The organism is Leptospira kobayashii, from assembly GCF_003114835.2.
GTDB classification, from domain to species: Bacteria; Spirochaetota; Leptospiria; order Leptospirales; family Leptospiraceae; genus Leptospira_A; species Leptospira_A kobayashii.
In genome coordinates this window covers 3,348,502-3,406,172 of sequence record NZ_AP025028.1, presented here as the reverse complement: position 1 = coordinate 3,406,172, position 57,671 = coordinate 3,348,502, and the positions used below count along the sequence as shown (strand labels likewise).

Here is a 57,671-nt window from a genome sequence, read left to right as displayed (position 1 = left end):
CTAACTTTCGTAACTCTTGGAGATTTTTGGGACAATTCGGATCCCCTTTTCTTCCGAGCACTGCATAAACTTTTTGGGCTTTCGCTTTTCCTTTTACCTTAATTTCTCCCATACTTACTGTATTGAATTTGCCTTTGACGTCTTCGTATGTGTTTTCCGAGATCAGAATGTCTGTTCCCGATTCTTTATTTAATGATTCTACTCTTGATGCCAGGTTGACCGTGTCTCCGATCACTGTGTATTCCATCTTGTCGGAGGAACCGATTTGACCTGCAATTACGTTTCCCGTGTTGATCCCGCAACCGATTCGAATGATAGGTTTTTTAACACTTCCTCTTCCTTTGTTGAAGATAAGAAGTCTCTCTCTCATTCTTACTGATGCTTCCACTGCATCCAACGAATCGTTTCCGGAGGAACGCAAAGCTCCCCAGGTTGCCATGATGGCATCTCCGATAAACTTATCTACAATCCCGCCTGTTTCTTTAACACATGTTACCATCTCGCTCATGTATTGATTAAGAAATTCAACCACATCTTCCGGTTCCAGTTTTTCGGAGATGGAGGTGAAGCTTCTGATATCGGAAAAGAAAACAGCGCAGTTTTTTCTTTCTCCTCCGATGGACAATTTGCCCTTTGCGGCAAGTTCCGCAATATCCGTGTTTACGAATTTTCCGAAGGAATCCTTTAACTTTTCCCTTTCTTCCAAACCGCGGCTCATGGAAACGAATGAATTGGTAAGAACTCCGATTTCATCTCTGGAGGTGGAAACCAGATCCAGATGGTATTGACCTGCTTGGATTTTTCTCGCCGCATTTACAAGTAAGAGGATCGGCGTGGAAAGTGATTTTGCAAAAATATAAACTACGATGAATGCTAATGCAAGTGAGACGATCAGAAGATAAACATTTCTTTTTTGAATATTGTTTACTTCTTCGAAGACTTTATCTTCCATTACCTGCGAAATAACCCCTACACCGCCTATCGCCAGTTTCTTGAAGGACCCGAGATAATAGATCCCGTCTTTGTTTTCATATCGATACTGGCCGTTGTCCACGGTGGATTTTTTCATTTTTTCCACTATGGGGAGGTCATTCAGTTTTGATCCGGAGAGAACGATTTTTGCGTCCGGGTGAGCAAGTACGCTCCCGTCGTCTCCGATCAAAAAGGTTTCAACCGTTCCTGAAGTTTGGAATGCGCTTAACAAACGATCTAACTTGACTAAGGTGACTAAGATTGTATTTGTATCCTTTTTTTCCGAGAGCGGGAAGGCCAAACACAGCATAGGATGACGAAAGTAGGGACTTGCATTCCAAATCACAGTCGATCCTGAATATGCTTTTTTGACTTTGTCTTTGATCGTGCCCATCAGGTTGTGGATTTCCGATTTATTATAGTCGTAATTTTGCAAAAAGTCTTCGTTGTATGTTTCAAACTGAGGACTCATGCCCGGACCATAGGCACCGATCAAAATGAAACTAGGATCGGCTTCGAATAACTCTTTTGCTACGACGGAAGAAATCTTCGGGTTTCTTATGATCGCGGAAGCGGTGATATGAACGTCTTGCCTGATCGTTTCCAAATCCGACTGAACCTTCAATGCAAGGATATCATTGATTTTGATATTGTTTTCTTTTACCCGAACCTCACTATCCTTTCTAAAAAAGTAGGAAGCAAGGAAGATCACCCCGGAGACGGAAAAAAGAAGAACAAAGGAAATGATTAATAGTAATTTGAATCGAATGGGGAATTGCGATTCCAAAGAATTGTTCTCATCTTTGATAAACAGGTTTGTAATATTTGTTATGATTTGGCGCATAGATTTCGTCTGAATGACCTAATTTTCAAATTCGATCCGTACAAAAAAAGATAAAAATATTATAATTTAGAATTAATTCACCGTTAGATTTTGCAATTTTTTGACTAAATTATGGGCAGGTCAGATTGACAGTGTAAGTGGAACGGAACGGATATTCGGGAATGGAAAACTCGGTTTCCGCTACAAATGTGTCCGGAAATCCATCAATTTTACTCACATCGCCTAAACAAACGAGTTTATAGCTCCCCGGATTTAGATATTTGATCTTTGCTGTGGGCTTCGATGGTGTTGCGGCAAGAGGGAGAGTTGTAGTGTAATTCCCCTCCGTATTACGGAAAATTGCGAATACGTGCTTAAGTGAACCACCTCCTCCCGTGATCACCAAACTGGAGGCAGTTTCCGGATAAATGATTCTGGCACGGGAAAGTAAATTTCCTCCGGCGTCTCCCTCTCCGTTATGATCGTTGAACACATCACTATAACCTACGTAAGTAACAGTGGTACTACGGCTCGTGGTATAAGAATGAACCATTAGGTTTTCTTTGATATTGGTTCGGATTTCCAGGATATAAGGATCGAATCCGTCCCGCACCTCCATATCGGCCTGAGTAGGTTGTTGGGAATACAAAACGGGAAACATTTTAGGAACGATTTGGGTTTTTGCCACGGAGCTGGTACCGGGAAGGTAATTGTTTCGGGGAACAATATTCAAACCGTAAACAAGCCGGTTGTCAAATCGGGTGCTGGTCAAAATGGGAACTCCCGCATCTTTTGCATAACCGGTCACGATGGACCGGAAATAAATCCCCGAATAATAGTATTGTCTTCCTAAAAAACTTTTTCCTATCGAATTGAGAGTGGCTGCGGTTTGTGCGGAATCGTCATAACCCCAAGTTTCCGCAGAAGGATCATTGGAAGGATACTGTGCCCCGATTCCGTTAAAGAAATCATATGCCTTTTGAACTCCATTGTTTTGTTTACAAGTGTCATCATCAAATGAGTAAGGAACTGTACAAAATACTTGTCTATTGGGAGCAATGAAGCTCCAGAATTTTCTGGAATCAAGTGCGTCTTTGATTTGTGTCAGATCATTCAAGCCTTTCGTATATTTACTTGAGATTCTCACCTCTCCGATATCCAGAAAAATAGGAAGGTCTTTTGCCAAAGGCAAATCATTCGTACTCATGACGGGATCTCCGCCGGTTCCGTCGCCTATATCCTGTTTGTCCAGGTAAATGGTTCCGAGTCCTCCGTTGAGTTCGCCCCAGTCGAGAGGAGAGTCCGTAGAATAAGTACCTTTCAAAAGCAACAACATACGGTTGTTAAATAAAGTGGATAGTACGGGAAGTGTGGTTTCCTTGCCGAGATCGATCTTGGTTTTGCAATCTGCAAAAAGTATAAGGAAAACAATTAAAATAGAATAGCGGATCATGTAAGATAAATCGAATCTCATAACAAGACTCCCACAACTAACCCGAAGTAGAAGAAGTCGGCATTCTGCAACTTATACGCACTCGGATTCAAGAGTCTCGGATCGTCGTAAGGGCTGGCTAAAGGATAAGTATACTCAGGAGGCAAATTCAAATTCGATTCCATTACTTTATTATAATCTACACGAATTCCGATTCGAATTCGTCGGCCTGCGATAAAACTCGCTTCCATTCCCGTATAAAGCATTGGATCCCAACGAGCCGTATCCGCAGGGCGGGCAACCACGTAGGCACCACCACCACCGGCCTTCACGAAAAATTGAATGGGCATCTCAATAGGAAGTTTATAAGCAAGTGCCGTATAAAGAGGCATTACGGTAAGTGATCTTTCCGACCGGGAAAGAAATACGGAGTAACCTCCGCCCACTTCCGTATAAAAAATATAAGGCCAAGGCATTCTTGCATAAAACCCCCCGCCCAAAGTCGTATCCAAAAATCGAACCGCAGGAGTTCCGGGAAAAGGATTGGCGGCACCTACCCATCCCCCTATCTCATAACGTCTTTTTTGGTAATCTTCGATGTTTTGGCTGAAAAGGGAAGAGGGAACAAACCCAAATAAGATAAGGAAAAAATAATATTTAAGGAAGTACCGGTTTGTATAGTTCATTAATCTCAGGGAATTTTTCGTAGTAAGCTCGGACAAAATACAGACCGTAAGGAGGAAGAGTCATACCTGCTTTTCTGCGGTCTTCTTCTTCCAAAATTGACTCAATGGATCTAGATTCCCAACGTCCCTTTCCGATGTCTAGTAAAGTTCCTACCGTAATTCGCACCATATTGTGCATAAACCCGTTGGCCCGAATTCTAACTCTGAAAAGGTTCCCATTAAAATTGTCTTTTTCCAAATTTACGGATAAAATCTTTCGAATCGTTTTTTTTCCCCGAACGGAAGTTGCTTTTGCAAAAGAACTGAAATCTTTTTCACCAAGCAAGGTAGGTAATTCTTTTTCCACTTTGTCCCAATTCAACCTGAACTTCAGCCAATAGGCTCTATTCTTCAGAAGAGGGTTTTCATACTTTCCATGATAGATTTGATAGACATATTCCCGCGCGTCACAGGAAAACCGGGAATGAAATTCATTCGGAACTTCCATTGCATTTCGAATACTGACTCCTTCTCCCGACAATGCATTGATGGAAACGATTAATTTATGGAGGTTGGGGATGGGTTCGAGAGTTCTGAAATTGCAAACCATTCCCAGGGAATGAACTCCCGTGTCGGTTCTGCCCGCGACAAAGATGCGCGACGGAGGATTTCTTCGCAAAACAACCGCTAAGGCCTCGTCTAATGTGCCTTGCACGGTTTTCAGTTTTTTTTGTTTTTGCCAGCCGTAGAATAGAGTCCCGTCGTACTCAACCAGTAGAGCGTAATTGGGCAATCTCTACTTTTCTCCCCCGAGGGATTCGATTAGAATATTGTATTCGTCGTAAAGTTCTCTGGACATTTCCAAAATCGGTCCCGGTTTTCCTTTGGAAGATTTTCCCGAACCGTATAACCTGGCTAAGGTTCTTTTCGCTCTGGATAATAATAGAATCTGGTCTTCCGGTTTGGGTGCCAATTGGTCTTTGAACCGTTTGGTCAAATAGGCATTGAGGTAAATCACCCCGTCAAATCCCCAGTTGTTGTCAGTATCAGGCCCGAGCATACCGGCAGCTTGGTCTACGGGTTCTTGTCCGGTTTGCATTAGCTCGAGTGTAGTGCCGTAAGTGATCGCCGCTTTTTGGTAGAGTAAATCTCTGATTTTGTCATAACCTAGCTCGGGAAATTCGTCATGCAGATCCGCAAAATACCAAGCACCCCGGATCGCGCACACCGCTTTTTTAGGAGTGGGGGCTACGGAATTTCCCCTCTGTTGGTAACAGTCCATTGCCAATAAGTAGGAAGCAGCGCCCAAAACCAGCTGTCTGTCTCCGTGAAAATCCAAAGGCCCTAGGATTTTTTCAATATAAGATCTTCGGATGTCCACTTGCATACGCAGCGCTTCGTTTTCTGCGGGGGCAAGGGCGGACCAATCTTTGGGAAAAGAAGAATAAAGACAACGGGGGCAAACGGAAAGAACGTAGTCCATCGGGCTGACACGTCCGAATTTTTTGTTCTTTTCATACAAACGACGGAGGTCCTGGGATAATTTCCCGGCAATGAGTCGTCCACCCCCCTGGAACATCTGTTCTTTTTGGTGGTTTTCGTCACAAATGGGACAAACAGTCGTTTCCTTGGCTCGGAATGATACTTTTTTGGAATTAGCGGCGGCGGCAGTGGACATAGCTTAGAAAAATCTAGGAAAAGGCTCAATTTTAAAATACAATCTGTCAATCCAATATCATATTTCTCCGATAATCCTCACAGGGGCATCCCTGAAATTACTTGTAAGATTCTTCCCAAGAAGGAAATTACGGAAACGGAATGAACGGCAGCATTATGAAAAAATCCTTTCTGATCCTAATTATGACTCTTGCTACGCAAAACTTTCTTTTTGCGGAAGCTGTCTCCAATAAGTCCTATAAAAAACGTATCGAACTACTTACTTACTTACGCGAGTTAGAGCCGATCGTCAAAAATTTCCGAGGGGAAGACCCGGAAGGCAATCCGGCTGCACTCAATGCGGCAGAAGGAAAAGAAGGTTTTCGGCTCAAAAAATATCTGGAAGCCAAACGGATTTACCAAGAAGGACTTCAGTATTATTTTGAAGGAAACTACGTTGCTTCCTACCAAAGATTTTTAGAATGCCAGTTAGGTGTTGAAAAAATGTTGGAAGAGTTGTCTCAATTGTACATCCTACGTGCGGAAGAGATGATGAAAGTGGCAATGGAAAGAAAAAATGCCAACAACCCTTTGGACAAAGCATTACTTGATATTTCCATCGAATACGGAAAAGGTTCTTATTTCCGATCGGATGTAATGGATCAACCGAGAGAAGCTCCTTTCTCACGCAGAATGTATGATGCGAAAGAAGTTCATTATGTTTATAACAAATATAGCATTGAAAAAAACATGGAACTCGGTTATAGACATTTGGGTCTTGCGAAAGAAGCTAGAATCAACGCTCTTAAGGTGGAAAGAAATTTGGAAAAACACCAAAAACTCCAACCTTCTCATAGAAAGTTCCGTATAGAAAACTACTTCGGTTCGATCAGCCTTTCCCGTGATTCCAAAGCAAATGCGATCAACATATACAAGTTAAAGTATCCTTACGACAATTACTTCCTGAGCAATTCTCAAGCGAAGTCGGAACCGGTGCGTGATGAAAACGGAGCTTACTCCGAAGGTCAACCTGTGAAAGTGGAAGGAGTTACTTACGATTTCAGTAACAACCCTTACATTCGTTTCGATCATAGACTTCAAGCTATGTTTGATGTTCGTATTCCGGAAGAGTATAGAGTCGATTATGCGGACACACGCGGGCGTATCTATGAAGTGGATTCGAACAATATGGTATTCTTGAAATACGATCAGGAAAGAAAGAAAGCTTTGAATATACCTGCAAAACCTGCAACGCCGGCAGGCAATACTCAAGCGCAATAAGAAAATTTCTTTCCGTTTAGTTTATAGTTGTTCACTCACATGTGAAGAAAGCCACAGATGACTGTGGCTTTTTTTATTTCCTCATAAACCTATTTCCCTCTAACTGTCCTTGTGGTTAAAATTCCAATTCTTGATGATTTTTTAGTAAGAAATTTACATGGGCAACCTGCAAGCTACGGACATCTTGTAATGAAGGTTTATTTCCGAGTTCTTCCTCTTGTTATGGGGAAAGCCAGTCCTTATATGGTGAAAGGAATCTGGAAAGCCGCCAAAGGGGATATCGAAGCTAGGATTGATTCCTTCCTGGAAGGTTCCAGACTTTGGGGAGAGGATGTCCGGCAGTATACGAATTCAAAGGTAATCCTATTCAATGCGATCAATCCTCCCGAAAAGGGACATTTGATTTTTTTGAATCATGTGAACGAGATGGATTTCCCTTATGATTGTTATGTGATTCGCAAACCTTACCTTGCCAATCAGGTGATCAAAAAGACGGTTGTGGCTTATTGGTGGATGCTCGCCATGGGTTCGCAGGTATTTGATAACTCCAAAGCAAGAACGATTGCAATTTCCGTAAGGAATCTGTTAGGTGGGATCAAAGAAAATTCCTTTATCGTTTATCCTGAAGGCCGTAATACTTATACGGAAGAGATTCAGCCTTTGAAAAAGGGAATGATTAAAATTGCATTCGATCAAAAGATTCCCGTTTATGTAGTATTGAAATCCGGGATCTCAAATTACCAGAAACAACCCAAAAACAATACGATCGGTTATCTGGAATTAGGCACAATCCGTCCCGAAAACTTTTCCAATTACGAAGAAATGCAAGCGCACTTGCAAGAATGGATGATTACAAAAAAGAAAGAGTTAGACGCTCTTCTTCAGCAAGAACTGATGAAATCCCTAAACTAAAACCTATGTAGGGAGAACTTTCCCTACATTTTCCACAGAATATTAGTTGTTCTCCGATATATATCCCGAGAACATTTGCGTATAATTAATATATGTTTAAAAACAAAAAGCGAGTTTTTATAGTTGAAGACAATCTTCTAATTCGAACAGCTGTTAAGCGAGCTCTTGCTGCAACGGAAGAGTTCGAATTGGTAGGTGAATGGGATGATAACGTCGGCCTTGCCAAACAAATCGGTCTTTCCAGACCCGATATTTTACTTTTAGACCTTCGTCTGAAAGAATCGGACGGGTTGGAAATCCTTCCCGATTTGAAGAAAAACTTTCATCTTATGAAAGTCGTAGTTTATACCATGAAAGACGATATGGTGACTTTCCGAAATGCAGTGAAAGCAGGTGCGGACGGATACATTCTCAAGTCCGACAACCCTCTTACTTTAGGTGCGAGTTTGCAAGTGGTAATGGACGGAAAGTTTGTCACTTCCAAACAGTTCTCTCAGAATTCCAAAAAACCGGAAGGGGATGCTAAGTTCAATTCATTGGAAACTTCCATCATCGAACAATTGAAACAAGGCCATACCTTGGCGAAAGTTTTGGCGGAAGCAAATATTTCCAAAGAACAATTGGAAGAAGTTCTGATGAGTCTGAAGAGTAAGTTTGATGTAAAATCTTTTCCCGAACTGGTTCGAATCATCAGAGAAAAAGTAACGGTATAAAGTATCTCTATCTATCCGGTTGATTTACCGGGATTGTTTTTCGAATTCATTTAGATACTTTTCCTGTTCTCTGGACTCTATGGCTCTTTCGCTTCTGGATTCTCTCACTTTTTGAATCGCTTCTTTGGCAGTCATTTTTTCTTTCCCGATCAAATACCCTGCCGCAAGTGTGCCTGACCGCCCGAGTCCTCCAACGCAATGAATCAATATTTTCCCCTTCTTTTGCAGGGCCTTTTCCATCCATTCTATCGTTTCGTGAAATGAAGGTAAGGTGGGAACCCTTTGGTCCAAAGTGGGAAGATAAAAAGTTTCAAACCCTGCATTTGCATATTCCGTTTTCATTTCGGAAACACCATATTCCGCATACTCCTGTTCCGTGATGAGACTGATTACATGAGTTATTTTTTGTTTTTTCATCTCGTTTATATCGTCGTTTAAATTTCTTCCTCTGTCTTTTCTGCCGGGTAAAATGGTGAGACCTATATTTTGAATCGCTCCCGAACCTTCTGTTTTAAGAAAATCGATTCGCAATGTTTTCGATTTCTGAATGTATTCCCTGATTTTATCAATCAAGACGGTTCCTGTAAAAAGCGCCCATTTTCTTTGTATTTCATTGCTTTCGTCAAAAGACAGGGTATGCATCGCATAACGTAATTGCCCTACATGAGCTTGGTAAGGATCCCGATCCATTTTGATCAACGCTGGATATAAAGATCTGAGTTTGGCAATCACCCGGTATGCTTTTTTTAATTTCGGATTGGAAAGGGAAGAGGGAACGTCGAAGGAAAGAGGAACTCCCAGATCTTCATGACTCGTCAAAATCCGGGTCAACTCCATCGCTTCTTTCAATTCTACTTCCGTTTCGATCTTTGTAAAAATATATAAAATATCATTTTCCAGTTTAAGCAAATCCCGAAGGATATGGCCTCTATGAGTATGGAAAAAATCGATCATCCAAACATTATCCTGGGCATCCAGAATGATATTGGCCCCGTTCAAATCCCCGTGAACATACGCTAGGTTATGATTGATCGCATTGTATTCCTTTAAGACAGTCAGGTCTTTTTCATAAAAGATACAAGGATTGGGAGTGGAGATTCCCGGTAGGATTTCAATCGTATTAGCCGTTTGTGGGCCACCGAGCAGGCTTTCGACTCTCGTTCGAACCGACTTGGCATATTTGGATTGAAAGTCATAGTATTCCAATAGATTCAGCTTTTCCGAAGATCCTGCTTGGTACAATCTGCCTAATTGTTGTTTGAAAACTATATTGATGATATTGTCGATTTTTTCGAAATCATCACTTGATCCGTACATTTTTTGGAAAGTGCGGACATTACCGTCGAGCATTGCCGCATAACGATACTTAATCGCTCCCCTTTCTCCCAGTTCGCAAAAATCAACGATGGAAGGCGCATTGTTTCCTAAAACTTCCTGGATGCGTTCGAAGGAAGTCCGTTCTTTTGCAATCAGATCCCTGTTTCCTATCTTGACAACGCAAGGAACCTGAGTGTGTCCCAAAACATCTACCGAAGTCGACTTGAGTACTACGTTTCCTGAAAAACCTCCGTCCAGTGTTTTGAATTCCGCTTCTTTGCAGTCTCGGAATAAATAAAGGAGAATGTTTTTATCCGCCTCCGAGATAGGATACTTGGGATCCAGTTTCAAATGATTGGAAGAAACCCGGGAATGAGTTGTGATCTTTTTTTCCAAATCCGGTTGGGAGCCCGTGAGAAATTCGGTGAAAGCGCCTATCGAAGGAAATATTTGAATTCCTAACACTTGTTTGAGTTGATCCAAAGCGATGAAATGCATGGAAAGAGAGGAGCTTGCGGTAAGTGCGGAACAGACCGCTATTTCAAATTCAGGGTATCTGGTTTTTAAATCATAAGCGAGAAAAGTCACTTTCGCTTCCGTCCAGACTCCTCCGGTGATCCCCACTTTTAATTTTTTTCCTTTATAAGGGTGGAGTATCGTTTCCAAATTCGTATCTACAAAATCATTCAATCCGGATGCATTTACGATCGAATGTCTGTCGGAAAAATTTTGAATCCAAGGCTCAAATACGAATTCAGCTCCTTTCGTATTTTTTAAACAATGATCACCAAACTGTTGTAAGTGATCTTTTTGGGTCGGAGAATCCGAATCATGCCAGTCCCTGATATGAATGATTTTTAAACGGCCCGGATCCGTATGATAAGCCCAATCGATCAAAGAATAAACTGGCCCGTGTTCCGCCATCTCACCCAAAAGACGATTCGACTCCGCATAACCTACGTGAAGTGCATTCGGGATGGGATCGTATTTATCCAAAAGAGCTGTAAAATCATTCTGGAGACATTGAGTGAATAGAATTGCTTCTTCCTTGGGCATGGGAAAAATATTGACCGCTTCTTGTAAAAAATCGAGTTTTTTATCTTATATTACTTGTAAAAATTTAAAAATGGAAAATATAAATCCTGGTTTCTAAATAAATAAAAAGGTCAAAGTATGAAAATTTTTTTAATCGTTTTTTCCGGATTTTTTATATTCAGTCCGGTATTATTTGCAGGAGATATCGGATCCGACTGCAAATTCAAAGGTCAAAAACTTTTTGGTAAAATCCAGTTTGTGAATTCTTTCCCGGACTTCAAGGTTCAGATCGTAAATAGTTTTCCCGATTTAAAGGTGCAACAAGTTGCTTCCTTCCCGAACGATTGCGGGAAATGGCAAATTGTAAATTCTTTTCCGGACTTTAAAGTTCAGATCGTAAATAGTTTCCCCGATTTTAAAATCCAATATGTGAATTCATTTCCCGGGGTTCCGTAAACCGAGTAACATCGTTGTGATGGTGGGTTCTTTTTCCAAGGGAATTCTATTCTCTTCGTTTGCGAATTTCACATTCATCGTAAAACAACTGTTTTTCATTACCCGATCCCGGATCCACCATTGATGGACTGCGGCACTTCTTTTTTCGAAAGGTTCCGCATCGGGAGCATGTCGTTCTTCATTCCATCTATCCGGGATTTGGCGGCTTTTCAATTCATAGGCAAGTGCGGAAACGAAATTATCCACCGCATAGAAGAGCAGCTGGTCGATTCGAATGCATCCGTCTCCCGATTTGGGAACGGATTCCCGTATTGCGATTTCTAAGCCCGGTCTGTTGAATTTAACTCCTTTTAAAAAACCATACGCGGGGATGGCGCCGGGGCAAGTGACAAAGGGAGTTCTTCTTTCTTCAATCTCCGTTTCAATGATTGTTTGTTGAGAAAGATCTATCTCAATCAGAAGACTGATATCATGATAACGGTCGTAGATCTTGGATTCGATTACTGCACGGGAAGGAGACTGATCGAAAAACCACCAGAAGGAAACGCTCATATTTCTTTCCAATCCGACGGGAGTGTACTGCATTTTTTTGCGAATCGACATATTATAACATTCCTCCCGGAAAAACTTTGTTTTTATTCATCAGCTCCATGGATAAATTAAAGTATGCTTTTGCTTTTTGTAACGACGTAGAACATAGAGTAGGTGTTTGTTTGCATTCCTCATTATCGCCCAAAGGAGGATTTGCTGTAAGGGTGAAATTTTTGTTTCCGTCAGCCCACTGGAATAGAAACTGATTTTCCTCTATCCAGCCGAAAGCCGCTCCGTAGGCAAAGTAAGCGGATTCTTTTGTTTTTCCCGAAGAAAGAAGATTTTTGCCCATTGCGGAAAAGTAAGTTTCCTTTCCCACCAAACCAATTACAGTTGGTAAAACGTCCAATTGAGATACCGTTCTTGTATCCAATTTTGCTTTGATTTTTCCCGGTGCCCAAATCAAAAAAGGAACGTTTCTGTCTTCAAAGTAGTTCAGATATCTATGATGGGTATGATCCGCTGCGAAAACAAAAATCGTGTTTTTGAAATAATCGGATTTTTTAGCACGACCGATGAAATCGGAAAGAGCCCAATCCGCATAATGGTATGTATTCAAATAATCATAGTCTTGAACGGATGAGTCGTAAATTTCAAATTTGGAATCGGGAACTTTGTATGGATAGTGCGTTGTCATCGTCAGGATTGTTCCCAAAAAAGGTTTTCCATTTTTATTGGAAGCGTTGATTTCATCATGTAACAATTCCAATATGTCCCGATCGTCATAACCCCAGGCTCCGATCTTAAACCGGTTTGTTTTTTCTATTTCCTTTTTTCCGATTATTTTTTGAAAACCCCAATGAGGAAGAATGGTTCCGAGGCTGTCGAATTGCAAATCGTCTCCGGTGATAAAGATCGTGTCATAACCCCAGTGTTTGAATACATTTCCCAAACCGGAGAAATTTCCAAGCACTTGGTGTGTTCGAACAGCTGTTAATCCCGGTCTGTCGGGAATTCCTGTCAGCATGGAAAGAAGTCCGTTGGAAGTCCTTCCTCCGTTGGCAAAAAATCTTTTGAAACTGTGTCCTTCTTTGGCAAGTTGATTGTAAAAAGGAGTGAGTTCTTTTCCGTTTACGATTCCGTCACTGATAGGCCAAACGAATTTTCCCGTCCAGGACTCCTGTAAAACCAAAACGATGTTCGGTGGTTTTGATTTATTTGTTTCCAGTTGTTTTCTGAGAAGAGGGTAATTGGGAAGGTTTACAAATTCCGCTTCGGGATAATCGATTTCATTTCGAACCAATGCGTAAGATTGGGTCAAATTCATTTTTAATTCTTTGGGAATGGATTGGCTTTTGAGATCCATTATGGTCGTATAAATTCCGTTCAACGGGATATTGTTTACGAACGTATCTTCGCAAAGAATCGCATTACTTGCTCTCAAGGGAGTTTCCTGAACTCCTCCTCTTGTGAGTGTGATCGTGAGAAAAAAAGCAAAGGCCAATGAGATTAAAAATTTATAAAATGAAAAAGGTTCATCTCCCCGGGGGAGAATCCATTTCTTATAACCGTAAAAGGAAACCGCAAGAAAGCCGATGATCCCTGAAATGATAAGAATCATTGCAATCGGATTTTCATGGATGGCGGATTGGATGAGTATCGGCATGTCTGCCAAAAATACGACCGCTTCGTAACCGATATGTTTGTTTGCATTTTCATAATAGAGCATATCTCCGGAAAGATGAGCGATACTCCAGGCAAAGATCGGAATGGGTGGAAAAGACCAAAGAACACGGTAAGAACGAAATCTGTTTAAGATGCTGAATTTGGATAGAATATAGAATACTCCCAGTAACATTCCTACCGTTGCCAGGTCGAAACGAAGTCCTACGGCAAATGAATGTAAGATGGAGTCGACTTGAAAGGATTCAAGTCTGTAGGAATATACAAAAAGAAAAATAATCCTGAAAACAGTGAATAATGACAAAAAGGATACGGAGTATCCCAGAAATAATTTATCCGGAAAGGACAAATTGCGATATAGTAGTTTCATTCCGCTCCAAGACATTTGAAAAAAGAGAAAGGTCAACTCGCTTCCAAACATTGTTGATTTATTTTCTGTGGAATTGGACTCTGATTCTTACTCATGTCATACATTAAAAAAATCCTAATCGCAAACCGGGGAGAAATCGCAGTTCGAGTCATTCGCACTGCAAAACGCCTGGGAATCAAGACTGTAGCCGTTTATTCGGATGCCGACCAAGACAGTCTCTATGTAAAACTTGCGGACGAGGCGATCCATATCGGTCCGCCTGAGCCCAGACTGTCTTATTTGAATCAGGATGCGATCCTCAAGGCATGTGCTGATTCCGGTGCCGATGCAGTTCATCCCGGTTACGGATTTCTTTCCGAAAATGCGGAATTTGCGGAAAAACTCTCCGCCAAAGGAATTAAATTTCTCGGGCCGAAACCTTCTTCCATTCGGGCAATGGGAGACAAAATCGGCTCACGCTTGTTAGTTGCAAAGTTCGATGTTCCCATTGTTCCCGGATATGAAGGCGAAGATCAATCCATGGAGCGTTTCAAAAAAGAAGCCGACAAAATAGGTTATCCTATTATGGCAAAGGCAAGCGCCGGAGGCGGAGGAAAAGGAATGCGCAGAGTGGAATCCGCTTCCGAACTGGAAGAAATGATTTTGTCTGCAAAAAGGGAAGCATTGTCCGCTTTCGGTGACGATCGTATTCTTTTGGAGAAATATATTTCCAATCCGCGTCACGTCGAATTTCAGATTTTCGGAGACCAACATGGAAATGTGATCCATCTGCACGAAAGGGATTGTTCTTTGCAAAGAAGACACCAAAAAGTGATCGAAGAAACTCCTGCACCACATTATCCCGATTCTTTAAAAGAAGAAATGGCAAAAGCCGCAGTCCAAGCGGCAAAATCCGTTTCTTACGAAGGAGCCGGCACCGTCGAATTTATATTAGGTGAAAAGGGTGAGTTTTATTTTCTGGAAATGAACACCCGTTTGCAGGTGGAACATCCCGTTACCGAAATGACTACGGGCCTTGACCTTGTGGAATTACAAATCCGTGTGGCGGAAGGGGGAACACTTCCCGAAACTCCGAAACAGAAAGGACATGCTATCGAAGTGCGGATTTATGCCGAAGACCCTTCGAACGGATTTTTACCTTCCATCGGAAAAGTTCACGCTCTCCAATTTCCCGAAGGAGAAGGAATACGGGTGGATTCAGGAATCGTATCCGGTTCCGAAATCTCTTTGTACTATGATCCTATGATCGCAAAACTGATTGTATGGGATGAAACCAGAATCAAAGCCATCGATAAATTAGTAGCGGTTTTAAAGGAAACGATCGTGTTCGGTCCTATAACAAATGTTAGTTTTTTGAAAAATCTTGCAGATGCGAAAGGATTTAGGGAAGGTAAAGTATCCACTCATTTTATCGCAGGGAACGAAGAAGAACTACTCCGCCAAAATGTTCCTTTCTCCGTTCGATTGGCTCTGGCGGGTCTCGCCGGTGCGGAAACAAAAATAACTGATCCTTGGGTGAGTTTGGGAGAATCGGCATGATGCTTAGATTGGATACGCATGAGGGTGAACTTTCCCTTATCTTTTCACATAACAATGTAAAGATCATTCATAACCGGAAAGTGGAAACCGTTCCTCTTCCCAAGGTTTCTAACAAAACAAACGAGCCTCCTTTCGGAGGACAGATTGTATTTGAAACCGGAAGTATTCTTACCTACTTGCAAGTTCGAAATGAAATTTTCCTGCACTATCTGGGAGACACTTGGTCCTTTCGTAGGAAGGAAAGGGAATTGGCTTTGGCGGGAAGCGATTCCCCCGAGATCAAAAGCCCTATGCCGGGGAAAATTATACAGATGTTTGGTGAGCCCGGTAAAAAATTTTCCAGAGGAGAGACCATCCTGATATTGGAAGCAATGAAAATGGAAAATGCGATCAAAGCACCTTTTGATTGTAAGGTGAGCCAGGTTTTGAGAGCGCAAGGCGAAATTGTACAACAGGATGAGCCGTTGATTTTATTAGACAAAATTTAGCCAGAAAAGGCAAATTGTGTCAAAATCGTTTGACAAGTTCATCTAACATAGCAGAGTCTGACAACCTATATAGTGAACGAGTCATCAATGAATCTATCTTTATTTCGGAAATTTTTATTTCTGTGTATTCTCATATCCACTGTTGCTCTCTCCGCTCAGGAAAAGCCTGAATCGGAACAAGCACCGACCATCAGACCTGCCCGTGCCGATTTGCCCTTTGAGATTTCTGAAAAGAAACGATTGAGCGAGCGGGACTTAAAGATCAAAAAAGAAGGCGGATACATTACCGGTCTTCCTTTGTTGAATTCCGATCCCAACAACGGTATCGGTTACGGAGTTAGGGTTTTTTATTATTATAACGGGGAAAGGTCCAGGCCACTTTTCGAATACACCCCGTACAAATATAGAGTTTTTGTTCAGTATTTCACTACGACAAAGAGCAATCAATACCAGGATTTAAGTTTTGATGCACCTTATATCTTCGATACGAAATGGAGAGTACGCTCGGATTTGATTTATGAAAAAAATCCGAACTTGCTTTATTTCGGAATGGGTACGGAAACCTTGAAACCTCTTTCCTATTTGGAAAGAAATGATCCTTCCGGAAGACAGATTCGCAATGCAGGTTTCAGCGATTATTCTGATAGTTTAATGTACCGCAGGCCGGGTGGATCGGGAGAACAGTACAATACAGTCACTGACAATAAATACAATCGTTACGAGTTGGAAAATCCGAACTGGACCTTCTCCGGTGAATATTCTTTCTTCGGGGGAACGGTTCGTACGATTGCAGGTGCCAGAATTTCCAGACAGATCATTCGGACCTATGATGGAAAATGGCAGGATGCCAAATTCGGAGGTTATGACCAGTTGGCCGGACTTCCTCTCAATATACTTGCACCTAACGAAGAAATTTCAACTCCGGAAGGAACTACTAAAGTCACCGAAGAAAACAAGGCTGGAAATATCATCGGTTTTAAGGGTGGGAATGTCAATACAGGCCGGATTGCAATCGTATATGATACGAGAGATTTCGAACCGGATCCGAACCGAGGTGTGTTTTTGGAAGCCACTCACGAAAGATCTCTTCGTGCGATCGGTTCCGATTTCCAGTTTAACAAAAATTATGTTTCCGCTCGCGGATTTGTCAGCCCTGTAGAATGGTTTACAAAAAAACCTCATGTCCTTTTGGAGAAACTGGTCTTGGGCGCCAAAGGTGCCATGGTTCAAACCAACGGAGATGCCCCTTTTTACGAAATGCGAAATATGTGGGGAACGGAAGTCACTCAATCCGGTCTCGGAGGAAGAACCACTTTAAGAGGTTACAAACAGGATCGATTCATAGGTCAGACGATGGCTTATGCGAATTTTGAAGTTCGCTGGAAATTCGCATCCATAGATGTTGCCAAACAACATTTTGATTTTCAATTGGTACCGTTTTATGATGTAGGTAGAGTTTGGGATGCAACGGAAAAAGTGAACTTAAAAGGTTATAAACATTCCCGAGGTTTGGGCTTTCGAATTCCCTGGAACCAAGCAACCGTTATTATCATAGATCACGCTTGGTCTTCGGAAGATTCGCAAACTTTTGTGAACTTTAACCATATATTTTAGGGAAGTAAAGACAATGAAACATAGAAATATACTATTGATAATGGCACTTTCGCTGGTTGCATTTTTTGTAAATTGCGAAGCGAAACCGGAGAAAGATTTTTACGGAGTTTCCGAAGAAGAAACGAATTTGTTGATCGCGGGCTTTCTAGCAAATCAAAGTTTGGTGGACACACGGACCGGAACGATCCGAGATCCAGCGGCAGGCTTGGAATGGCAAAAATGTTCTGTAGGGCAAGTGTATCGTCAAACGCAGAATGATTGCCAGGGAGCAGCGGCAGGAACGGTGTTGAATCCTCAAGATCCGTATCGTTACGGAGCACGTCAGTTGGCATTCTGCGATAGCAAGACTCATGCTTGCAACCGAGTGACAGTACCTCAAGTGTTGCTTGCGGCATCTGAGATAACGATCAGTGGAATCAGTGAAGCATACCAGGCATGTGCGGCACTTGGCACAACTTGGAGAGTTCCAACTCCGATCGAATTGAAACGACTGACGGAAACGGGAAGGATCTCGGTATTGAATTATTTTCCATCGACTTTGGAAGCGGAATACTGGTCTTCTTGGTCGAACGAACAAGACATCCCGGGAGAGACGGCAAGATCCATCTCTTTTGACAGATCCACTTTTGGTGATGAGAAAAACACTGTGAAGACGGATCGAAATTATGTCCGTTGCGTTAAAAATCTATAATTTCTGACTTTCACCTCCCTGCCACATCCCTACCGTTAAGGTAGGGATGGTTCCCAAAAAATCCTTCCCATTTTTACATAATGTCGTAAGACATGACATCGTTAGACAATTTTATATAAAAATAGGTCAAAAATGTTCAAATATATAACAAGAAGTGTCATACTTCTTCTTTTTTTATTCTCTCTGGGAATCATGGCACAAGCAAAAACGGAGGAGGAAACCGGTCCACGCCCACCGCATCCCGGCCTTCCGTTTGAGATTTCTGAAAAGAAACGGCTGAGTGTCAGGGATGTGAAAAATAAAAAAGAAGGCGGATACTTCACCGGTCTTCCTCTTGTGAACTCCGATCCGAACGTAGGGATCGGTTATGGAGCGAGGGTCATTTATTTAAATAACGGAGGAAGAGATAATCCATTATTCGAATATACTCCTTATCGTTATCGAATTTTCGCTCAATATTTTAACACAACCAAAAACGCTCCCTATCATTGGTTGAGCTTGGATGCACCTTATATCTTCGATACGAAATGGAGAGTACGCGCCGATTTGGTTTACGATAGAAATCCGAATACTTTGTATTTTGGAATCGGAGAAAAAACACTCCAACCGTTATCCTATCTGGAAAGAAACGATCCTGCAGGTCGTATGGTGCGAAATGCTCCTTTCGCCGACTATGAGAACAATTTGGGATACCGTCGTCCCGGGGATGTAGGTGCGGGAGAAGCTCCCTATGTTACCGATTCCAGATACAATCGTTATGATATAGAAAACCCGAACTTTAGCTTTTCCGGCGAATATTCTTTCTTCGGAGGAACGGTTCGTACTGTAACGGGAGTAAGATTATCAAAACAAATCGTTCGTACTTATGACGGCAAAACTTATGATGCCAAATTCGGAGCATCGGAATTATTAGGTGGAGTTCCTCTTGGGTCAGGCTTTTTGGATAATGTTGTAGGAGATCATCTCCCTACTCCGGAAGGGGAAACCCGTTTGACTCGTGATCAAAAAGACGGTAAAATTTTGGGATTCAACGGTGGAACTACAAACACGATTCGCGCCGGAGTCGTGTATGATACGAGAGATTTCGAACCGGACCCGAACCGAGGTCTATTTTTGGAAGCCACTCACGAAAGATCCGCGAAGGCAATCGGTTCCAATTATGAGTTTAACAAAAACTTGGTATCGGGAAGACTTTTCTTCAGCCCTGTGGAATGGATTACTAAAAAGCCACCGGAGTTATTGGAAAAATTCGTAATCGCTACAAGAGCGGCTTTGATGCAAACCAACGGAGATGCTCCTTTCTATGAATACCGCAACATGTGGGGAACCGAAACCAATCAATCGGGGTTAGGTGGTAGAACTACAATTCGCGGTTACAAACAGGATCGATTCGTAGGGCAAACGATGGGTTATGCGAACTTTGAAGTTCGCTGGAAATTTGCATCCGTCGATATTTGGGGACAACATTTTGATTTTCAATTGGTACCATTTTACGATGTAGGTAGGGTCTGGGACGCTACAGACCGGGTGAACTTGAAAGGTTACAAACATTCCCGGGGTTTAGGTTTTAGAATTCCTTGGAACCAAGCAACTGTTATCTATGTGGATTATGCAGTGTCGAAAGAAGATTCACAAGCCTTTGTGAACTTTAACCATATATTTTAGGGAAGTAAAGACAATGAAACATAGAAATATACTATTGATAATGGCACTTTCGCTGGCAGTTTTTTTTGTGAACTGCGAAGCGAAACCGGAGAAAGATTTTTACGGAGTTTCCGAAGAAGAAACGAATCTATTGATCGCGGGTTTTCTAGCAAATCAAAGTTTGGTGGACACACGAACCGGAACGATCAGAGATCCAGCGGCAGGCTTGGAATGGCAAAAATGTTCTGTAGGGCAAGTGTATCGTCAAACGCAGAATGATTGCCAGGGAGCAGCGGCAGGAACGGTGTTGAATCCTCAAGATCCGTATCGTTACGGAGCACGTCAGTTGGCATTTTGCGATAGCAAGACACATGCTTGCAACCGAGTGACAGTCCCTCAAGTGTTGCTTGCGGCCTCAGAGATAACGATCAGTGGAATCAGTGAAGCTTACCAAGCTTGCGCAGCACTCGGAACAACTTGGAGAGTCCCAACCCCGATCGAGTTGAAACGACTGACGGAAACGGGAAGGATCTCGGTATTGAATTATTTTCCATCCACTTTGGAAGCTGAATACTGGTCTTCCTGGTCGAATGAACAAGACATTCCGGGAGAAACTGCGAGATCTATCTCTTTTGACAGATCTACTTTTGGTGATGAAAAAAACACTGTGAAGACGGATCGAAATTATGTCCGTTGCGTCCGAAACTTATAACATAAAAGTTGATGCACCCTGGTTCGGGTGCATCAAACGGACTCATCTCTAGAACTCGCGAATTCCTCAAAAAATCTTTCTTTTTTTGTAAATTATTGTAATCTAATCAGTAGATCCTCCGAAGTACCACTTAGAATCATAGGAGTAGGTATGAATTCGATCGGATTGACCCATCAGAAAGCGAACCTAAACGGTCTTTATACGGACCGACGCGTGAGCTATGTCGGTCATGGTCAATTGGAAAGTGCTCCTGAAACTTTCTCCGCACTCCATGTGATTTCCCATGAATTGGGACATGCACAGGAATTTCGCAACCAAGCTTTCCGGGACGGCGCCGAAGTCAGATCTCTCGATGTTAAAATCAATTATGAATTAAGAGATGGTCGTATGGTTGCTGTTAGCGGGGAAACATCCGCTATCACCCAAAAACGAAAAGAATCCTCTTCCGGGGATCCTTCCCTTCAACCATACTCCGATGGCAAATCGTTTCAGGATATTTTTTCCGCCAAGTCCAAAGAAGAGGACGAGAAGAAGGCGAAAGACAAAGACAATGAATTGGTGAAAAGGGCGGAACATGATAAAAAAGAAGTCTTGGAAACCCGTATCAAAGAATTAGAAGTTCGTTTGGATTCGGAGAAAAAAAAGGAAATCTCTCAGAACAAAGGAGATCTCCCCGGAGAACAAGACGTTAAATCCAGAGAGATCGCTCAGGAAAAAAGGAGATTGGAAGAAGAAGTTCGATTTCTTAAAATGAAAGAAGAGATCAAGGAAACTTTTTCCATGTTAACCGACATTCGTAAGATGATGGTATCCAACGTGTTTGGAATGATGCAGGTTGCAAACGATTCCAAACCGGGTCAGTTTTTCGAAACATTTATCTAGTTTATTCTTTAAAGTTTAGTTGGAATATTTTTCCATATTTTCGCAACCTGGAATATTCAATTTTCCTTTGGTGCCTTTGTAAACGTCGCAGGATGATTTTTCCATAGCGGAAATACAGGTTTCAAATGCATTTACCATTTCTTCCGTTACTTCTTTTTTCTCAGTTTCGCGTTTCTTTTGCGCTTCATCAAACTTCCCTTTGAAAAAACTGATGCAATTTTCTTCCGATTGCATGAAAGGAGGAATTAGATTTCGGTAAGCTGCGGGAATTTTTGCCAATTCATCTTTTGTACATTCGATGGATTTGTTACACATTACTTTTTGAAATTTGGGAGTGAGTTCTAAGAGTTTGGCTTCGGGAGATACGGAACCTTTACAGGCGAAAAGAGAAAGTATTCCGAGGGATACCGCTAAAGAGGCTGCTTTGATTTTCATGTATGGACCTTTTTGTAAATTTATTTAACAATTAGGGAAGGGGTCTTTTGAATAGGGAACCTTTTTTTGTTTTATTATCTCGCTAAATGGTTTGGACTTTGCTGAGAATGAATTTGCGGATCTCTCCGATCCCCTTACCAGTAGTGGCAGAAACAAAAAAAAGCGGGAAAGGGTAACCCAGTTCGTTCATTACAGCTTCCATTTCTTTTTGAACCGCATTTCTGTCTTTCTGGTTGAGTTTGTCTATTTTCGTACGAACGACTACCGGAAGAATTTTTTTCAATGTAGCCGTTTCAATCATTTGTACTTCTTCCTCGGGAAAACTTCTTTGCGAATCGCAAAGAATGAAAAGAACTTTAAGAGCTTTGATTTCATTCAGAAATTGATCCAATAAATTCATCATTTCCTTATGTTCTTTGTGAGATGCCTTTGAATAACCAAACCCTGGTAAGTCGATAAGTGAAAACCCCGCTTTTGTTGAAAAGACGTTGATCAGCCTTGTTTTGCCGGGAGTTTTGGAAACTTTGGCAAGTCCTTTCCGATTTGTAATTGAGTTCAAAAGAGAAGACTTCCCCGAATTGGAACGACCGATAAATCCGAGCAAGGTTCCTTCCGGAAGAGGTGTTTCGGGAGAAATTTTCGAAATGGAAGTGCTGAAACTGGTTTCCGGAAACGGCACTTCTTCGTAATAAGTAGGTTTGTTCGGATTCATAAGAACTTGTTCTGTCAGTTTTGCGGAAGATCCTTTAAATTAGAATCAAAGAAAGAAAATAAGATTTGGATCGGCTTGTTTTCATAATATAAAATCGGAATATTTTCTCTGACAAAGAAAGGGATCTTCTTTTCCCGCAAACATTCGGATATCTCCTTTCTGCCTATTGAAACTTGAATTTTTTCACCTGGTCGGGGGATCTGAAGGGACAATTTCCCTTCTTGATTCGAAATCCTTCTTTCCTGATCATTCCATCGGATGTACAAATCGTTTCCTTCCGATCGGGAAATCGGGAGAGAAAACAATGGAGAAGAATTGTCTATGATCCAAATATCACCTAATTTCGATTTGTAAATAGTAAAAAGCTTGTTTTGTAGAAATGCCTTTTCTCCCTTCGTTTGCCTGACAAAATCTTCGAAAGGCGCTTTGTAGACGGAGGGAAAGCCTAAAAGATCCAAATGTAAATCTATGAGAGTTTTCTTTTTGTCTTTGGAAGATTGAATCCATGTTTGGTGGGGAATCAGGAAATGTTTGGTTTTCACAGAATCTTTTTTCGATGTTGCCTCCGAATTCCGATCTATATGCGAAGATAGAAATTCTTCGAACTCTGCTTTGTCCCAGGAGTGAAAGTTCCAATAAATGGAGTAGTAGTTCAGGTTTTCTTTTTCCAAAAGAGGTAGGACTTCATTTCGAATCCGATTTCTTTTGAATTTTAAATCCATATTGGATTCGTCTTCATAAATGGGATATGATTCTCCGATCCGATCGTAACAATCCAGTCTTTCCTTATCTTCTAAAAAAGCCAAAGGCAAAAAACGGTTGGGACTAAGAGGAGGAAGGGTTTGCAATGCGTTTTTTCCGCCTCCCCGAGTAAGATGAAGTAAAATGGATTCGAAATAATCTCTTGGATGATGTCCTGTGACATAATATGAGTTATGTGACCTGGAAAGCAAATTCAGCTCTTCGTAACGGGCAATTCTTCCCGTTTCTTCCAGGCCCTTTTTTAGCTGGGAAGCAAGTTCAGGAATTTTTTTTTTACAAACAAAAAATCGGAAAAACGGGTTTGGATGAATGTTTCCATTTTGGTTTCTTCCTCTTCATTATTTCTGATTCCGTGATTGAAATGAAATACGTAGGGAGAAGGGCAATTGTATTCTTTATGCAAATATTCGTAAAAAAATAAAACGAGAGTGGAGTCCTGGCCTCCCGAGTAAGAAACAATTGTTTTTGTTTTTTGCAAAAGACTTAAACTGTTTTTTCCCATTCGGCGAAGGAGTGATTCGAAGTGAGATTGCAATTCTTGGGAAAGTTTGTATTTCATAGTTTGCGAATCGCCACCATAGTGATGTCGTCGTGTTGTTCCGCTTCCATTGTGAAATTCCGAATTTCGTTGTAAATCCTTTCCAATTGGTTCTTCGGTTCCAAAGACAAAGAAGACAAAAAACTTTCCTGCAATCTATGATCACCGTACTGTTCGTCCGATTTGTTAAGTGCTTCTGTGACTCCGTCTGTAAACATAAGAAGTGTATCATTTTTTCCCAGGTCGATGGAGTCTTCGTTTTTGAACTGGGATATATCTCCGGTGATCCCTAAAATGACTCCTCCGGTTTCCACGATTTCAAGTAAATTTGTTTTGTTTCTGTGAATGTAAAGTAATCCGTGTCCTGCGCCGGAAACAAGGATTTGATTTGTTTCCAAACTCCAGCGGATCAAAATCAAACTCATGAATCGGGGAGTGGCCGCATCTTTGTAGCTGGTATATAGATAATTATTGATATCGTTGACGATTTCCCAGGGAGAATCTTTCACTCGCACCAAAGAATGCAATATGGTTCGCACGGTTGCCATAACAAGGCCTGCTGCGACTCCTTTCCCGCTCACATCTCCGATGCATAAGAATAATTCCTTTCCGTTGGGAGATAGAATAAAGTCGTAATAATCTCCTCCGATTCCTCTTGCAGGAACCATAAATCCGCCAAACAAGAGATATTTGGAATCAGGAATTTTTCTGGGAAGAAGGGTTGCCTGGATTTCCTTTGCGATCTCTATTTCCTTTTCCAGTCTTTCCTTTTGAGAAAGGTTCTGGTAAAGGTTTGCGTTTTCCATTGTTATGCGGGCAAGGGAAACAAAAGCATTCAAGGCTTCCAATTCATCTTGAGGAAATCGGGAATCCGGTTTTGCCAAAGTGAAAATACAATCGGTTCCATTTTCGAGGCTGATCGGAATGATCACTACCTCTTTCCCGATCACTCCGATAGATTCAAAAACCGGGTAGTCGATCGGATCGACAGTGATGGTTTCCTTTGCATGCAATAGATGAATGACCGTCGAAACATCCACCGTATTTGTTTCCGTACTAATTTGAAAATTCTCCAAATCACGGATGAGTTTGAAAACCTTCACCTTCATCGACTTGACCGGTTTTTCAATCAAACAGGCTACGGAAGATTCTACGATTCCCGATAAAGTCAATAGAATCATTCGAACCATTTCATCATGATTGTCCAAATAAAGTTTGCTGAGAGTCAATGCGGCAGTATGGAGACTTTGAAAATTTTTGGATTGGTTTTGTGATTTGGAATAGAGTAATGCATTGCGAAGGGATACTGCAAATTGCCCGACTACTAATTGTAAAATCTCCTGATCTTCCAGATAAACGGAATAATCGTCGTCCTCATAATCAACAGCTAACATTCCTACTGCGGTATTTGCATAGATGATGGGAATTACCAATTGGGATTTGGTTCCGGTGAGTTCCGAATAAAATTTATAAAAAGGATGAAGTTCGTCTTTCAGAACATAAAATCTGGATTCCCTTTTGGCCATGGATTCGATCAAAACACCGAAACTCAAATCATAATCCAAACGAATGCGTTTGATCGCTCTTTGTAGGCTTTTTTGCCGAGCGGTATAATACGCTAGTCTAATTTCACCTAACTCTAGATTTGTGATGAATACCGCAACTTTATCTCTTTTCAGTCTCTCGGCGATGAGTTCAGTGAATCGGAACAATAAATCTTCCAACCCCATGGATGAGTTGAACAAAGAAAGACAATCCAGTAGGAATTCCGTTTTTTCCTGTGAGGTGAGTATGTTTTTGCCGACTCTGGCTATTTTGCGTTTTTCTAAGATCCATTCCCGATCGCAGGTTCTGCAATAAAATCTTCCGCGTCTTGTGACTCCATCCGGGACTTCAGGTTCCTGACAGAGCAAACAGAGGGTTTCTTCCACGGGGTCTTGGTTCATTCGGATTGGATCATATAAGAACTCCATTCAAACATTCTACAAGTATTTTCCAAAAAAAGAGAAGGGAGCTGGTACGATTCGTGCTTAATGTATAAGCAAATGTTAGTTTTTCTATTGTATTCGAGAAAAACTACGTCTAAATGAACAGAAAATGAATAAAATGCCTATTATTTATGCATTGGAGCTAGCTATTGAGCATTTGCTGTTGCGTTTTTTTTATACATACCGTAAACTTTAAGAGCAAAATATTATGAATTCAAAGAAAATCAATCCGATTCAATCGATCCACGATGTTGCTACAGCAATGAATTCCACCCAGGACCCGGATGGTTTGCTGGAACTGATTTTGGATCGTTGCATTCAAATTTGCGGAGTAGAATCCGGCTCACTTATGCTCATCGATGAAAAATCAGCTGTTTTGGATGTGGTGACTTCCCGGGGGATGAATCAACAGATTTTAAGGGAGACCAGATTGAAGATCGGCCAAGGGATTACGGGGATGGCCGCATCGACCGGGCGGGCGAAACTGGTGAATGATGTTTCCAAAGATCCTGATTACATTCAGGTAAAGGAAGAGATCAAATCGGAGTTAGTTGCTCCCATGATTGTGGAAGACGGGATTATCGGAGTGATCTCTCTCGATTCAAATCGTTTGAATGCATTTAGCGCGGAGATGCTTGAGATTGTAAGTGTACTTGCCAACCAAGCTGCGCAGATTTTTAAAAACCTGCAAACCATCCGCAATTTGGAACAAAGAACCAAGATCCAGACCACTCTGATCGAAATTTCAAAACTAGTGACTTCCACTTTGGATTTGAATGAAATCTTCGAAGGCATTATGGTTACGATGGAAAAATCCCTTCGTTTGGAAAAAGGAAGTATCGTACTTCATAATAAGGAAGAAGGTGTATTAAGAATTGTCGCAGCCTCGGGTTTGTCTCAAGAGGAAATGGACAAAGGTTCCTACCAACCGGGAGAAGGGATTACAGGAAAAGTATTTGAATCCGGCGAAGCGATGATCATCGAATCGGTTGCCAATCACCCGGCATTTTTGAATCGGGTCGGTTATCTTTCGCATTTTAAGCATGATCCGCATAACGTAGGTTTATTGTGTTCCCCTATTTTGAGCGATCAGAATATAATCGGTGTAGTGAACGCATTTATCGTACAAAACAAACACACCGATCTGAAATCCTATTTGGATTTTTTGCAAGTAGTTGCTTCTATTATTTCCCAATCCATCAAGATCCAAAGCCTTGTGGAAGAAGCAAAAAAGGAAATCTCAAGAGAGAATATCCAACTCAAACGCGAATTGAAAAACAAATACAAGTTCGGTTCTCTCATCGGTAAAGCGACTGCCATGGAAAAGATGTTTGAGAAAATCCAATTGGTCGCTGATTCCCGCGCTTCCGTATTGATCACAGGTGAATCGGGAACCGGTAAAGAGATGATTGCAAATGCGATTCATTACAACAGTTCCCGTTCGGAAAATCCGTTTATCAAAATCAACTGTGCAGCCATTCCTGAAAACTTATTGGAAAGCGAATTATTCGGCCATAAAAAAGGAAGCTTCACAGGAGCTGTGTCCGATAAAAAAGGAAAGTTTGAAATGGCGGATACAGGTTCCATCTTTCTCGATGAGATCGGAGAAATGGATTTGAATTTGCAATCGAAGTTGCTACGCGTTCTGCAGGAAAGAGAGATTGAAGCGGTCGGTTCCGTCAAAGCGAAAAAAGTCGATGTGAGAATTATTGCCGCTACAAACGCAGAACTGGAACAATTGGTTGCAGAAAAGAAATTTCGCGCGGATTTGTTTTATCGCTTAAATGTTGTTAAAATTAACACTCCTCCTCTTCGTGAAAGAACAGAAGACATTCCACTTCTCATCAACCACTTCCTGGAAAAATACGCAAAAGATAATAATAAAGTGATCAAAGGAATCACAAGAGAAGCAAGTAAATTGCTTTTGAAATACCGTTGGCCGGGAAATGTAAGGGAGTTGGAAAATGTGATCGAAAGGGCAGTGGTTCTTGCCCAAGAGGAATTATTATCCGAAGAGGATTTTTCCGATATAGTCGATCATTTTGAAGAACATCAAGAAGCTCATCCGGAGATTCAGTCCGCCTCTCATGCTGAGCCTATGAATTCTTCCGAACCTTTGGATCTTGCTTCGGGGAGATTGACCCCAAGTCAATTGGACAATTTGGACGGTAGAGCAATGGAAATTGTTGTGAATGAAGTGGAATCCCGTTTGATCCAATATGCGATGAAGAAATTCCGTTATACAAAAACAAGAGTGGCGAAGTTTTTGGGAATCAATCGGAACACATTGGATAAGAAGATTAAGGAATTGAACATCGAGTATTAGACATTAGGTGGTGTATTTGTATCCCTGCGCCTTAAGATCAGCTCCTCTGATGATTCTTTGAATATTTCTTCGCTCAGTATTGGATTTTATTCTGGTATCCCCGCCCTGATTTGGGTGGGGAACTAGACCCGCCACCCAATGTGTTCCTCTTACTATAAACTCCTAATTTTGTCGTCGTACTTTAGAAATTGAACGAAAATTTTTAAAATAAGTTCGGCTTTTTGCCCATTTCATCCGGCTTTTCTGATGCTTCGTTTAACTTCAGTTGTCCGGAAAATGATTCAGATGGGTTGTCGGACCCGTCTGAATCGAATCTTCAATCGCATTATGAATGTATTCTTTCGCGTGACCTACTGCTTCCGGCAAACTGAGTCCATGAGCAAGATATGCTGTGATAGCGGAAGAAAAGGTACAGCCTGTACCATGCGTATTTCTTTCTTTTAAAAAAGGTTTTTTGAAATTATAAATAGAGGTTCCGTCGAAGAGTATGTCGATGGCTTCGGTTGCCTTTGGCAAATGCCCCCCTTTCAAAAGGACAGGGACCTTGAAAATATCAAACAGGCGTTTGGCTGAATTTTCCAATTCATAATGATGAGCAATAGTATCGCCTAGAAGAAGTGCTGCTTCGTCCAGATTCGGTGTGATGAGGGAAGAAATGGGAATCAGTTTTTCCCTCAATGCGGTGATTGCATCGTCTTTCAAAAGTTTGGCGCCGCTCGTTGCGATCATAACCGGATCCACGACCAATTTGATATCGGGTTTTGATTTCAACATTTCCCAGACGGCATCAATGATTTCTTCCGAGAATAACATACCGGTTTTGCAGGCAGATACGGGAAAATAATCAAGCACTGCGTCTAACTGTGCTTTGATAAAAGAAGTAGGGATCTCATGGATAGCGGTCACTCCGTCGGGGTTTTGTGCCGTCAAACAAGTGAAGGCGGTAGTTCCGAATGTACCTAAGGATGAAAAAGTTTTGAGATCCGCTTGGACACCTGCTCCTCCTCCCGAATCGGAACCTGCTATGGAAAGAGTAATAGGGAAATTTTTCATAAGAGACCTTTGGGATTCCATGCGAATTTTTTCAAATCAATCGTATCGTTTGCATCGAATTTTATTTTTTCACCGATGAGAATCTGTTTCTGTAAACCGGCGCGTATGGCATCTCCTTTGAAAGAGATCTGGCCTTGCGCATTGATGACTCTTTGCCAAGGTACGGTCCCGGCCTGACTTTTTTTCAATGCATTTAACGCGTAACCCACCGCTCTAGCGGCTCTGGGTTTTCCCAAAAGAACGGCAATCGTTCCGTATGTCGTGACTTTTCCTTTGGGAACTTTTTTTACCATAGAATATACATCCTGATAAAAACTAGATACTGCTTTTTTCGGGGAAACCATGTGATACGATTTCTATCTGCTATCTCCGTTCCAAAGAAGTAAATCATTTATTTAAGAATCGGATTTTCCATCTTGGTCATAGGCAGTCGGAATCGATTGGTAGAATTATGAAACTTTCGGATTACGCCAAGCACTTGTTACTTTCTCCGAACCTGGAGGATAAACTTATTTCCCCGCTCAAGGTATGGGAAGAAGAAATAGAATTGGTTCCCATCCGCATGGAAAAACCGGTCCGGGAAGATCGTTTGTCTTTCTCCGATAAAAAAGTCAAAATTCCCAGATTGGAACATTTGAATCAAACCAGTGCGAAGGGATTGACTCTTCATCATTTTGCAAATCATGAATTGATGGCGATTGAACTTTTTGCCTGGGCGATCCTTGCTTTTCCCGACGCACCCATTCATGTGAAATACGGTTTTATCAAAACCATCGAAGAAGAACAATCCCATCTCAAACTTTATATCAAGCGAATGTCCGACTTTGGAATCGGATTCGGAGACATCCCTCTCAATTATATATTTTGGAAACAGATCCCTAAACTACAATCTTTGGAAGAGTTTACTGCGGTATTATCCATTTCTTTTGAAGGAGCCAATTTGGATTATTCGCAAGTGTATGCAAAGGCATTCCATCATTTCGGAGATTTCGAGACGGCGGAGATTATGATGCGGATTTTTGAAGATGAAATCAAACATGTGAAACGGGGAATGCGTGTGTTTCAAAACGGGATTCCCGAAGGAAAATCGGATTGGGATTATTATCTTTCTTTGATTCAATTTCCATTCACTCCCAGAAGAGCGAAAGGGTATTATTTTATACCCGAGACGAGAAGGATGGCGGGGATGTCCGAGTCCTTTATTCAAAGCTTAGGTGATTATACGGATGAATACACTTCGCGAGTGAATCATCGGATTTTAGAACGATTCTCATTGGATGAAACCGTTTGGAAAAAATCCGACTTGCCTAAGACGCACCTCTCAGGATAGATTATTTGGACACCTATCGGAGACTAAGAATGAAATTGCAAATTACTCTTTCTATTTTGTTTGCATGCCTATCTTTCACTGTGGTTCTCCACTCTGAAAAAAATAAAAATACTTCCGGCATGGAAATGAACCTTCATGATTTTATGGAGGATTATACAAAGCCTGCAACCAAGCTGTACGATAAAAAAGGAAATGCGGATTACTTAAATAAAATTTTGGAGCATATTCCTTCTCTTGCTCCCACGGATCAACAGAAAGAATGGAAGGAAATCATCGATGCAAAGTTAGCCGTCGGAAAACCGGAAGATACTTGCAAGTCCTGCCATGTTAAATTCAAAAAAGATTATAAAGACAAATTTAGAAAAAAAATCCTTCTCATACCGGAAGAATTAAAAGATTTCCCTGCTGAAATCAAAGCTGCATTGAAAGCAAAATAATAAAATCTTAATCAAATAAGAGCGCCTCTTAATACTTGCGCTCTTGTCCGGTTGAAAAATTTGCTTTATGCTAACATTTATGTTCAAAACAAAACTATATTCTCTTATATTATTCCTATTTGCATTCGCTGTGTATGCGGAAGACAAGGACTTGGAACCGCCGAAGGAAAAAAAAGAAGAGCCTGTGCAGACTGTTTCTTTGCCCAAATCACTCAAGTTTGGCGGCTTTATCGATTCTTATTATCTGTACAATAATAACCTACCCAAAGCCACGGAACGAAAATATACGACCCAAGGAGTTCGTAACCAGGAGTTCAATGTCAATCTGGCTTATATTGATATGAAAGTGGACGAAGAAAAATACAGAGGCAGGCTTGCGCTGCAATACGGAACTTCCGTAAATACGAATTATTCGTCCGAACCTACAAAGGATACTGGCTCCAATCAATTGGGTGTTCGCAATCTTCAGGAAGCGTATGTCGGGTTTCGTTTGGCGGATAAAACCTGGGTGGACGGAGGGATTTATTTCGGACATATCGGATTCGAGTCTTGGATCTCCCATTTGAATTGGAATTACACCCGGGCTTATGCACTTGACTATGTTCCTTATTACTCCACGGGAGTTCGCGTCTCTCATGAGTTTACAAATAAATTTTCTATGCAGTTTCACGTGATGAACGGATGGCAAAATATAACGGAGAATAATCGGGACAAGTCTTTGGGACTTCAATGGAAGTATAAATTCACACCGAGTTTGACTTTGATCGTAAATCAGTTCGGGGGAAATGAAGCACCGGACAACGAACGAAAACAATTAAGACTTTATAATAATACGATATTGGAATGGCATGCTTTGGAATGGATGTCTCTTGCAGGTAGTTTTGATGCAGGCGCCCAGAAAGCGAAGCAGAGTCTATTGTATGAGCCTTGGTGGAATGTTTGGGACTCTCAGAATCCGATTTACAAAGATTCGGAAGCGAAGGCATTTCGTCATTGGTATCATGGGACGTTTTGGGTCAGTTTCAAATGGGACCCAGCGTATCGTTTGAGTTTCCGGGTGGAGCGGTTTTACGATCCGAAACAGGTGATGGCTCAGACAGGAACAAGACATGGATTTATGTCTAACGGTTATACGGCGACTCTCGATTTGTTATCCTGGGAACCCGCACTTTTAAGATTCGAATACAATTACAGAAGATCCGCCGATTCCATTTTTGAATATAGAAACGGACAAACTTCCAAGAAGGAAGATTTTTTCGTAGTAGCTTTCAGTATGAAGTTATAAATAAAAATCCATGATGGAAGTTGGCTTCTTCCATCATGGATCACTTGAATTATAGGAGAAAATAGTTTTAGCTTATTTCGTTTTCTTTTTATTCGAACCTTTTTTCGTTTTCTTTTGTTCCGAGACGGACTCTTCTTCTTCATAATCGTAATTTTCTTTAAACGAGTTAAAGCTGGAAGTGCGCGGATAAAGTGTGGAAGCGTCCGTTTTGTTTCTTTCTCCGACTACCATCAGATACAAAGAAGGCAATACAGTTAACACCAAACACATGGCGGAGAAAAGACCTCCTACGATCACAGTAGCAAGAGGCCTTTGCACATCCGAACCCACACCTGTTCCTAAGGTAGCAGGAATAAGGCCGAGTAATGCCAACAACATAGTCATTAACATAGGTCGAAGTTGGATTACCGCTGCTTTACTTACTGCAAGTTTTGTGGAAATCGTCGGCTCATCGATGAGTAGATGGTTGGTTCTGGATACAAAAAGTACACCGGCCATCGTTGCGATTCCGAAGAGGGATATAAATCCTACCCCACCTGATACGTTGAAGTAGTATCCTCGGAATAATAATGCATAGATTCCCCCGACTAACGAAAGAGGGATACAAGCAAGTGCAACATAGACATACTTTAAATTGCGATACAACATAAATAGAACGCCAAATATGATTAGAATCGTAATCGGAATCACGATGGCGAGTTTCGTTCCTACACGGGATAGGTTTTCATACTGGCCGCCGAATTTGATTTGATAGCCTTCCGGCAATTTGATCTTTTGTTTTACCTTTTTTTGCAGTTCCGCAACAAAACCGCCTTGGTCTCTTCCGCGGATATTGGTTCTAACGGTAATATTTCTTCTTCCTTCTTGGCGAAAGATCATAGTCGGCCCGTCTTCCAGACTGATCTTTGCCAGTTCCGAAAGCGGAATCCTTTCTCCTTTCGGAGAAATGATCGGCATGTTCTCAATCGCTTTTTGAGAAGCTCTATAGTCTTTGGAGAATCTAACTACGATACCAAATCTAGCAGGTGTTTTTGGGGGAATGTCGGAAGGACCTTCGTAAAGAGTACTGACTCTCTGCATCCCGATCGCGGCTTCAATCATTTGTTGAATATCACTTACGTTGATTCCGAAACGAGCGGCTGCTTCGCGATCGATTTTTATAGTTAATTGAGGACTTTCCGCTTCTTGCTCAATTCCGTATTCGCTGGCACCTTTCATGTCCTTAACGATATCCAAGACTTCGTTTCCGATTTGGCGCATCACCTTGAGATCATCTCCGGCAACAAATACCGCCAAGTCGGCAATGGTTCCCATGATGGCCTCGGAAAGGTTATCCATAATCGGCTGGGAAAAACTGATTCTACAACCCGGAAGAGTCGCTTCCAAGTCGTTTTTCATACGAAGCAAAAGTTCCTGTTTGGTAATCTTTTCCTGCCAATCGTTATAATCTTTTAAGCCGATGAGCACCTCAAGTCGGTTTGGTGGAAGTGGATCTGTTCCGTCATCGTTTCTCCCCAATTGGGAAAGAACTACGTTGACTTGTTCATTCTTATAAATGGTCTCTCTGATTTTAGGAATGAATTTGCGGGATTCGGGTAAGGAAATCCCTACGGGAAAAAAGATACGAATGTTGAATCCACCCTCATCCATTTCGGGAAGAAATTCGGTACCGAGACTGTACATCCCGACTCCGAGCAGTATCGTAACAACCGTAAATGTATATGTGACTACTTTTTTGGAACGGTCTACTATATATCCGATCAGTTTTTCATATTTTACTTCTACCCAGGCATAGAAAGGATTATGCCATTCGATTGGCCCGGGATTTGCCGACTCGAAGTATTTTTTATACAACATCGACATGATGACAGGAATGACAGCCATCGCAAAAATCAATGCACCTAAGATGGCAAAAGAAATTGTGAAAGCCATCGGCTTGAACAAACGACCTTCGATTCTTTCGAAAGAAAAAATAGGTAAATATGCCAGGATAATGATTAAGATCGAGAATATAATCTCGGTTCCCACTTCGGCGGCGGCATCTCTTGTGAAGATAAGAATGCCTTTTTCTTTTTCGGAAGGGGACGCATCTCTGTAGCGCCTCATGATATTTTCCACCATGATAACGGCACCGTCGACTATGATTCCGAAATCAATTGCACCTAATGAAAGTAGACTGGCAGGAATCCCTGTCATATTCATAAGCAAAAATGCAAACAACATGGCAAACGGAATCGTGGCCACTACAACCAAAGAAGCTCTGACACTTCCGATGAAAAAAATCAAAACAAGACTGACTACAACCACTCCCTCCACCAGAGTTTTACCGATGGTTCTAAGAGTATAATTGACCAAATCGCTTCGATCGTAAGTGGTTCTGAGAGTCACATCGGGAGGAAGATAGTTTTCATTGATCTCTTTGACTTTGGCACGGATTCTTTCGCCCATTTCGTTGGGATCACCCCATCGGCGCATCGCCACCAAACCTTGGACAGACGAATCGACGTCGATCAATCCCTCCTGTTCGTTTTGGATCGTATACCCGAGGACACCGCTCGGAATAGGATGGGAAATTTCAACGGTCCCCAAATCCCGGACGAATACGGGAACTCCGTTTACTACTTTAACTACTATGTTTTCAATATGTTTGGGATCCCGGATGGCACCAAGGGAACGGATGGGAAAACCTTGTTCTCCCTGTAGGAGCAGGTTCCCTCCCGTATTCAGGTTGTTCACCTGGATTGCCTGGATTACGTCATTGATTGTCAATTTATAACGAATCAAACGATCGGGGGATGTTACAATGTGAAATTGTTTCGGCAGACCGCCAAACGTAACTACGTCGGCAATTCCGGGAATCTGCAACATCTTGGGCATAACCACCCAATCTTGGATGGTTCTCAGTTCCATAGGAGTGTGATTGCCTTTGGACTCCACTACATAGCGGAAAATTTCACCTACAGGAGAACTCATCGGCCCCAGAGACGGATCCACATCGTCTGGGATATCCGCATCTCTTACTCTTTCCATAAGACGCATACGGGCAAAGTAGTCGTCAGTGCCGTCAATGAATACGAATTGGAAGACCACCAAACCGTTGATTGTTCTGGATCGTCTAACGGCAACATTCGGGATTGCATTTAATACCCGTTCAATGGGAAGGGTTACCCTTTCTTCCACTTCTACCGCCGCTTTTCCGGGGAATTTTGCTATAAGTCTGACCTGTGTGTCTGCGATATCGGAGTAGGCTTCTTTACGAATATCGATCCATGCCCAGGTTCCGAATACGACAGAGACGATTGCCGCGACTAGAGTGTAAGTGCGGAACTGTAAGGCTTTTTCTATAAAATCTTTAATCATTCATTTTACCTTGTATCGAATAAATAACCCATCTGCATAAGTATCTGCGGGTTTTTGTAATCTCCTTGTCCGATCCCCCCTCCCAACTGGAGGAAAAAATTTCCAAGAAGTATATCGTAAGTTAAACCGATGTATTGCTGTTTGAGATAAACTTTCTGAGTATCTCGGCTTTTGTATTCCAGTAGTAGAGCCAGATCAGGATTTACTTCCGCCACATACGCGCGGATAAACTGGTCTTCATATTTTGCGTCTCTGTATTGATATCCGGGTATATTCAAACCGGTAGGGTAGGAGGTTTGTCCACCCCGGCCGACTTCGGGAGAATAAGGATCCACATTAAAACTACCAGCTACAATAGAGATACTATGCGCAATGACGGGAGTTTTCCAGAAAGTATAACCCAAGTCTACTTGTCCTCCGTTCCAATGCGATCTCCAGCTACCACCTGACACACGCACAACGATGTCTTTGTAGTAGTAACCCAAATTAAGGTTGATGCTTGCCGGACTTCCGATCGTTGCCCCGTAAACCCAAAAGTTGGTGGACTTGGGTTGGTTTTTCGGAAGAAAAGTATCAGGATCCAATTCATCTTCTTTTCCGAATCTGGTTTTTTTATCCGGATCGGGACTCCATTCCGGAGTTTCCTCTTTGTCTTTTTTGTCTCCGGCAGGTGTAGGTTCCGAGAAAAGAAGTGAGGAACTTAAAAAACTCGTTAATAGAATTAAGTAAAAAAATCTATTCATGATTAAAAACCGAAACTCAAACCTTTGAGCAGAATAGATCCTTGAATTACTACTTTTTCCCCTTGTGTAAGTCCAGCGACAACATTGACTACGTCCTTAGTTGAAACTCCCAGAGTCACCTCTCTTCTGGTAAAGTTAAGAGGTTCTTCTTCTACAAAGACATAGTTTTTTCCTTCCACCGTTACGATCGAGTTAAACGGTAAGACAACGGTATCTCCCGCAGTTTCTTCCGGGAATTTCACAACCCCGAACATGCCCGGTTTCAATTTATAGTCTTTGTTTATGATTTCGATTCTTACCTTCGCAGTACGAGTGTAAGGGTCTACGTTATCTCCAATTGCTTCGGCAGTTCCACCCCAGTCTTCGTCAGGGAAGGAAGAAAATTTTACTTTTACCTTTTTGCCCCGTTTCAAGCTATTGATTTGTGATTCGGGAACATCACAGATGATCCATGCTTTTTTATTTCCCGCATTGGCAAGTTCGCTTGGATTAAGACCGACTGCCCGTAGTTTTCCTTCGAATTCCGCAAGTTCGGCGGCATCATTTCCTACATCGGTTTCCGATTCCACAAGATCTTTTTCCGTAGCTACTCTATGTTTGAACATATCTTGAATTCGGTTTAGATTTTTCCTGGATCGATGCACTTTGTTTTTAGCATGAATGTAACCTACATAAAGATCATTTAATTCTGAAGATTCGAATAACACGATCCTTGATCCGCTGCTTACCGATGGAGAAGTGGAAGCGATCAGTCTTGCAGGCGCTTCCAGGTTCACAAACTCTCCACCGTTTCCGATGATGCTTGATTTTACAATCTCGAGACCTGGGCTTGTCGGCTTGAACTCGATCCTAAGTCCGTTTTCATGGACGACCGCTTTTTCCGGATGATGAGGAACTTTCTTAGGCCCTCTGGTAAGTGCAAAGATAGCTATGGAAACAATAACTACAAGAGCTCCTGTTGCTAACAATAGAAAAGAACGTTTGTTAAGTTTTGTCGTAAGATTCATAAGATTTTACTCCTCTTGGCCTTGTTTGTTCGAATTGGGTTTATAATTTTGTTGTTTGGGAATAAATACTCCCAAACCTACCGAGTAATTTACACTTTCAATTGCTTCCATACGATCTGTTTGAAGCTTTAACATTTCCACTACGCTTGATCTGTAGGTTTCGAAGAAATCGGCAAACTCCAGGATGGTGATGTATTTTTTTTCATAACTCATGATCATATCGAGAGATAGATTCGCATAATCTTTGATATACGTATCAATGAATCTGCGGTAGAGTGCGTCTTTGATTCGCGCGCCTTGAAAAGCGATCGCTACTTCGTTCTCTACTTCCAAAATTCGGTTTCTAAGTTCTTGTTTGCGAACCAGGATTGCTTTTTCTGCGGCTTGGATATTTCCTTGGTTGCGGTCGAATACCGGAACGTTCAATTGGGCAGTGACTCCCCAATAGTTTTGAAATGCGGTTCCCCCTCTATTGTAAACGGGACCGATGGACAAATCGGGAATTGCGTTTGCATGTTGCAATTCGAGATTTGCTTCTTCATACTTTAGGGTTTGGAGCGCTACTTTCAAATCGGGACGATTTTCCCTCGCTTTGGAAACCAGATCGTCCAATTGGGATGCGTTCGGAAGGATGTTATCCAGAGTGCTTTCATCCACAATAGGGTAAAAAGCGACTTTGGCTTCCCTGTATTTGTCTTCATTAAGTAGGACTTTTAAATCGGCTTCCTTCTCATAAACTTTGATCCCCAACTCTTCTCTTTCTTTTTTGAGAAAGAATAATAACGCTTTGAGACGCAATAACTCTGCCTGGAGGATCGCTCTTCTTTTGTACGCAAGTTCGGATGAAGAGACTGTTTTTTCTATGGAGGCAATACTTTGGTCGTAAAATACGATGGCTTTTCTATAAAAATAAATAGTATAATATGTTCTTCTGAGCTTTGTAAGCAAGGCACGTGCAAGATCATAAAATTCCTGTTCGCTGATCTTTGCATTCAACTCGGCAACTCTCACCCGTTTGTCTATCTTTCCACCAAGTAAGAATACCTGTTGGATCTGCACCGTTGTTTGGCCGGATCGAGTCGTATCAAAATATCTTTGTGTAGGTTCTGCAAATATACTTTGATCTATGAAAATATTCGGGTTAGCGTAAAGCCCCGCTTGCAAAACACCCGCTTTCTTTGCATCGATTTGAAACTTTGCGGCAATGAGCAGTAAGTTGTTTTTCCAAAGTAGGGTTTCCGCATCCAAAAGATCCAAAGAGACATCCTTTCTCTGATCTTTGGGATAAAGCTCCGAGCCCAAAGAATTCGGATTCTCGTCGGAAATCTGTCTATCCAACATGGAAGACGGAGATTTTTCCTGGTTTCCTCCTTCCGGACTGAGAAACCCGAAAGGAATCAATATCATAGGAATAAGAAGAAATTTAAATTTCATGCGTAAACCTTTGTTAGGTGTTTATGATAAAGATAATGCATGTGTGTATCCTCCTGATACAAATTCCAGGAAGTAGTTTTTTAGAGAAGTTTGCAGCGAGAGAGTATGTTATCTCTTACTTGCTTACAAAAAACCCTAGTTTCCTTACTGGAGAAAGAAATTGCCGTTTGTTGTTAAACGATTGGTGGGGGGAGATTTAAAAGTAAATCGGAAAGAAGGGATGAAATATGAAAGGTATGCGAGATTGATATATTGGAAAAATGAAGAAACTTTGTTTGGCTCAGTGTGAAAAAATTTTCAAAAACTAAATCCAGGAAGTCGCATCTGCTTCTGGTGAAGAGCGCGTTATCATCCATTCCCACTAGTTCAGGATCACTTACCGAATGATGCTCGGATTTCGTCGCAGATAAGGATTTATGGCTTATCGTTGCTGATTTGAGATCAAGAAATGCCGAATCAAATACTCCGTCTTCCTCAGTAGGCAACAAAATAACCGCACTGAGCATTAAGACGATCGCTTTATGGAGCATCCGATTCATCACAATTGCCATATTTAAGAAGACGAGCAACGCTTCAAATAAAATAGGTTCCCAAAGAATTAAAATTTATAATGATTTAAAAAGTTCATTCTTTTCTCGATTCGGACCAAAATACTAAGCAAACTAATTCAGTTTGGTGGCAATTTGCGAGAAAGTTAACATAAGATTGGTAGAATCACTCAAATTTCATTCATAACTGATCATAAAATCTGACATAAGAACCAATAGCAAAAAGGGGATCGCCCTGGTGTACGAACCAGGACGATCAAAGAGTCTTTGGCAAATGAGAAACAAATTTTCACTTAAAATTCAGGAAAAATAAAAACATCCTGTGTTCTAAATCCTTAAGACTTAGAACACAGGTTTAAAATGGGAGAGAGGAGTTAAACGGGGGGTGGTAGACTTAAGTATTGGTCTAACAGAAGATTTGAATATAGAGCTACAACATCGGACCCTTCCGAAACCGGAACGAAAGTTATACGGCAGACGTAGGACTTGGAATATCCAGTATCCGCATCTTCCGGAGATCCTTTGCCAAAATTTTCATTCGAAGACTCACAAGCATCCTGCACAGTGGAAGACATTTGCGAGTGGAACGAGCCTTTTGCGCTTGTGTTGGCCGTGCGGTTTGTAGTTGTTTTGACAACCCGAACGCGAACCAGCAGGTTTTCATCTGATAAAAAGGAAATGGCTAACGCTAGGGATAAGAAGGAAATTCCAACTGTCCTTAACATCTTTTTTGCCATATACACATTTGACTCATGAATCAGATTAAAATCCAGCATTTTTCGATTTAGGTGCTTAGTTTTTGAGCAAAAAACGAAAAAAATGAGCTATTACATTTTTATGAGACATAATGCGGCGATGGTCGTAAAATCCCCCGCCCTGAGATCAGCTTCGCTACTGATTCTTCGAATACTTCTTCGCTTCTATTGGCGCGAGGAAGGGGTTGGGGGGTGTGGCTTGTGGGCTGCTCGTTACCGCCTAACATAAAACCAACATTCGTCTTCCTCGATTTGCATTTTCGCAAAAATTCTTCCGGAAAGTTCGCCTTTTTGCTGCTAGAGGATTTTCCCCAGCCACTCAATTCGGAAAAGGTCCAATCTGCGGTCCAACATATTGCGGACAGCTCCTTTTTTCCTCACTTCCTTCAGAAGATCCAGGTCCAAGTCTGCGATTAGAGTCATTTCTGTGTTAGGCGTTGCCTCGGCGGCGATCGCATCATGAGGGAAGGAAAAATCGGAGGGGGTAAACACCGCCGACTGGGAATATTGGATGTCCATATTTTCGATGTTGGGAAGATTGCCGACGGAACCGGTCATCACTACATAGATTTCATTTTCGATGGCTCTTGCTTCCGCGCATTTTCTGACTCGGAGATATCCGTTTTTCGTATCGGTATAGTAGGGAACAAATAATATGTCTATCCCTCGTTCGGCGAGGATTCGGGTCAATTCGGGGAATTCTACGTCGTAACAGATGAGAATTCCTATTTTTCCCGCATCCGTTTCGAAAACCTTGAGAGTGTCTCCGCCTGTCACTCCCCAGTAGGATCTTTCGTCGGGGGTTGCGTGCAATTTGTACTGTGAATCGTAGGTTCCGTCCCTTCTGCAAAGAAAGGATACGTTTCTAAGCTCTTGGTCTTCGTATTCGAACATTGAGCCGGTGATGATATTGATATTATAGGAGACCGCAAGCTTAACCATCTCATCTTTCATTCTTTCCGTATGCTCGGCTAATGCGCGTACGGCGTTTGAAGCGCTCATTTTATTGAATTGAGTGAGAAGTGGCGCGTAAAAAAATTCCGGAAAAAGGCAAAAGTCAGCATTATAACTTGCTACGGTATCTACAAAAAATTCCACTTGGTCGCGGAGTTCCTCGAATGAACGAACGGATCTCATTTGCCATTGAACAGCTCCTACGCGAACGACTACTTTTTTTCTTCCGATGAGTTTTTCTTCGTCTTCGTAATAGATATTCAGCCATTCCAGTAAACAGGCATAAGAACTATAGCCTTTGTTATCCGGGAAATAGTTGGTAACGATCCGTCTGACGTGAAAGTCGTTTGCAAGCTGAAAGGACAATACCGGATCAAATAATTCCTTTTGTTTTACGAGATTTACGTATTCCTGGGGAGTCATCTCCGACTCATGATCTTTATAGCCGGGCAACCATCCTCCGACTATGATTCTTCTCAGATTCAATTTTTCGCAGACTTCTTTTCTCGCGTCATACAACCGCCTTCCCAATCGGAGTCCTTGGTATTTCGGATTCACGAATACGTCCACACCGTACAAACTGTCCCCTTCCGGGTTGTGGTTGGGTAATCCTCCCCCTCCCGTTATGGAATGGTAGGTATGTTTGTCTCCATGATCATTATAAGATACGATCATGGAAATGGCAGCCGCAATGACTTCTCCCTTGTCTTCGATCGCAATTTGACCTTCGGGAAAAATGTTGATTTGTCTTTCGAATTCTTCCTTAGTCCAGGCGCCGTCAAATGCCTTTGAGAAGACCATGTTCATTATTTTTTGAACGGAATCGTAATCGGAAGGACGCAAATGACGCAACTCAAGTTTGTGTTGCTCGCTAGCAGCTAACTTTGATTTTGCTGCTTTTTTCGGTTTCTTTTTTATTTTTTTCTTAGCGTCCATAATCGGAAAATCCGGTGTTAAAATACTTTCCCGGGATTCATAATTCCTTTGGGATCAAACACCGCTTTGATCGCCCGCATGGAATCGATTTCCGTTTGTGAGCGGGAAAATCCCAAATAGTCTTTTTTCAGAAGTCCTATCCCGTGTTCTGCGGAAATGGAACCTTTGTGTTTTTGAATGAGTTGGAACATCTCAGGATCCACTTGTTTGCATCTTTGAAAAAAATCGCTGTCGGAAAGTTCCTTGGGTTTAACTATATTTAGGTGAAGATTTCCGTCTCCGATATGTCCGAAGAGTGCGATCTCAAACCCTTGGTATTTGGATGAGAGAAGGGATTGCATATCACTCAGGAAGGCCTCCATATTGCGAAGAGGGAGGGAAATGTCGTTTTTATGAACCGTATAGGCAAGAGACAAAGATTCGGAGATTCCTTCTCTGTATTTCCAGAAGGTTTGATTTTGTCTGGTATTTTGGGCAATAGAACCGTCAGTGATCAGTTCCTTTTCCGTAATCGATTCCAAAATGGCGAAAAGTTTTTCTTCGTCCGATTCTTCCGAGATTTCGTATTCCATAAGCACATAGTATTCGCTAGGCGCCGGAAACGGATCGGAAACTCCCAAATGTTCTTTGACTTTGTTCAAACAATAATCCGTTAAAAATTCGAAAGCAAGTAAAGGTAAAGAAAAGTTATGTGTTTCTTTGAATATCTCCAGAATATTTTTGTATTCGGGAACAGCAAGAAACACTACCCGGATGTCTTTGGGAGGTTTCGTGAGTTTGACCACTGCCTCTGTGATGATTCCCAAAGTTCCTTCGGAACCGATAAACAGGTGTTTTAGATCATACCCGGTGTTGTTTTTTAAAATTTCCCCGTTGAAACGAAGTACTTCGCCTTTTCCCGTTACGACTGTTAATCCTAAAATCCAATCCCGGATGAGTCCGTAATGTACAACTCTCACTCCACCTGCATTGGTTGCGATATTTCCACCGATATGACTGGATCCTGTTGCGGCAAAATCTACCGGGAAATAGAATCCTCTCTCTTCCGCTTGCGCATGAAGTTCTTTGGTAATCATACCGGCTTGTACGTGTAAGGTGCCAAGAAATGGATCGAAATCGACTATTTTGTTCATTTTGGAAAGCGAGATTACGATCTCACTGTCTTTAGCAACAGCGCCTCCTGCATATCCTGTCCGACCACCTGACGGGACAATGGCGATCCCGTTTTGGTAAGCATAATCCACCGCTTTTGCGACATCTTCCGTAGTTTCGGGAAGGATCAGTATTTGATAATTCGGCTTGTAAACTTTAGTACGATCCGTTCCATAGGAATCGAATGTCCCTAAGTCCAATTTTCCGTCATCTCTTGTAAAAACTTTCTCTTTTCCGAGAAGTCGGATCAAATCTTCTTTCGCATTGTCTGTAACAGTCGTCATTGTATTTCCTTTAAATCTCCGAAAGATCGATCTGCGAATTTACTGCAGGATCGTCCTCCCCTGGAAAAAGTCTCGTATAGGAACCGTCCGATTCCAAAACTCTGGCTTGGGTATTGTCCCGAAGCAACAGGTCGAGTATCTTATTGATTCTTTTTTTATGTTTGTCCTGCAAAATCGGGAACATAACTTCGATTCGGCGCTGGAAATTTCTAGGCATACAGTCCGCGGAAGCCAAGTATACTTCGTTTTTTCCTCCGTTCTGGAAAAAATAAATACGCGAGTGTTCCAGATAACGACCGATAATCGAACGAACTTTTATGTTCTCCGAAACCCCTTTGATTCCAGGCCGAAGACAACATATCCCTCTGATGATAAGATCGATTTTCACTCCCGCCTGACTTGCCTCATAGAGTTTCATAATCACATCGGGATCGACGAGTGAATTCATTTTGAAAATGACTCTTGCTTCTTTTTTGGCGCGGGCGTTTTCCGTTTCTCTTTGGATTAGATTTAAAAAACCTTCTTTTAAAAAAGTAGGTGCCGCATAAATCTGAGTCAGTTTCGGCATTTTTCCCGAGCTGGTGATTGTATTGAAAAGGATGGCTACATCTTCCGTAATTTCCGGTTCTGCGGTAAACAAACTTACGTCCGTATAGAATCTTGCCGTTGTGGAATTGTAATTTCCCGTGCCGAGGTGAACATAACGGTTTAGTTTGTCGTCTTCCCGTCTAACAATGAGTAACATTTTGCAATGGATCTTCAAACCCACCACTCCGTAAACCACATGGACTCCGAAATCTTCCAGTTTTTGCGCCCAACGAATATTTCTTTCTTCGTCAAACCTTGCTTTGAGTTCTACCAGCACGGTTACCTGTTTTCCGTTTTCGGCGGCTTCACCTAAGTATTGTATAATGGGAGAATCTCCTGATGTGCGGTACAAAGTCATTTTGATGGCGAGCACTTTGGGATCGGAACTTGCGATCTTCAGCATGTCTTCGATCGAACGGAAACTTTCGTAAGGATGGTGGAGCAGGTGATCCGTTTTTCGAATCTCTTGAAAAATGGATTCTCCTTTTTTGATATTGAAGCCTGCTTTCGGTTTCGGATATGAAAATTTCAAATGACCGGTCTTGTCCAGAGTTTGAAAATACATAAGATCGTTTAAATTGAGTAAGGTGGGAATTTCCATTACCTGATAATCTTCCAATTCCAAAAGACCTTTGAGTATATCTTTGATATGGCCCGCACCGCTATGAACATCCAGACGAATGGCATCTCCCCACATTCTGTTTTTCAGTTCGTTTTTCATCTTTGTGAGAAGATCGCCTATGTTTTGTTCTTCGTTAAAGGAAATGTCGGCGTCGCGAACGATTTTGAACGTGTGGATTTGTTTTACATCCATTCCGTAGAAAAGATCGCTTAAATGAAGTTTGATGATCTCTTCGAGAGGAAAATATCTTCTTTCATCCGGATCGGAAGTAGCCGGTAATTGCAGGAAACGGGGAAGTACGTTCGGTACTTGAACGATTGCGAATAATTCCTTTACCTTGTTTTTGTCTTCATCCGAGTAAAGGGTGATTCCCAAATTCAAAGTTCTGTTCAAAAGATGAGGGAAGGGATGGGACGGATCGATCGCCAGAGGAGTGAGGATGGAAGATACTTCTCTTTTGTAATAGTTTTTAACAAACTGGATATCTTCTCCCCGAAGGTCTTTCGGGTCTTGGACGATGCTGATTTTGTTTTCGCTTAATTCATGTAAGATGGTCGAAAGACTTTCGTATTGGGTTTTTACAAAACCGGACACCTTTTCGTAAACTTCGCTGATGATTTCGGATGTGCGTTTTCCGTTCAGGCTTCTTTCGTCCACACCTGCGGTTTTCAAATTGATAAGTCCCGCCACGCGAACCATAAAAAATTCGTCTAAATTGTTCTCGGTGATACAAAGGAACTTCAGCCGCTCCAAAAGAGGGTTGTTTGTATTTTGGGCTTCCTCGAGGACTCGAAAATTGAAATCGACCCAGGAAAGTTCTCTGTCAAAAAAGATATTTGGGTTCCCCAGTTCTATTTTTTCTGGTGGGTTAGCAGTCATAATTATCAAATTGCGGAAGGAAAAAATTCTGTAAATTCCTAATCATTTAAGCGAATTCGACGACACTAGCTTTGAGGGGTTGTAGGAAAAAAATGCCAGCATACACGATGCCAGGTCTTATGACCGGCCAAAATACCAACGAAATCGTCAAAAAGCTCGTAGATTTGGAGCGTCGCCCTATCAAACGTTGGGAGACCGAAAATGAATATGCCAAAGCGCAAATTCAAGTCTGGAATGAGGTGAAAAATCTCACCACCAACCTACAAACCAAAACCCGCGCCCTGGTTTCCTTTACGGCTCCTTTTGCCACAAAATCCGTTACTTCTTCGGTAGAAGGCGCAATCACAGGGGAAGCTTCCCGCGCTGCCAAATCGGGAGAAAGACCTCTCGAAATTCTGGAACTTGCCACAAAACACCAATTATCCGGTGTTCCGGTTGACACCGATACAAAATTGCCTGCGGGGAGTTTTACCGTTTATTCCGGAAAATTAAAAGAAACAATTCAGTTTCCCGGCGGAAATCTTTCCGAACTTACCAATTCCATCCGCAACTTGGCCGGTGGTATTGCGCAAGGCACAGTCATCAAAATCGACAAGGATTCGTCTCTCGTTACTGTAACATCCGTTAAGACAGGGAAGTCGAATGTATTGCAATTCTCCGATCCGGACGGGATCTTAAAAGCAGCAGGACTTGTGGGAGAAAACAAAGCTGCGGGAGAAACGACTTCGACTCCGCTTGTTTTGAATTTGGAAACGCAAGTTCCCTATGAAGAAGATCGTTTTAAAAGTTCGAAAGAGCCTGAGAAAAAAGTTTCCAAAACGGAAATCGCAATGATTATCAAAGCCGACACAGCATTTTTATTGGATGTAAATCCTTTGGAGATCAGTCCCCGCTCTTATATTGAATTTCAAGTGGAAGGGGAAGCTCCTTCCTCCTGGGAATTGGGAATCTCAGCCGACAAAGACGGAAATGTTAGAAACAAATTGATTCCCGTTCCGGTAAAAGACGGAAAATATTCTCTTCCTATCTCCGATTTTGCAGAAGGAAAAAAGTTAACAAAGATTATACTGACAAATGCTTCTGCGACGGACGTATCTTTAAAGTCAGTGACTTTTTTTCAACCACCTCTTCCGGGAACTGCAGAACCTTTGAAAGTTTTGGCGGAACCGAAAGATGCCAAATTTAAAATCGACGGAGTGGAAATCACCCGGGAATCGAATGATGCCATTACCGATGTTTTGGAAGGAATTTCTTTTTCCATTCACAAACCTACTACTGAGCCGGTGACACTTAACATCAATGTGGACAATGCGAAAGGGATGCTACTCATCAAAGAATGGGTTCAAGCCTACAACGAGCTGATGAAATTTTCCAAAGAAGTCACTTCCGTGGAAAAAAATTCCAAGATCTCCGATAAAAAGGCGAGTGATAATACCAAAGAGTTGGATATCTCCAAAGAATTTTGGGATAATAAAGTCAAATCGGGAATTCTTGCCGGTGAAAACTCCGTTTTACGCCTGATAGCTGGTATGAAGACGGTTGCAAACTCTTATTATCCTGTAACAAAAGAATCCGGGTTCCGGGTACTTACGGACATAGGAATCTCGACCGGGGCAGTAGGTTCCAATTGGGAAAAAATCCAGGACGGAGCACTCATCATCGATGAACCGAAGCTTACCCAGGCACTCTCCGACAATCCCGACGGAGTACGGGAACTCTTTGCATCGGATACGAATAACGATGCTAAGATGGAAGACGGCGTAGGCGTTAGACTGCTTGAAAATCTAAAACCGTACAATCAATACGCTTCCGGGATTGTTACCAGTAAGGTTAAACTTCTGGAAGACAACTTGGCGGGTAATAATAAAAAAATCAAAGAACATGAATCGCATCTATTGAGTTACGAAGCAAAACTAAAACAAAGATTTCTCTATATGGAACAAGGCGTAGGGAAAAACAAATCAGTCGGGACTTATTTACAAAACAATCTATTTCGCGGAGGTCAGGATTAGTATGAATATTTATATTAACGATCAAAAATTGGAAACAAAATTGAATGGGGAAACTCATTTGGGTGAAGTATTGGATGAAATACAAAAATGGATCGAATCCAATGGAAAATATCTTCGTCATTTTACAGTGAACGGCCAGGAAATCAATCGTTCCGAAGTGGAAACTTGGGGAGTGGAAAAAGCGGAAAGAATCGATCTCGTTGTCGGTGAAGAATTGGATATCATCGAAGATAGCCTTGTTGAATTGGATCGTTATGTGGATGTCGTAGGTTCGACTCTTGTGGGAAGAGACTCCCTGACGGAAAAAGAAAATTCCGATTTGAAGGAAGGAATTCCTTGGATCGAGTCGATGCTTCTTTCCACAAAAAAGCTTCTTCATTTGAATCTTTCTTCCATCAAACCTATGGGCAAGGGTAAAAACGTGGAAGAGATCATCGAATCTTTGAAGTTAGGATCGCAAAACTTGGATTCTACGAATGCAATCGAAGCGTTTTTGGAAGACTTACGTGATTTAAAATTGTTTCTAATCGATCTAAGCGCCAGATTGAATGTAATCCGAAAAGACGACGAAGAGTTATTTGAAATCATCGGACAGTTCGTAAAAGACAAAGACAAAGTTAAAAAAGACTTCATGCTTGTGAATGAAAACTTTCAATCGGGCAAAGACTATCTCGCTACTGAAATTCTAACGGATGCTGTGGGAAGATTGAATTCGTTGATTTCCGCGCTCGTATCTTTGCAGTCCCGTCATACGGAGAACAAATGGTCGGAGATTCTGATTGATGGAAAATCGTTGGGTGAGCTCACTTCTTCGCTCAATGAAACTTTGAACGGAATCGCATCCGCCATGGAAAAAAACGATATCGTATATGCGGGAGATATTTTGGAATACGAACTTCCCGAATTGTTGGAAGGTATGGTTCCTTTCTTGGAAAAGATTCTGGAAAGCGTTAAAAACTAATAGTTTTTAGACGAAACTAAAATGACTTTATTTTTGGATTTAGACAATACGATTCTTCCCTCAAAAGAAGCTTATGCGGACTCTATTTCCAAATTGGCTTCTTTTTGGAAACAAAAAGGATGGGGCGAAGAAGAGGATTTTTTGTCCCGCTATGAAGACGCCAGAAAGGTCATCAAACAAAGGTTAAAAGGTCATTCTTCGAACCGACTTCGAATTCTCTGCTTTAAAGAAATGGTGAGCGGGAAATGGAATGGAATTTCCGTTAAAAAAATAGAAACCATTCTCGATTTGGAATCCAAATACTTCGAATTTTTCACCGATTTTTTAAAAAAAGAAAAAAGCAAAAATCATAATTGGGATGAAGTATTTTCCCTTTTGAAAGCAATCTCCACCAATTCGAAAATTTTCTTTCTTACAAACGAAAATTTGAAGACCCAGTTACTCAAAATCCAATCTTTCTTTCCTTCCGATTTTCGATTCCATCTGATTACGTCGGAGGATTTGGGTGTGGAAAAACCGGATGAAAGGTATTTTCATTTTGCCTTGGAAGAAGCGAATTCCCTGCCAAGCGATTGTTTTATGGTAGGGGATAGTTTGGAAGACGATATTGAGGGTGCTAAAAGAAAAAACATTCCTGCTATCTACCAAAAACAAAGGTTTGGTGAAAACAGGGAGATCCGGGAGTTGAGTGCAGCTCCGCTTGTTTTGGAATCGGAAAATCTGATTTCTACTTTAAATTATATCCGGACTACCTGGAATTTATAGACGAATCATTTTCAATTCGCCAAACATAAGTTTATTTGTTTCCGTTGTTTGTGTGGAATTGAAATAAATCTTTCGCGTCCAGCTCCAATCTTTCCAAATACTCACTCGCTAGTCGTTCCCCGGATTCTATTTGCCAGGATATTCCGTTTCTGTTGATAAAACGCGATATCTTTTTGTATTTGGGTTCAATGAGCCAATACTCTTTGACACCGTTCTTAAGATAAGAGATCATCCTTTTCTCCAGGCTATCCAAATGGGAGGAAAGGATTTCTACGATTATCTCCGGTGTCGAATGGATGCATGTTTTGTTCGCACTTGTGATCGGATGTTTTAAATAAATGATATCGGGATGAAAGACTTCTCCGGCAGGAAAAAACAAATTTGTCTCTTCTAAAATTTCTCCGGGGAATTCGTTTCCAACGGCGTTCCGAATGAGGCTCGCGATTCTTTTTTGAATTTTGTAATGTTGAAAAGATTTGCCGAATCGCAAATGAAGAACCCCATCTACGATCCTATAACCGTAACCGTCGTGTGGTAGTTCCTGAAATTCCTTCGGTGTTGCCCGCCATCCAACATAACGGGGACCATGCGATAGTGTCACAAAGTCTTTTCTTAAATTGAGTTTTCTGTTATTCATAAATCTTCGAAGATATCTGTTTTTATAGCAGATCATATTTCGAAGCTTGCAAAAAATAGGATTGGAAGCTATCTTTACGATCTTAATGTTTTTTGACGAAATTTAGTTTGCAAAAAGACAAAAAAATCCCGGGATCAATGGAAAAGAGACAAAAACCGGGCTTCCTTAGTAGAAGCCCTTAGTGTTTGTAGTAGGGAAGCCTACAGAGGCTTTCGTAAAGTCAAAAACAAGGTATTGTTCCAATTGACCAGTCCGAAACTAAGGTTGAAAATCAATTTTGTAAGAAAATAATAACCTAACTTTGCATAAACGGCAAGTTTGCTTTTGGAACCGGCGACCGATAAAATAGGCATAAGCACCTTATATTCCGGTTTGATGAAACCGCATTGTCTACCGAGTTCCGCCAAGGTTTTCATTTTATAATTATTCACATGATCTTTGGCTTCCAGATAATGAACATCCGGTTTCATTCCCCGCAAAGTCACTTTCAATCTCGCTTTTGCCAACTGGATGGGAAAGTTGGGAGTTTGTAAAAATAATACCCCACCCGGCTTGAGTAGCGTAAATAAATACGTAAGCAAAAAATGAGGTTTTGGAATATGTTCTATCACATCCCAAAGAGTGATCACATCAAACGAGTTAGCTTGCAGTCCTGAATCCTGAACAAGTCCTGCATGAACTGTAGTGAGTTTGTTTTCTTTTTTAGCAAAATCCACCGCGCGTGTGGAAATTTCATAACCGTGAGCTTCCCAGGATGTCGACTCTTGTACTGCTTTTACGAAAAACCCAAGCCCGCATCCCACATCCAAAAGTTTTCCTTTCGGTGCTTTCAGATAAGTTCGGATAAAATCTTTGTAGATTCCTCTATGCGCCTTGTCCCACCATTCCAAATCATAGGACTCGTCTTCTCCGTCCCAATAACCTTCGTAATGTTCCGCTTGTTCGAAAGATGAGTAAACATGGCCGCAGGATTTACATTCTACAATGGGAATTCCATTTTCATTAAAAACAGTAGAGGATTCGGAGGATTGGCAGAGAATACAGGATTTCATGTTTACTCCATGTATCGTCTAAATAGGGAACGCTGGGTCAAACCAAAAAAGGAGCCGATCTCGCTTGCCAACGGAACCCTCTTTTTCAGGATTGGGTAGAGAAGCTGTTTCGGAGTTATCATTTATGAAGTTAAAATTTACTAAAATGGAAGGGATTGGAAACGACTACGTTTACGTTGATGCCACAAAAGAAGACATCCGCTTAAGCCCCGAACAGATCCAAAAACTATCCGATCGCAATTTCGGAATCGGAAGCGACGGAGTTATTTTTATTCGTAATTCCAAATCCGGCGAATTCCAAATGGATATGTACAATTCCGACGGAAGCTCTTCCGAAATGTGCGGAAACGGAGTCCGTTCCGTAGGTAAGTATGTATTTGACCATGGGTTAACAAAGAACACCCGACCCACAATCGAAACAGGAAAAGGTGTTTTGACTTTGGATCTTTCCACCGATTCCAATGGAAAAGTCCAAATGGTTTCCGTAGATATGGGAGAACCGATTTTACAACCTTCCCTGATCCCCATCGTTTGGCCGGGTACGGACCCGGTTGTAAATCAAACCATCGAAGTGGATGGGCAAAAATACCAATTTACATCCGTTAGTATGGGAAATCCTCATTGTGTAATATTTGTGGAAGATTCGGATAAATTTCCTGTGCATGAAGTAGGTTCCAAAATCGAACACCATCCTCTTTTTCCGAGAAGAGTGAATGTGGAGTTTGTTACGGTTCGCGGCAAAGATCATCTTTACCAAAGAACCTGGGAACGCGGAGCGGGAGAAACTCTTGCTTGCGGAACCGGGGCTTGTGCAGTTGCAGTTGCTTCTCACCTAACGGGGAGAGCCGGACGTAAAGTAAGAATCGATTTGAGAGGAGGAACTTTGCATATTGAGTGGAATGAATCCGGAAATATCATCATGACAGGTCCTGCCAAAGAAGTATTTACGGGAGAGATCGAAATTTAAAGAGATTCGAAGAATCTCTTTTTATTTCTTTAAAAAATCAACTTTCTGTAGTTCACCCATTCTGCGTTTTGTTTCTTTAGATGCTTCGATCATACCTTCCGCCAAAGGAAGGTGAGCGTAATCTTGGTATTTCACTACTTCACCGAACACTAAGTTTACTTTTTTATAAACCACTCTTTTCTTGATTTCGCAAACTTCTTTGGGCATTCCCATAAAAGCGCGAACCAGAGGAGGGATCGGGTAATCGGAAATGGTTTCTTCTTCCGGGATGATGACAGCAGGAAGTATATCGACTTTGTTTCGTAAGCTGAATGCGGCAAATCCGTCGTGGAACTTTGCGAGAGGTGCTGAAAAATCATTTTGCACCATATAATCATGACCTTCGGGAAATATACCAAGCACATCTCCGTTTTTGAAAACCTGTTGTACTTTCTTGATACTCGCCATGGAAATATTTCCATCAATCGCCATAGGGATGGTTCCGGTTTTTTCCACTAAGTCTTTGAAAAGGGGAATACGGGTTGTGTACTCCGCCGCAATCCAAGAAATGAATCTGGGAAATACGGATCCGATGACGAAAGGATCCATATCACTTCTATGATTGCAGGTTAGAATCAGTTTTCCTGTGGGAACTATATTATGGTAACCGTAAATAGTCGTCGATACGGCTAGATTAAAAAATGGAGTTACGAACTTTTTGATGTTCTCTACATTCTTTTTAACCTGATCGACTGTATTTTCCATCTTTTTATTCTCCAATTAATTTTTTCCACCATGACTTTGTTTGGTCATCGTTAAGCGCCCGTTTGTTTGGGTCTGCGCCTTGGCGGTTTGCATCGTCTTGGTCATTCCCTTCCGTTACTGAAAAGGTGTCCCTTCTCCTCTTTCCTGTTTGGGGTGCAGGAAGAGTTCTTTTTATCTCTTCCAATTCTCTTTGAGCCCCAGCATTTGATTTAAGATACGCGCGAATCTCGTCCCATTGGGAGTCAAAATCATTTCCATAAATGGCGTAGTTCATTAGATCGATTCGATCAAAATCGGGCATATAAGCGGAATCCTTCCCTAGTTTCTCCTTTAGAGTTCAGACTAGTTTTCTGTGAAATTCAATCTAATTTTTCCGGGGTAAATCCTAGCTGAGGAGAGGATTTTTGGGGACGGGAGTTGAAGAATCGGGGGTGGGATTCCCGATGATATTAAGGTGAGAGATAGAATCGAGTCAAAGCGACATAAGATCAAAAAAGCGAACCAGAACCAAACTACACTGCCAGGCAACGTGATTCCTTTTCCAAATTCCCGTCCGAACAAAGAGAAAATTTCCGATCTTTATGAAGATTTGTTTTGCGGGGTAGAGGCGGAGAAAGAAGGCTTAATATAGATGATAAAAAAACTACTTCCGATCGCCTTTTTTTTCCTGGTATTTTCCGATTCCATGTGCCTTAGGCTCTGGATTGTTTCCGGAAAGTTCAGAACGGTCGAAGACACCAGAGAGAATAAATCCTATCAAAGAACGCGTTCCTTTCTAAAAGCGAAACAATGGTTGGAATACAAACTGGACCCCGAGATTTCCAAAATCAAAGAAGAAAATCAGGATGCGGGAACGATCAAAGGGATAGGTCAGATTCGTTGTTATGTGCCTTACGGGATCGGAGAAGTGGATGCCAACGAACACGAGTTCAATTATTCAATTTCCATCAGGGACGGATCCGCAACGATCTTAGTTGATAAAATCTTTTCTTTTATCAGAGATCCGAACGACATCATTTTGAATTACGGGCCGAAAGACGAAAGAGTGGCAAAAGTAACGATTCGTTCCTGTTTTAAACCCTTATTGGATGATTTTTTCGAATATATAAAATAAAAGACTTTGGTTTAAGAATTAACGATCCAGAGAACCGGGGGAACCTACGGCACCGTATGTGTTTGTGCCTGTGGGAGAACCCGTCAGGCCGTAATAGTCCAAATTCTGAGAGCCTGTGCTGCTGGTTCCGCTTTGCACATTTGCATCTTGTGAGCTGTTCCCTGCGGAACTAGCGGCAGGTGTTTTGCCGTCACCTTCTAGCAAGTCGGTAATGTCTTTTGTATTCAGAACTTGCGAACCGCAGCCCAAGATCAAAAGAGAAAGTAGCGAAACCGAGAAGATTCGTAAACTCATGATTCGATTTTAAGTAACCTAGGAGTAAGGCGCAAGGAAAAATATCTTATTTTTTTCGTCTTTTTAACAATACTCTCTGGATCCTTTTGTGTTTATCGTCTGTTAGCGGAAATAGAAAAAGAAAGATAAGTGACCCGACGATAAAAAAGAACCCCACTCCCGGACCGAATATCATCGCTAAGGAAAATCCTACTTCCTCGGATTGAGTGGGTAGATTTGCATCAAATCCGATTATATCCAATAAAAATCCGGAAAGTGCAATTCCAAATGCTTGGGAAAACTTAACCCCCATTTTCCAGAAGCCAAAATACAACCCTTCTCTTTTCCGGTTGGTTTTCAATTCATCATAATCCACAACATCTGTTAGTATGGAATCCATAATCAGAATGGAACCGGCGAAGATTCCTCCCAAAAAAGCGACTAGCAGAGGAGGTCTTATCTCTCCGTAAGGAAACAAGGGATAGGCGATGACTGTTAATAAACCCAGTAAAAATACTCCAGAAAAGGCAGGAATTTTCTTTCCAAACTTTTTTGCCATCCAAACCCAGAACGGAATGGAACACATAAGAACCATAAAGAAAGGCAACATGATATTAAGGATCACGTCCGATTCTTTCAATCCCAGTCTGTATTGATAATAATAAAGTGCAATCGCAGTGTTGAATGTTCTGCCGATTCCGGCTACTATGAAGGCAACGAGTAAAACCAAAAACACTTTATTTTTGAATACGGAATAAAGCGATACGAAAAAGGAAGATTGGTTTTCTTCTTTAGCGACAGTATTATCTTTTCCTTTTGTAACTAAGAAAGCCAGTACGGATGTGAATACGATAACTCCGGAAACAATTTCACCTGCTCCGATTCTGGAGGACATGATGTTTTCTTTTGATGTTTCATCACCTAGTGATTGTAATATGGCGGCGGGGACAATCATACCGACAAGCATCCCGATATTGCTGAAGAAAAGTCTCCATCCGAAAATAGAAGTTCTTTCGTTTCTTTCAAAGCTTAGTTCTCCTCCAAGAGCTATATGAGGAACGGAGATGATCGTCATCGCGGTATTTACCAATAAATAGGTAGTAAGTAGATATAAAAATTTCCCTAATTGGGAAGTGATTTCCGGTGGTGAGAATAGAATCAGAATCGAAAGGGAAAGGAAAATTCCTCCGAAAAGAATATAAGGTCTTCTTCTTCCCATTCTCGACTCGGTTCGGTCGGATATATTTCCCATCAAAGGGTCGCTCACCGCATCCCAGATCACCGATATGGCAAGTGCGATCCCGGCGAGGCTGGGAATGAGCCCGATTGTTTCAGTATAGTATTTTAGAAGATAGATTTGAGTAAATAACTGAACAGCTGTTATGCCTACTTCCGCGGAGGCGTAACCAAGCTTGGTTTTAATGTTAAGGGAATGAATTGCCATTTGGTGTATCTATTGGACTGACAAGAAGGGGTAAAAGAAGGTTATTTTAAGTAACCTGCGAGGATCGTCAGGTCTTCCTTCGGGTATTGCAAAAGCTCCAGATTTTTGAGGATTTCCAAAGCTTGGGAACGTTCTCCCGTTTTGAGATAGAGATGGAATAAATGAACCAAGTAGTTTGTTTTTTTCGGAGACCGGATTCTGATTTTTTCCGCGAGTTCAATCGCGCGGGGAAGCTGGTTCGTTTTTTTAAATAGTTTGGATGCAAAGTAAAGAAAATCATCATCTTCAGGATGGGAAATCAGATAAATTTCCATATGTTCCATCGCTTTTTTGAAGTTGCCGATTTGATAGTATAACTTCGATAAGTCTTTTTGAAGTCGTTCGTTTGCATTCGGTTCCGACTCAATCAAACCCAAAAGAACCTCGATGGATTCGGAAAAGTTACCTTTGGAATAAAGTTTTTTCGCCTTTTTGAATCCCAGTTTTGCTTCCGAAGAGATCGGATTTTTTTTTTGAGCTTCGTGCGAGTAGCCTATGCGGATGAGAGAAAGATCATCGATTATTTCTCCTTTGCTCAATATGATTTCTATCATTTGATTTAGATCCGCTTTTCCTTCTTCAATGATTCTTAAAATAAAATCTTCGTCTAAATTGACTTCCCAATCTTTTCCATCGGGGCCACCTGCGGTGAGGATATCATCTTTTCCGTCCGAACCGGCGATGACCACATCACCATTTAACAATTGAAAGGTTTTGACTTGCGAAAAAGTTTCCGCTCCCAATGTTCCCAATTTTTGATAGGACACTTCCGATTTTATAAAAGAAGCTTTTCCGTCTCTGTACAAAACCGGCCAGGGATGTTCCGCATTGATAAAGTAAAGTAGACCTGTCTCTTCTTCAATAAGTCCCATAACAAGGGAGATGAGCATGGTTCCGTCGAATGCTTCGAAAATGCGATGCATTTCCTGGAATGAATTTCGAATCCATAAGTCGGGGGAAATCGTCTGGAATGAAGAATTGTTTTTTGTTCTTTGGACAATGGATTGAAACACAGCTCCGAACACAAGTGCTCCTCCCGCACCTTGCATGGATTTGCCCATTGCGTCCGCGTTTACAAATAACAGGTATTTTTTGTTTTGAAGATATATGGAATGAGAAACGTTTAAATCTCCCCCGATCTCATATTCTTTTTCTTTGAATTCGAAATTCTTTTTTTGTTTGAGTAAAAAATCCACATGAATCAAATCGCTTTTTATTTCTTTGATCGTAAGAGGATTGAGAAGCAGGTAAGTTAAAAAATAATCTCCGTCCTGTTGGTATTTCAATTTTCGCACTTCCTGGAGGGTGGAGTTGAGTTCTTCCGTTCTTGCGGTAACTTTTTCCTCCAACCCTTCGTTTAGAATTTTGATTTCTTCGTACATTCCTTTTAGTTTTTGTATGATATTGTTTAAATAGAATGCCTGTTGTCCGAAATCATCTCCCGATGTGGGAGTTACTACTACGCTGAAGTTTCCTTTGGCAAGTTCAGCCAAAGATTTGCTGGTTTCGGATATTCCTTGTTTGACGGTCATGGCAACTATATAAGAACATACGATAAGAGGAACGATGAATATACAGGAAACAATGACGATGGGAATCAACGGCTCTTCCACCATTGTTTCTCCCTTTACGATGGAATAAAGCAGATAGGATAAAACGGATACGGGAAGAGCAGCTAAACTGAAAAAAGCCAAAACGATTCGTTTGAAATAATCGAATTTGGGGATCTCGTTCGGTTTGATTTCTATATTGCGGATTTGAGGTAAGTCGAATAACGGTCGTAAGCTGTTCTCCGTGATAAAGTAATATGTTACAAAAGAGATGGGAGGGATCATCGCGATCGTAAATATGCCGGAACGGACTACGGAAGGAGTGTATTCCACCAGGTAAGTGTATAAGGTGACGATCGGTATGACTCCGGCAAACCAGCGAAATACAATGAACCCCGCTTCAATCAAAGGATATTTGAATATATATAATTTTACTTTTTTTGCGTAATCCTGATCTTGAAATGTATATTGTATATTGGATGAATCATCGGGGACTTTGATCTTTTCTATCTTACGGAAAAGACGCCGGATCATAAAGTAACGCCAGAACGTACCTAAAATTCCGATTC

The 57,671-nt window shown here is 41.6% G+C and carries 51 protein-coding genes (2 of these 51 only partly in view); 20 read left to right on the top strand and 31 right to left on the bottom strand.

The features are described from left to right. From DI077_RS15270 to DI077_RS15250, 5 genes are all read right to left on the bottom strand, one after another. Positions 1-1,816: the 5' portion of an adenylate/guanylate cyclase domain-containing protein gene (locus tag DI077_RS15270; RefSeq protein ID WP_109021001.1), read on the bottom strand. It extends 38 nt beyond the left edge of the window; the window shows 1,816 of its 1,854 coding nt (coding positions 1-1,816); it begins with the start codon at positions 1,814-1,816; the stop codon falls past the left edge of the window. A 109-nt stretch (positions 1,817-1,925) separates the two neighbouring features. After that, positions 1,926-3,269 (bottom strand): LIC11270 family surface protein, encoded by a 1,344-nt coding sequence (locus DI077_RS15265; RefSeq protein WP_109021002.1) that lies wholly within the window; start codon positions 3,267-3,269, stop codon positions 1,926-1,928. Continuing rightward, on the bottom strand, positions 3,266-3,913 hold the full coding sequence (locus DI077_RS15260; RefSeq protein WP_167837175.1) for a hypothetical protein: 648 nt from the start codon (positions 3,911-3,913) through the stop codon (positions 3,266-3,268). The genes DI077_RS15265 and DI077_RS15260 overlap by 4 nt, the downstream gene beginning before the upstream one ends. Next, complete coding sequence (truA, locus tag DI077_RS15255; protein WP_109021003.1) at positions 3,885-4,685, bottom strand: tRNA pseudouridine(38-40) synthase TruA; 801 nt, start codon at positions 4,683-4,685, stop codon at positions 3,885-3,887. Before truA ends, DI077_RS15260 begins: the two co-directional genes overlap by 29 nt. 3 nt (positions 4,686-4,688) lie before the next feature. Next, complete coding sequence (locus DI077_RS15250; protein WP_109021004.1) at positions 4,689-5,570, bottom strand: DUF2225 domain-containing protein; 882 nt, start codon at positions 5,568-5,570, stop codon at positions 4,689-4,691. 140 nt (positions 5,571-5,710) lie between these two features. Between DI077_RS15250 and DI077_RS15245 the strand changes: the two genes are divergently transcribed. The 3 genes from DI077_RS15245 to DI077_RS15235 all read left to right on the top strand — a co-directional run bounded on the left by DI077_RS15245 (position 5,711) and on the right by DI077_RS15235 (position 8,454). Continuing rightward, positions 5,711-6,829, top strand: coding sequence for an LIC11274 family protein (locus DI077_RS15245; RefSeq protein WP_109021005.1), 1,119 nt, complete (start codon positions 5,711-5,713; stop codon positions 6,827-6,829). A gap of 189 nt (positions 6,830-7,018) precedes the next feature. Next, positions 7,019-7,741: a lysophospholipid acyltransferase family protein gene (locus DI077_RS15240; RefSeq protein WP_174705645.1), complete on the top strand. Its 723-nt coding sequence runs from the start codon at positions 7,019-7,021 to the stop codon at positions 7,739-7,741. A 92-nt stretch (positions 7,742-7,833) separates the two neighbouring features. Next, positions 7,834-8,454: a response regulator gene (locus DI077_RS15235; RefSeq protein ID WP_109021007.1), complete on the top strand. Its 621-nt coding sequence runs from the start codon at positions 7,834-7,836 to the stop codon at positions 8,452-8,454. Between the two features lie 24 nt (positions 8,455-8,478). Here the strand turns inward: DI077_RS15235 and DI077_RS15230 are convergent, their stop codons facing one another. Further along, positions 8,479-10,827, bottom strand: a complete 2,349-nt coding sequence (locus tag DI077_RS15230) for a dual specificity protein phosphatase family protein (RefSeq protein WP_109021008.1) — start codon at positions 10,825-10,827, stop codon at positions 8,479-8,481. A gap of 117 nt (positions 10,828-10,944) precedes the next feature. Here DI077_RS15230 and DI077_RS15225 point away from each other — a divergent pair, with 117 nt between their 5' ends. Beyond that, positions 10,945-11,262, top strand: a complete 318-nt coding sequence (locus DI077_RS15225) for a 7(1) septoil knot domain-containing protein (protein ID WP_109021009.1) — start codon at positions 10,945-10,947, stop codon at positions 11,260-11,262. Here DI077_RS15225 and DI077_RS15220 read toward each other — a convergent pair. Then, complete coding sequence (locus DI077_RS15220) at positions 11,242-11,865, bottom strand: DUF2889 domain-containing protein (protein WP_109021010.1); 624 nt, start codon at positions 11,863-11,865, stop codon at positions 11,242-11,244. The two genes, DI077_RS15225 and DI077_RS15220, sit on opposite strands and share 21 nt — an antisense overlap. Position 11,866: 1 nt before the next feature. Continuing rightward, on the bottom strand, positions 11,867-13,846 hold the full coding sequence (locus DI077_RS15215) for an LTA synthase family protein (protein WP_109021181.1): 1,980 nt from the start codon (positions 13,844-13,846) through the stop codon (positions 11,867-11,869). A gap of 93 nt (positions 13,847-13,939) precedes the next feature. Here DI077_RS15215 and DI077_RS15210 point away from each other — a divergent pair, with 93 nt between their 5' ends. The 7 genes from DI077_RS15210 to DI077_RS15180 all read left to right on the top strand — a co-directional run bounded on the left by DI077_RS15210 (position 13,940) and on the right by DI077_RS15180 (position 21,416). Then, positions 13,940-15,385, top strand: a complete 1,446-nt coding sequence (locus DI077_RS15210; protein WP_109021011.1) for an acetyl-CoA carboxylase biotin carboxylase subunit — start codon at positions 13,940-13,942, stop codon at positions 15,383-15,385. Further along, positions 15,382-15,873 (top strand): acyl-CoA carboxylase biotin carboxyl carrier protein subunit, encoded by a 492-nt coding sequence (locus DI077_RS15205; RefSeq protein WP_109021012.1) that lies wholly within the window; start codon positions 15,382-15,384, stop codon positions 15,871-15,873. The genes DI077_RS15210 and DI077_RS15205 overlap by 4 nt, the downstream gene beginning before the upstream one ends. An 87-nt stretch (positions 15,874-15,960) precedes the next feature. After that, positions 15,961-17,487, top strand: coding sequence for an Omp85 family outer membrane protein (omp85, locus tag DI077_RS15200; protein WP_109021013.1), 1,527 nt, complete (start codon positions 15,961-15,963; stop codon positions 17,485-17,487). A gap of 13 nt (positions 17,488-17,500) precedes the next feature. After that, entirely contained in the window at positions 17,501-18,178 is a 678-nt protein-coding gene (lsa25, locus tag DI077_RS15195) for a surface adhesin Lsa25 (RefSeq protein WP_242935236.1), read from the top strand. 132 nt (positions 18,179-18,310) lie between these two features. After that, the gene (omp85, locus tag DI077_RS15190) at positions 18,311-19,843 is read left to right on the top strand and encodes an Omp85 family outer membrane protein (protein ID WP_109021014.1); all 1,533 of its coding nucleotides are present in this window, start codon (positions 18,311-18,313) and stop codon (positions 19,841-19,843) included. Positions 19,844-19,856: 13 nt separating this feature from the next. After that, positions 19,857-20,534 (top strand): surface adhesin Lsa25, encoded by a 678-nt coding sequence (gene lsa25, locus DI077_RS15185; RefSeq protein ID WP_109021015.1) that lies wholly within the window; start codon positions 19,857-19,859, stop codon positions 20,532-20,534. Positions 20,535-20,684: 150 nt separating this feature from the next. Next, positions 20,685-21,416, top strand: a complete 732-nt coding sequence (locus DI077_RS15180) for a hypothetical protein (RefSeq protein ID WP_109021186.1) — start codon at positions 20,685-20,687, stop codon at positions 21,414-21,416. Positions 21,417-21,431: 15 nt separating this feature from the next. On the opposite strand, the gene DI077_RS15175 is transcribed toward DI077_RS15180, so the two are convergent. The 5 genes from DI077_RS15175 to DI077_RS15155 all read right to left on the bottom strand — a co-directional run bounded on the left by DI077_RS15175 (position 21,432) and on the right by DI077_RS15155 (position 25,809). Further along, positions 21,432-21,851, bottom strand: a complete 420-nt coding sequence (locus DI077_RS15175; RefSeq protein WP_242935235.1) for an LA_2478/LA_2722/LA_4182 family protein — start codon at positions 21,849-21,851, stop codon at positions 21,432-21,434. Positions 21,852-21,933: 82 nt separating this feature from the next. Further along, a complete protein-coding gene (gene yihA / locus DI077_RS15170) occupies positions 21,934-22,563 on the bottom strand; it encodes a ribosome biogenesis GTP-binding protein YihA/YsxC (RefSeq protein WP_109021016.1) in 630 nt (209 codons plus the stop codon). Positions 22,564-22,577: 14 nt separating this feature from the next. After that, positions 22,578-23,540, bottom strand: a complete 963-nt coding sequence (gene tilS / locus DI077_RS15165; RefSeq protein ID WP_278321687.1) for a tRNA lysidine(34) synthetase TilS — start codon at positions 23,538-23,540, stop codon at positions 22,578-22,580. Between the two features lie 26 nt (positions 23,541-23,566). Beyond that, on the bottom strand, positions 23,567-23,884 hold the full coding sequence (locus DI077_RS19775; protein ID WP_109021018.1) for a PP-loop family protein: 318 nt from the start codon (positions 23,882-23,884) through the stop codon (positions 23,567-23,569). Beyond that, entirely contained in the window at positions 23,881-25,809 is a 1,929-nt protein-coding gene (locus DI077_RS15155; protein ID WP_109021192.1) for a GAF domain-containing SpoIIE family protein phosphatase, read from the bottom strand. Before DI077_RS15155 ends, DI077_RS19775 begins: the two co-directional genes overlap by 4 nt. A 304-nt stretch (positions 25,810-26,113) precedes the next feature. Here DI077_RS15155 and DI077_RS15150 point away from each other — a divergent pair, with 304 nt between their 5' ends. Then, a complete protein-coding gene (locus tag DI077_RS15150; protein ID WP_167837186.1) occupies positions 26,114-28,177 on the top strand; it encodes a sigma-54-dependent Fis family transcriptional regulator in 2,064 nt (687 codons plus the stop codon). A 261-nt stretch (positions 28,178-28,438) separates the two neighbouring features. Here the strand turns inward: DI077_RS15150 and thiD are convergent, their stop codons facing one another. Further along, positions 28,439-29,230 carry a bifunctional hydroxymethylpyrimidine kinase/phosphomethylpyrimidine kinase gene (gene thiD, locus DI077_RS15145; RefSeq protein WP_242935234.1) on the bottom strand — a complete coding sequence of 264 codons (792 nt, stop codon included), beginning with the start codon at positions 29,228-29,230 and terminating at the stop codon, positions 28,439-28,441. Continuing rightward, a complete protein-coding gene (locus tag DI077_RS15140) occupies positions 29,227-29,574 on the bottom strand; it encodes an MGMT family protein (RefSeq protein WP_109021021.1) in 348 nt (115 codons plus the stop codon). Before DI077_RS15140 ends, thiD begins: the two co-directional genes overlap by 4 nt. A gap of 107 nt (positions 29,575-29,681) precedes the next feature. Between DI077_RS15140 and DI077_RS15135 the strand changes: the two genes are divergently transcribed. The 3 genes from DI077_RS15135 to DI077_RS15125 all read left to right on the top strand — a co-directional run bounded on the left by DI077_RS15135 (position 29,682) and on the right by DI077_RS15125 (position 32,282). After that, on the top strand, positions 29,682-30,560 hold the full coding sequence (locus DI077_RS15135) for a DUF455 family protein (RefSeq protein ID WP_109021022.1): 879 nt from the start codon (positions 29,682-29,684) through the stop codon (positions 30,558-30,560). A gap of 29 nt (positions 30,561-30,589) precedes the next feature. Further along, entirely contained in the window at positions 30,590-30,997 is a 408-nt protein-coding gene (locus DI077_RS15130) for a hypothetical protein (RefSeq protein WP_109021023.1), read from the top strand. Positions 30,998-31,076: 79 nt separating this feature from the next. Then, entirely contained in the window at positions 31,077-32,282 is a 1,206-nt protein-coding gene (locus tag DI077_RS15125) for a porin (protein WP_174705649.1), read from the top strand. A gap of 72 nt (positions 32,283-32,354) precedes the next feature. Here DI077_RS15125 and DI077_RS15120 read toward each other — a convergent pair whose 3' ends face one another. From DI077_RS15120 to ppk1, 9 genes are all read right to left on the bottom strand, one after another. Then, the gene (locus DI077_RS15120) at positions 32,355-35,642 is read right to left on the bottom strand and encodes an efflux RND transporter permease subunit (RefSeq protein WP_109021025.1); all 3,288 of its coding nucleotides are present in this window, start codon (positions 35,640-35,642) and stop codon (positions 32,355-32,357) included. A 5-nt stretch (positions 35,643-35,647) separates the two neighbouring features. After that, complete coding sequence (locus tag DI077_RS15115) at positions 35,648-36,385, bottom strand: hypothetical protein (protein ID WP_109021026.1); 738 nt, start codon at positions 36,383-36,385, stop codon at positions 35,648-35,650. Between the two features lie 2 nt (positions 36,386-36,387). Beyond that, positions 36,388-37,392, bottom strand: coding sequence for an efflux RND transporter periplasmic adaptor subunit (locus tag DI077_RS15110; RefSeq protein WP_109021027.1), 1,005 nt, complete (start codon positions 37,390-37,392; stop codon positions 36,388-36,390). A gap of 6 nt (positions 37,393-37,398) precedes the next feature. Continuing rightward, positions 37,399-38,826 (bottom strand): TolC family protein, encoded by a 1,428-nt coding sequence (locus DI077_RS15105; protein WP_109021028.1) that lies wholly within the window; start codon positions 38,824-38,826, stop codon positions 37,399-37,401. Between the two features lie 173 nt (positions 38,827-38,999). After that, complete coding sequence (locus tag DI077_RS15100; protein ID WP_242935233.1) at positions 39,000-39,365, bottom strand: hypothetical protein; 366 nt, start codon at positions 39,363-39,365, stop codon at positions 39,000-39,002. Positions 39,366-39,748: 383 nt separating this feature from the next. Further along, on the bottom strand, positions 39,749-40,150 hold the full coding sequence (locus DI077_RS15095) for a hypothetical protein (RefSeq protein ID WP_109021029.1): 402 nt from the start codon (positions 40,148-40,150) through the stop codon (positions 39,749-39,751). Positions 40,151-40,426: 276 nt separating this feature from the next. Then, positions 40,427-42,019 (bottom strand): bifunctional GNAT family N-acetyltransferase/carbon-nitrogen hydrolase family protein, encoded by a 1,593-nt coding sequence (locus DI077_RS15090; RefSeq protein ID WP_109021030.1) that lies wholly within the window; start codon positions 42,017-42,019, stop codon positions 40,427-40,429. Between the two features lie 17 nt (positions 42,020-42,036). Then, positions 42,037-43,455: an FAD-binding oxidoreductase gene (locus tag DI077_RS15085; RefSeq protein WP_109021031.1), complete on the bottom strand. Its 1,419-nt coding sequence runs from the start codon at positions 43,453-43,455 to the stop codon at positions 42,037-42,039. A 10-nt stretch (positions 43,456-43,465) separates the two neighbouring features. Continuing rightward, positions 43,466-45,544 carry a polyphosphate kinase 1 gene (ppk1, locus tag DI077_RS15080; protein WP_109021032.1) on the bottom strand — a complete coding sequence of 693 codons (2,079 nt, stop codon included), beginning with the start codon at positions 45,542-45,544 and terminating at the stop codon, positions 43,466-43,468. A gap of 92 nt (positions 45,545-45,636) precedes the next feature. Here ppk1 and fliD point away from each other — a divergent pair, with 92 nt between their 5' ends. Genes fliD through DI077_RS15065 form a run of 3 tightly spaced genes read left to right on the top strand, consistent with a single transcriptional unit; the run spans position 45,637 to position 49,282 of the window. Further along, positions 45,637-47,556: a flagellar filament capping protein FliD gene (gene fliD / locus DI077_RS15075; RefSeq protein WP_109021033.1), complete on the top strand. Its 1,920-nt coding sequence runs from the start codon at positions 45,637-45,639 to the stop codon at positions 47,554-47,556. 1 nt (position 47,557) lies between these two features. Continuing rightward, positions 47,558-48,517, top strand: a complete 960-nt coding sequence (locus DI077_RS15070) for a hypothetical protein (RefSeq protein ID WP_109021034.1) — start codon at positions 47,558-47,560, stop codon at positions 48,515-48,517. 21 nt (positions 48,518-48,538) lie between these two features. Then, a complete protein-coding gene (locus DI077_RS15065) occupies positions 48,539-49,282 on the top strand; it encodes an HAD family hydrolase (protein ID WP_109021035.1) in 744 nt (247 codons plus the stop codon). A 31-nt stretch (positions 49,283-49,313) separates the two neighbouring features. On the opposite strand, the gene DI077_RS15060 is transcribed toward DI077_RS15065, so the two are convergent. Together DI077_RS15060 and DI077_RS15055 are read right to left on the bottom strand one after the other, a co-directional pair. After that, positions 49,314-49,919, bottom strand: coding sequence for a Uma2 family endonuclease (locus DI077_RS15060; RefSeq protein ID WP_167837176.1), 606 nt, complete (start codon positions 49,917-49,919; stop codon positions 49,314-49,316). Between the two features lie 200 nt (positions 49,920-50,119). Next, positions 50,120-50,971 (bottom strand): methyltransferase domain-containing protein, encoded by an 852-nt coding sequence (locus DI077_RS15055; RefSeq protein WP_109021037.1) that lies wholly within the window; start codon positions 50,969-50,971, stop codon positions 50,120-50,122. Positions 50,972-51,095: 124 nt separating this feature from the next. Here DI077_RS15055 and dapF point away from each other — a divergent pair, with 124 nt between their 5' ends. After that, a complete protein-coding gene (dapF, locus tag DI077_RS15050; protein ID WP_109021197.1) occupies positions 51,096-51,938 on the top strand; it encodes a diaminopimelate epimerase in 843 nt (280 codons plus the stop codon). Positions 51,939-51,959: 21 nt separating this feature from the next. Here dapF and DI077_RS15045 read toward each other — a convergent pair whose 3' ends face one another. Further along, positions 51,960-52,682 (bottom strand): lysophospholipid acyltransferase family protein, encoded by a 723-nt coding sequence (locus tag DI077_RS15045; RefSeq protein ID WP_109021200.1) that lies wholly within the window; start codon positions 52,680-52,682, stop codon positions 51,960-51,962. Positions 52,683-52,686: 4 nt separating this feature from the next. Continuing rightward, complete coding sequence (locus DI077_RS15040) at positions 52,687-52,983, bottom strand: hypothetical protein (protein ID WP_109021038.1); 297 nt, start codon at positions 52,981-52,983, stop codon at positions 52,687-52,689. Between the two features lie 330 nt (positions 52,984-53,313). Between DI077_RS15040 and DI077_RS15035 the strand changes: the two genes are divergently transcribed. After that, positions 53,314-53,796, top strand: coding sequence for a DUF4468 domain-containing protein (locus DI077_RS15035; RefSeq protein ID WP_109021039.1), 483 nt, complete (start codon positions 53,314-53,316; stop codon positions 53,794-53,796). A gap of 18 nt (positions 53,797-53,814) precedes the next feature. Here the strand turns inward: DI077_RS15035 and DI077_RS15030 are convergent, their stop codons facing one another. The 3 genes in view from DI077_RS15030 to DI077_RS15020 are tightly spaced (at most 46 nt apart) and all read right to left on the bottom strand, a layout consistent with a single transcriptional unit that may run on beyond the window. Beyond that, positions 53,815-54,090 (bottom strand): hypothetical protein, encoded by a 276-nt coding sequence (locus DI077_RS15030; protein ID WP_242935232.1) that lies wholly within the window; start codon positions 54,088-54,090, stop codon positions 53,815-53,817. 46 nt (positions 54,091-54,136) lie between these two features. Continuing rightward, positions 54,137-55,513, bottom strand: a complete 1,377-nt coding sequence (locus DI077_RS15025; protein WP_109021040.1) for an MFS transporter — start codon at positions 55,511-55,513, stop codon at positions 54,137-54,139. A 41-nt stretch (positions 55,514-55,554) separates the two neighbouring features. Beyond that, positions 55,555-57,671: the 3' portion of a SpoIIE family protein phosphatase gene (locus tag DI077_RS15020; protein WP_109021204.1), read on the bottom strand. The gene runs 160 nt beyond the window's last position; 2,117 of the gene's 2,277 nt are visible here — the last part of the coding sequence; its start codon lies beyond the right edge, outside the window; it ends in the stop codon at positions 55,555-55,557.

Coding starts and splice junctions, on each gene's coding strand:
- DI077_RS15105 (WP_109021028.1), bottom strand. CDS start 38,826: ATGAAATTTAAATTTCTTCTTATTCCTATGATATTGATTCCTTTCGGG.
- DI077_RS15070 (WP_109021034.1), top strand. CDS start 47,558: ATGAATATTTATATTAACGATCAAAAATTGGAAACAAAATTGAATGGG.
- DI077_RS15060 (WP_167837176.1), bottom strand. CDS start 49,919: ATGAATAACAGAAAACTCAATTTAAGAAAAGACTTTGTGACACTATCG.
- DI077_RS15125 (WP_174705649.1), top strand. CDS start 31,077: ATGTTCAAAACAAAACTATATTCTCTTATATTATTCCTATTTGCATTC.
- DI077_RS15090 (WP_109021030.1), bottom strand. CDS start 42,019: ATGGACGCTAAGAAAAAAATAAAAAAGAAACCGAAAAAAGCAGCAAAA.
- omp85 (WP_109021013.1), top strand. CDS start 15,961: ATGAATCTATCTTTATTTCGGAAATTTTTATTTCTGTGTATTCTCATA.
- DI077_RS15230 (WP_109021008.1), bottom strand. CDS start 10,827: ATGCCCAAGGAAGAAGCAATTCTATTCACTCAATGTCTCCAGAATGAT.
- DI077_RS15150 (WP_167837186.1), top strand. CDS start 26,114: ATGAATTCCACCCAGGACCCGGATGGTTTGCTGGAACTGATTTTGGAT.
- DI077_RS15235 (WP_109021007.1), top strand. CDS start 7,834: ATGTTTAAAAACAAAAAGCGAGTTTTTATAGTTGAAGACAATCTTCTA.
- DI077_RS15030 (WP_242935232.1), bottom strand. CDS start 54,090: ATGAGTTTACGAATCTTCTCGGTTTCGCTACTTTCTCTTTTGATCTTG.
- DI077_RS15210 (WP_109021011.1), top strand. CDS start 13,940: ATGTCATACATTAAAAAAATCCTAATCGCAAACCGGGGAGAAATCGCA.
- DI077_RS15040 (WP_109021038.1), bottom strand. CDS start 52,983: ATGCCCGATTTTGATCGAATCGATCTAATGAACTACGCCATTTATGGA.
- DI077_RS15260 (WP_167837175.1), bottom strand. CDS start 3,913: ATGAACTATACAAACCGGTACTTCCTTAAATATTATTTTTTCCTTATC.
- dapF (WP_109021197.1), top strand. CDS start 51,096: ATGAAGTTAAAATTTACTAAAATGGAAGGGATTGGAAACGACTACGTT.
- DI077_RS15120 (WP_109021025.1), bottom strand. CDS start 35,642: ATGATTAAAGATTTTATAGAAAAAGCCTTACAGTTCCGCACTTACACT.
- DI077_RS15240 (WP_174705645.1), top strand. CDS start 7,019: ATGAAGGTTTATTTCCGAGTTCTTCCTCTTGTTATGGGGAAAGCCAGT.
- DI077_RS15155 (WP_109021192.1), bottom strand. CDS start 25,809: ATGAACCAAGACCCCGTGGAAGAAACCCTCTGTTTGCTCTGTCAGGAA.
- ppk1 (WP_109021032.1), bottom strand. CDS start 45,544: ATGACTGCTAACCCACCAGAAAAAATAGAACTGGGGAACCCAAATATC.
- fliD (WP_109021033.1), top strand. CDS start 45,637: ATGCCAGCATACACGATGCCAGGTCTTATGACCGGCCAAAATACCAAC.
- DI077_RS15225 (WP_109021009.1), top strand. CDS start 10,945: ATGAAAATTTTTTTAATCGTTTTTTCCGGATTTTTTATATTCAGTCCG.
- yihA (WP_109021016.1), bottom strand. CDS start 22,563: ATGAATCCGAACAAACCTACTTATTACGAAGAAGTGCCGTTTCCGGAA.
- DI077_RS15220 (WP_109021010.1), bottom strand. CDS start 11,865: ATGTCGATTCGCAAAAAAATGCAGTACACTCCCGTCGGATTGGAAAGA.
- DI077_RS15180 (WP_109021186.1), top strand. CDS start 20,685: ATGAATTCGATCGGATTGACCCATCAGAAAGCGAACCTAAACGGTCTT.
- DI077_RS15135 (WP_109021022.1), top strand. CDS start 29,682: ATGAAACTTTCGGATTACGCCAAGCACTTGTTACTTTCTCCGAACCTG.
- DI077_RS15245 (WP_109021005.1), top strand. CDS start 5,711: ATGAACGGCAGCATTATGAAAAAATCCTTTCTGATCCTAATTATGACT.
- DI077_RS15110 (WP_109021027.1), bottom strand. CDS start 37,392: ATGAATCTTACGACAAAACTTAACAAACGTTCTTTTCTATTGTTAGCA.
- DI077_RS15130 (WP_109021023.1), top strand. CDS start 30,590: ATGAAATTGCAAATTACTCTTTCTATTTTGTTTGCATGCCTATCTTTC.
- DI077_RS15065 (WP_109021035.1), top strand. CDS start 48,539: ATGACTTTATTTTTGGATTTAGACAATACGATTCTTCCCTCAAAAGAA.
- DI077_RS15265 (WP_109021002.1), bottom strand. CDS start 3,269: ATGAGATTCGATTTATCTTACATGATCCGCTATTCTATTTTAATTGTT.
- DI077_RS15140 (WP_109021021.1), bottom strand. CDS start 29,574: ATGGTTTCCCCGAAAAAAGCAGTATCTAGTTTTTATCAGGATGTATAT.
- DI077_RS15095 (WP_109021029.1), bottom strand. CDS start 40,150: ATGCTGGATTTTAATCTGATTCATGAGTCAAATGTGTATATGGCAAAA.
- DI077_RS15035 (WP_109021039.1), top strand. CDS start 53,314: ATGATAAAAAAACTACTTCCGATCGCCTTTTTTTTCCTGGTATTTTCC.
- DI077_RS15175 (WP_242935235.1), bottom strand. CDS start 21,851: ATGAAAATCAAAGCAGCCTCTTTAGCGGTATCCCTCGGAATACTTTCT.
- DI077_RS19775 (WP_109021018.1), bottom strand. CDS start 23,884: ATGAAATACAAACTTTCCCAAGAATTGCAATCTCACTTCGAATCACTC.
- DI077_RS15045 (WP_109021200.1), bottom strand. CDS start 52,682: ATGGAAAATACAGTCGATCAGGTTAAAAAGAATGTAGAGAACATCAAA.
- lsa25 (WP_242935236.1), top strand. CDS start 17,501: ATGAAACATAGAAATATACTATTGATAATGGCACTTTCGCTGGTTGCA.
- lsa25 (WP_109021015.1), top strand. CDS start 19,857: ATGAAACATAGAAATATACTATTGATAATGGCACTTTCGCTGGCAGTT.
- DI077_RS15215 (WP_109021181.1), bottom strand. CDS start 13,846: ATGAAACTACTATATCGCAATTTGTCCTTTCCGGATAAATTATTTCTG.
- DI077_RS15115 (WP_109021026.1), bottom strand. CDS start 36,385: ATGAATAGATTTTTTTACTTAATTCTATTAACGAGTTTTTTAAGTTCC.
- thiD (WP_242935234.1), bottom strand. CDS start 29,230: ATGAAAAATTTCCCTATTACTCTTTCCATAGCAGGTTCCGATTCGGGA.
- omp85 (WP_109021014.1), top strand. CDS start 18,311: ATGTTCAAATATATAACAAGAAGTGTCATACTTCTTCTTTTTTTATTC.
- DI077_RS15205 (WP_109021012.1), top strand. CDS start 15,382: ATGATGCTTAGATTGGATACGCATGAGGGTGAACTTTCCCTTATCTTT.
- DI077_RS15085 (WP_109021031.1), bottom strand. CDS start 43,455: ATGACGACTGTTACAGACAATGCGAAAGAAGATTTGATCCGACTTCTC.
- DI077_RS15025 (WP_109021040.1), bottom strand. CDS start 55,513: ATGGCAATTCATTCCCTTAACATTAAAACCAAGCTTGGTTACGCCTCC.
- DI077_RS15250 (WP_109021004.1), bottom strand. CDS start 5,570: ATGTCCACTGCCGCCGCCGCTAATTCCAAAAAAGTATCATTCCGAGCC.
- DI077_RS15055 (WP_109021037.1), bottom strand. CDS start 50,971: ATGAAATCCTGTATTCTCTGCCAATCCTCCGAATCCTCTACTGTTTTT.
- DI077_RS15100 (WP_242935233.1), bottom strand. CDS start 39,365: ATGAATCGGATGCTCCATAAAGCGATCGTCTTAATGCTCAGTGCGGTT.